Source organism: Citrobacter sp. Igbk 17, from assembly GCF_028069775.1.
Taxonomy (GTDB): Bacteria; Pseudomonadota; Gammaproteobacteria; order Enterobacterales; family Enterobacteriaceae; genus Citrobacter.
The window spans coordinates 1-57,671 of the sequence record NZ_JANEWI010000005.1 but is presented as its reverse complement, the minus strand read 5'-3'; the positions used below and the strand labels follow the sequence as shown (position 1 = coordinate 57,671).

General features: G+C 50.6%; 49 protein-coding genes and 1 other RNA gene (1 of these 50 running past the window's edge). 24 read left to right on the top strand and 26 right to left on the bottom strand.

What is annotated here, in order from left to right:
- The 6 genes from NNO08_RS04635 to garD form a co-directional block, all read right to left on the bottom strand.
- Window positions 1–1,045 carry the 5' portion of a PTS galactitol transporter subunit IIC gene (locus NNO08_RS04635; protein ID WP_271456274.1) on the bottom strand. Its footprint begins 329 nt before the window's first position, so 1,045 of the gene's 1,374 nt are visible here — the first part of the coding sequence; its start codon is at window positions 1,043–1,045; the stop codon falls past the left edge of the window.
- Between the two features lie 4 nt (window positions 1,046–1,049).
- Window positions 1,050–1,334, bottom strand: a complete 285-nt coding sequence (gene gatB / locus NNO08_RS04630; protein ID WP_003828616.1) for a PTS galactitol transporter subunit IIB — start codon at window positions 1,332–1,334, stop codon at window positions 1,050–1,052.
- Window positions 1,335–1,363: 29 nt separating this feature from the next.
- Entirely contained in the window at window positions 1,364–1,828 is a 465-nt protein-coding gene (gene gatA / locus NNO08_RS04625) for a PTS galactitol transporter subunit IIA (protein WP_271456273.1), read from the bottom strand.
- Between the two features lie 14 nt (window positions 1,829–1,842).
- Window positions 1,843–3,114 carry a tagatose-bisphosphate aldolase subunit GatZ gene (gatZ, locus tag NNO08_RS04620; protein WP_271440723.1) on the bottom strand — a complete coding sequence of 424 codons (1,272 nt, stop codon included), beginning with the start codon at window positions 3,112–3,114 and terminating at the stop codon, window positions 1,843–1,845.
- A gap of 133 nt (window positions 3,115–3,247) precedes the next feature.
- Complete coding sequence (locus NNO08_RS04615; protein ID WP_271456272.1) at window positions 3,248–4,102, bottom strand: tagatose bisphosphate family class II aldolase; 855 nt, start codon at window positions 4,100–4,102, stop codon at window positions 3,248–3,250.
- Between the two features lie 179 nt (window positions 4,103–4,281).
- The gene (gene garD / locus NNO08_RS04610; protein ID WP_271456271.1) at window positions 4,282–5,853 is read right to left on the bottom strand and encodes a galactarate dehydratase; all 1,572 of its coding nucleotides are present in this window, start codon (window positions 5,851–5,853) and stop codon (window positions 4,282–4,284) included.
- A 413-nt stretch (window positions 5,854–6,266) separates the two neighbouring features.
- Between garD and garP the strand changes: the two genes are divergently transcribed.
- The 19 genes from garP (at window position 6,267) to NNO08_RS04515 (ending at window position 31,837) form a co-directional block, all read left to right on the top strand.
- Window positions 6,267–7,601 carry a galactarate/glucarate/glycerate transporter GarP gene (gene garP, locus NNO08_RS04605; RefSeq protein ID WP_271449041.1) on the top strand — a complete coding sequence of 445 codons (1,335 nt, stop codon included), beginning with the start codon at window positions 6,267–6,269 and terminating at the stop codon, window positions 7,599–7,601.
- Window positions 7,602–7,616: 15 nt separating this feature from the next.
- On the top strand, window positions 7,617–8,387 hold the full coding sequence (garL, locus tag NNO08_RS04600; RefSeq protein ID WP_271454111.1) for a 2-dehydro-3-deoxyglucarate aldolase: 771 nt from the start codon (window positions 7,617–7,619) through the stop codon (window positions 8,385–8,387).
- Between the two features lie 30 nt (window positions 8,388–8,417).
- The gene (garR, locus tag NNO08_RS04595; protein WP_271456270.1) at window positions 8,418–9,308 is read left to right on the top strand and encodes a 2-hydroxy-3-oxopropionate reductase; all 891 of its coding nucleotides are present in this window, start codon (window positions 8,418–8,420) and stop codon (window positions 9,306–9,308) included.
- Between the two features lie 65 nt (window positions 9,309–9,373).
- Window positions 9,374–10,519 carry a glycerate 2-kinase gene (gene garK / locus NNO08_RS04590; RefSeq protein ID WP_271456269.1) on the top strand — a complete coding sequence of 382 codons (1,146 nt, stop codon included), beginning with the start codon at window positions 9,374–9,376 and terminating at the stop codon, window positions 10,517–10,519.
- A 32-nt stretch (window positions 10,520–10,551) separates the two neighbouring features.
- Window positions 10,552–10,928: RNase P RNA component class A (gene rnpB, locus NNO08_RS04585), an RNA gene on the top strand.
- Between the two features lie 479 nt (window positions 10,929–11,407).
- Window positions 11,408–12,760 carry a histidine-histamine antiporter gene (gene hdcC / locus NNO08_RS04580; RefSeq protein WP_005131726.1) on the top strand — a complete coding sequence of 451 codons (1,353 nt, stop codon included), beginning with the start codon at window positions 11,408–11,410 and terminating at the stop codon, window positions 12,758–12,760.
- Window positions 12,761–12,800: 40 nt separating this feature from the next.
- The gene (locus NNO08_RS04575) at window positions 12,801–13,937 is read left to right on the top strand and encodes a histidine decarboxylase (protein ID WP_005131724.1); all 1,137 of its coding nucleotides are present in this window, start codon (window positions 12,801–12,803) and stop codon (window positions 13,935–13,937) included.
- Window positions 13,938–14,148: 211 nt separating this feature from the next.
- The gene (locus tag NNO08_RS04570; RefSeq protein ID WP_271456268.1) at window positions 14,149–15,531 is read left to right on the top strand and encodes an amino acid permease; all 1,383 of its coding nucleotides are present in this window, start codon (window positions 14,149–14,151) and stop codon (window positions 15,529–15,531) included.
- Window positions 15,528–16,796 (top strand): histidine--tRNA ligase, encoded by a 1,269-nt coding sequence (hisS, locus tag NNO08_RS04565; protein WP_048213361.1) that lies wholly within the window; start codon window positions 15,528–15,530, stop codon window positions 16,794–16,796. The genes NNO08_RS04570 and hisS overlap by 4 nt, the downstream gene beginning before the upstream one ends.
- Window positions 16,797–18,782, top strand: coding sequence for an ATP phosphoribosyltransferase regulatory subunit (locus NNO08_RS04560; protein WP_271456267.1), 1,986 nt, complete (start codon window positions 16,797–16,799; stop codon window positions 18,780–18,782).
- Between the two features lie 674 nt (window positions 18,783–19,456).
- Entirely contained in the window at window positions 19,457–20,395 is a 939-nt protein-coding gene (gene tdcA / locus NNO08_RS04555; RefSeq protein WP_003828596.1) for a transcriptional regulator TdcA, read from the top strand.
- A 98-nt stretch (window positions 20,396–20,493) separates the two neighbouring features.
- Window positions 20,494–21,483 (top strand): bifunctional threonine ammonia-lyase/L-serine ammonia-lyase TdcB, encoded by a 990-nt coding sequence (tdcB, locus tag NNO08_RS04550; protein ID WP_137382486.1) that lies wholly within the window; start codon window positions 20,494–20,496, stop codon window positions 21,481–21,483.
- A 22-nt stretch (window positions 21,484–21,505) separates the two neighbouring features.
- A complete protein-coding gene (gene tdcC / locus NNO08_RS04545) occupies window positions 21,506–22,837 on the top strand; it encodes a threonine/serine transporter TdcC (RefSeq protein ID WP_271442072.1) in 1,332 nt (443 codons plus the stop codon).
- Between the two features lie 31 nt (window positions 22,838–22,868).
- The gene (gene tdcD / locus NNO08_RS04540; protein WP_271456266.1) at window positions 22,869–24,077 is read left to right on the top strand and encodes a propionate kinase; all 1,209 of its coding nucleotides are present in this window, start codon (window positions 22,869–22,871) and stop codon (window positions 24,075–24,077) included.
- A 28-nt stretch (window positions 24,078–24,105) separates the two neighbouring features.
- Window positions 24,106–26,400 (top strand): formate C-acetyltransferase, encoded by a 2,295-nt coding sequence (pflB, locus tag NNO08_RS04535; RefSeq protein ID WP_271449047.1) that lies wholly within the window; start codon window positions 24,106–24,108, stop codon window positions 26,398–26,400.
- A 13-nt stretch (window positions 26,401–26,413) separates the two neighbouring features.
- A complete protein-coding gene (locus tag NNO08_RS04530; protein WP_137382490.1) occupies window positions 26,414–26,809 on the top strand; it encodes an enamine/imine deaminase in 396 nt (131 codons plus the stop codon).
- Between the two features lie 89 nt (window positions 26,810–26,898).
- A complete protein-coding gene (gene tdcG, locus NNO08_RS04525) occupies window positions 26,899–28,263 on the top strand; it encodes an L-serine ammonia-lyase (RefSeq protein WP_271456265.1) in 1,365 nt (454 codons plus the stop codon).
- Window positions 28,264–29,170: 907 nt separating this feature from the next.
- Window positions 29,171–30,502 (top strand): amino acid permease, encoded by a 1,332-nt coding sequence (locus NNO08_RS04520; RefSeq protein WP_040230536.1) that lies wholly within the window; start codon window positions 29,171–29,173, stop codon window positions 30,500–30,502.
- Window positions 30,503–30,526: 24 nt separating this feature from the next.
- A complete protein-coding gene (locus NNO08_RS04515) occupies window positions 30,527–31,837 on the top strand; it encodes an L-cysteine desulfidase family protein (RefSeq protein ID WP_271456264.1) in 1,311 nt (436 codons plus the stop codon).
- Window positions 31,838–31,967: 130 nt separating this feature from the next.
- Here the strand turns inward: NNO08_RS04515 and NNO08_RS04510 are convergent, their stop codons facing one another.
- Together NNO08_RS04510 and NNO08_RS04505 are read right to left on the bottom strand one after the other, a co-directional pair.
- A complete protein-coding gene (locus NNO08_RS04510) occupies window positions 31,968–32,120 on the bottom strand; it encodes a hypothetical protein (RefSeq protein ID WP_271449050.1) in 153 nt (50 codons plus the stop codon).
- A 26-nt stretch (window positions 32,121–32,146) separates the two neighbouring features.
- Window positions 32,147–32,848, bottom strand: coding sequence for a pirin family protein (locus NNO08_RS04505; RefSeq protein WP_271456263.1), 702 nt, complete (start codon window positions 32,846–32,848; stop codon window positions 32,147–32,149).
- 104 nt (window positions 32,849–32,952) lie between these two features.
- Here NNO08_RS04505 and yhaJ point away from each other — a divergent pair, with 104 nt between their 5' ends.
- Complete coding sequence (gene yhaJ / locus NNO08_RS04500; RefSeq protein ID WP_271442079.1) at window positions 32,953–33,849, top strand: DNA-binding transcriptional regulator YhaJ; 897 nt, start codon at window positions 32,953–32,955, stop codon at window positions 33,847–33,849.
- A 64-nt stretch (window positions 33,850–33,913) separates the two neighbouring features.
- Here the strand turns inward: yhaJ and NNO08_RS04495 are convergent, their stop codons facing one another.
- The 11 genes from NNO08_RS04495 to exuT all read right to left on the bottom strand — a co-directional run bounded on the left by NNO08_RS04495 (window position 33,914) and on the right by exuT (window position 42,059).
- The gene (locus NNO08_RS04495) at window positions 33,914–34,279 is read right to left on the bottom strand and encodes a DUF805 domain-containing protein (protein ID WP_271442080.1); all 366 of its coding nucleotides are present in this window, start codon (window positions 34,277–34,279) and stop codon (window positions 33,914–33,916) included.
- Window positions 34,280–35,142: 863 nt separating this feature from the next.
- Window positions 35,143–36,129 (bottom strand): glutathionyl-hydroquinone reductase YqjG, encoded by a 987-nt coding sequence (gene yqjG / locus NNO08_RS04490; protein ID WP_271456262.1) that lies wholly within the window; start codon window positions 36,127–36,129, stop codon window positions 35,143–35,145.
- Window positions 36,130–36,319: 190 nt separating this feature from the next.
- Entirely contained in the window at window positions 36,320–36,712 is a 393-nt protein-coding gene (locus tag NNO08_RS04485; RefSeq protein ID WP_137382498.1) for a DoxX family protein, read from the bottom strand.
- 183 nt (window positions 36,713–36,895) lie between these two features.
- The gene (locus tag NNO08_RS04480; protein ID WP_271456261.1) at window positions 36,896–37,195 is read right to left on the bottom strand and encodes a YqjK-like family protein; all 300 of its coding nucleotides are present in this window, start codon (window positions 37,193–37,195) and stop codon (window positions 36,896–36,898) included.
- Window positions 37,195–37,590 (bottom strand): phage holin family protein, encoded by a 396-nt coding sequence (locus NNO08_RS04475; RefSeq protein ID WP_271442083.1) that lies wholly within the window; start codon window positions 37,588–37,590, stop codon window positions 37,195–37,197. The genes NNO08_RS04480 and NNO08_RS04475 overlap by 1 nt, the downstream gene beginning before the upstream one ends.
- A 2-nt stretch (window positions 37,591–37,592) precedes the next feature.
- Complete coding sequence (locus NNO08_RS04470; RefSeq protein ID WP_003024832.1) at window positions 37,593–37,898, bottom strand: DUF883 family protein; 306 nt, start codon at window positions 37,896–37,898, stop codon at window positions 37,593–37,595.
- A gap of 33 nt (window positions 37,899–37,931) precedes the next feature.
- The gene (locus tag NNO08_RS04465; protein WP_271442084.1) at window positions 37,932–38,300 is read right to left on the bottom strand and encodes a DUF1090 domain-containing protein; all 369 of its coding nucleotides are present in this window, start codon (window positions 38,298–38,300) and stop codon (window positions 37,932–37,934) included.
- 147 nt (window positions 38,301–38,447) lie between these two features.
- Window positions 38,448–38,831 carry an EnvZ/OmpR regulon moderator MzrA gene (mzrA, locus tag NNO08_RS04460; RefSeq protein WP_137382502.1) on the bottom strand — a complete coding sequence of 128 codons (384 nt, stop codon included), beginning with the start codon at window positions 38,829–38,831 and terminating at the stop codon, window positions 38,448–38,450.
- Window positions 38,832–38,834: 3 nt separating this feature from the next.
- A complete protein-coding gene (yqjA, locus tag NNO08_RS04455) occupies window positions 38,835–39,497 on the bottom strand; it encodes a DedA family general envelope maintenance protein YqjA (protein ID WP_005131462.1) in 663 nt (220 codons plus the stop codon).
- Between the two features lie 349 nt (window positions 39,498–39,846).
- A complete protein-coding gene (gene exuR / locus NNO08_RS04450) occupies window positions 39,847–40,623 on the bottom strand; it encodes a transcriptional regulator ExuR (protein WP_005131459.1) in 777 nt (258 codons plus the stop codon).
- Window positions 40,624–40,757: 134 nt separating this feature from the next.
- Window positions 40,758–42,059 (bottom strand): hexuronate transporter ExuT, encoded by a 1,302-nt coding sequence (gene exuT / locus NNO08_RS04445; RefSeq protein ID WP_048213342.1) that lies wholly within the window; start codon window positions 42,057–42,059, stop codon window positions 40,758–40,760.
- 474 nt (window positions 42,060–42,533) lie between these two features.
- Between exuT and uxaC the strand changes: the two genes are divergently transcribed.
- From uxaC to NNO08_RS04430, 3 genes are all read left to right on the top strand, one after another.
- Complete coding sequence (gene uxaC / locus NNO08_RS04440; RefSeq protein ID WP_271456260.1) at window positions 42,534–43,946, top strand: glucuronate isomerase; 1,413 nt, start codon at window positions 42,534–42,536, stop codon at window positions 43,944–43,946.
- Between the two features lie 14 nt (window positions 43,947–43,960).
- The gene (locus NNO08_RS04435; RefSeq protein ID WP_271456259.1) at window positions 43,961–45,448 is read left to right on the top strand and encodes a UxaA family hydrolase; all 1,488 of its coding nucleotides are present in this window, start codon (window positions 43,961–43,963) and stop codon (window positions 45,446–45,448) included.
- 121 nt (window positions 45,449–45,569) lie between these two features.
- Window positions 45,570–46,124 (top strand): YgjV family protein, encoded by a 555-nt coding sequence (locus NNO08_RS04430; RefSeq protein ID WP_271456258.1) that lies wholly within the window; start codon window positions 45,570–45,572, stop codon window positions 46,122–46,124.
- Window positions 46,125–46,138: 14 nt separating this feature from the next.
- Here NNO08_RS04430 and sstT read toward each other — a convergent pair whose 3' ends face one another.
- The 4 genes from sstT to NNO08_RS04410 form a co-directional block, all read right to left on the bottom strand.
- Entirely contained in the window at window positions 46,139–47,383 is a 1,245-nt protein-coding gene (sstT, locus tag NNO08_RS04425; RefSeq protein WP_271455136.1) for a serine/threonine transporter SstT, read from the bottom strand.
- A 245-nt stretch (window positions 47,384–47,628) separates the two neighbouring features.
- The gene (locus tag NNO08_RS04420) at window positions 47,629–48,597 is read right to left on the bottom strand and encodes a TerC family protein (protein WP_271442089.1); all 969 of its coding nucleotides are present in this window, start codon (window positions 48,595–48,597) and stop codon (window positions 47,629–47,631) included.
- Between the two features lie 271 nt (window positions 48,598–48,868).
- The gene (locus tag NNO08_RS04415) at window positions 48,869–49,867 is read right to left on the bottom strand and encodes a Gfo/Idh/MocA family protein (protein WP_271456257.1); all 999 of its coding nucleotides are present in this window, start codon (window positions 49,865–49,867) and stop codon (window positions 48,869–48,871) included.
- Between the two features lie 72 nt (window positions 49,868–49,939).
- Window positions 49,940–50,440: a M48 family metallopeptidase gene (locus NNO08_RS04410; protein WP_271456256.1), complete on the bottom strand. Its 501-nt coding sequence runs from the start codon at window positions 50,438–50,440 to the stop codon at window positions 49,940–49,942.
- Between the two features lie 202 nt (window positions 50,441–50,642).
- Between NNO08_RS04410 and rlmG the strand changes: the two genes are divergently transcribed.
- On the top strand, window positions 50,643–51,779 hold the full coding sequence (gene rlmG, locus NNO08_RS04405) for a 23S rRNA (guanine(1835)-N(2))-methyltransferase RlmG (RefSeq protein WP_271442092.1): 1,137 nt from the start codon (window positions 50,643–50,645) through the stop codon (window positions 51,777–51,779).
- 152 nt (window positions 51,780–51,931) lie between these two features.
- On the opposite strand, the gene NNO08_RS04400 is transcribed toward rlmG, so the two are convergent.
- From NNO08_RS04400 to ygjJ, 3 genes are all read right to left on the bottom strand, one after another.
- A complete protein-coding gene (locus NNO08_RS04400; RefSeq protein ID WP_271456255.1) occupies window positions 51,932–53,950 on the bottom strand; it encodes an NADPH-dependent 2,4-dienoyl-CoA reductase in 2,019 nt (672 codons plus the stop codon).
- Between the two features lie 229 nt (window positions 53,951–54,179).
- Window positions 54,180–56,531 (bottom strand): alpha-glucosidase, encoded by a 2,352-nt coding sequence (gene ygjK / locus NNO08_RS04395; RefSeq protein ID WP_271456254.1) that lies wholly within the window; start codon window positions 56,529–56,531, stop codon window positions 54,180–54,182.
- 44 nt (window positions 56,532–56,575) lie between these two features.
- Window positions 56,576–57,652, bottom strand: coding sequence for a protein YgjJ (gene ygjJ / locus NNO08_RS04390; RefSeq protein WP_271455132.1), 1,077 nt, complete (start codon window positions 57,650–57,652; stop codon window positions 56,576–56,578).
- Window positions 57,653–57,671: the final 19 nt, after the last annotated feature.

Genomic DNA, 57,671 nt, shown 5'->3' with positions numbered 1-57,671 from the left:
GAACGGCTACCGCCATTGCTACGAAGAACCCAATAGTAGCAAGATCACCGAAGGGCAGAACCTGATTACCTGGAACCAGGACGGCAATCAGAATGGTCAGCGGAATAAAGATCAGGCTGGCGGAAACCACCGATGTATGGCCGAGCAGCAATGCGGGATCAAGACCAATTAAGAACTCCTGACCGCCAAATTTCGCCTGCAGACGTTTGCGTGCATGTTTTGCAATAGGTGTTAAGCCATCCATAATCGGTTTAATGACGCGTGGCATGAGCAGCATAACGGCAGCCGTTTTTACCGCCAGTTGTAATACTGCTTTGATGTCATACCCGGCTAACAAGCCGATCACTAAGCCCATAACAAAACCGACGGTGACTGGCTCACCAAAAGGACCGAAGCGTTTCTGTACATCATCTGCACTGAAATGAATGCGATTCAGACCTGGGATTTTTTCAATGATCGTATCAACCAATACCGCTATTGGCCCCAGATAGGCTGATGAGCCGTGTGGGATGGCAATGCCTTCGAGACCGAAAAAGTCGCGCGTGTCTTTCGCAAACCAGTCGCCAAGTTTGTAGACAAAAGCGGCGTGAACGACAACGCCCAAGATGCCCAACCAGTATGAGCCCGTCGCCAGATGTAACATTGCGCCAGTGAACGTCATATGCCAGATGTTCCAGATATCGACATTGACGACCCGGGTCATTCGGGTGACCAGCATCAGGATATTGACCCCAATGGCGACAGGGATAGCAATCAAGGCGATCTGTGATGCCCATGTCATCGGTGATGAACCCGGCCAGCCAACATCAATGACATGCAGATTGATTTGAAACTGCTCCGCCATTGCTTTTGCGGCAGGCCCGATAGAATCCAGCATCAGGCCAATAACCAGGCCGATACCGACGAAGCCAATCCCAATATGCAGACCGGATTTAAAACAATCCCCGAGCTTCATCCCCAATAGTTTTGAGAAGATGATGATCACGAGCGGCAGCATGACAGTCGGACCTAAGTCGAGGATATAACGCATTATTTCGCTAAACATGGCGTCACCCCACGAGGATAGTCAGTATTTTTTGCTGCAATGCTTCGATACCCACGCCTGAAACAAAAGGCATGCCGTGGACCACAGGTATATCACCAAAAGTACGGTCAACACGGGCGGTAGTACAGATAAGATCTGCACCATCCATATAGGTTTCGATTTCCGTTACACGGCACTGAACCAGGTCGAGTTGGATATTGTTGGCTTCACACAGTTCTTTAATTTCTTCTGCTGCCATTGTTGAAGTTGCTACAGCACCGCCACACGCCACAATTACTTTACGTTTCATAGGGTATTCCTTTTATTATCAGTTTGTTATCAAGCCTGCGCGCAAGACTCAGGCTCAAGGATTTTTTCCCGAAAGATCATTGCCAGTTCAGCATCTGGCGCATTCAATAATGCTTCAATGGTGTTCGGGTTTTGCAGCTCACTGAACAGGCGACGTAACAGCTTTAGCTGAGCCGTCGGGTTCTCAACGATTAAGGTAATAATTAAAGAGACCGCTATCTCTTCATCATCATCTGCCTGCTGAAAGTTGACAGGCGTCTCTGGGCGAATCAGATAGATAGCTGGCGATTTTGCATGAATGGCTTCACAGTGCGGGATCGCAACGGCGTGACGTTCCAGCGCTATCCCGGTTGGGAATGTGGCTTCACGTTCAATTAAGGCCTGCGGGTAGCTTTCATGCACGACCCCTTTGGCCAGCATCTCCTCCCCAATGTGTACCAGCGCATGCTGACACGAGCTAAAGTTTATTCCGGTTCGGACAAAGAGTTGGCTCATATATTCTCCAGATTTCAGGCGATGACTGGTGCGCAGCCAAAGCGATAGGCACGCAGAACGTCCTGGATTTTGTCGATAATCAGATTATGGGGTGTAGCCGTGAGCGTACCTTCTGACAGGCGCTCAAACTGCACGGGCATAAACTGGCTAATTAGCCCCAGCGGTAATGCCACACCGTTCAGGTTGGCAATTAACTTTTCCACGCTTTGACGAATGCGCGGATGAGGCCAGTAGTAGCGAATACGGTCAGACAAGCTGAAGTGAATATCGACCATCGCCTGGCTCCAGGTTGGGCGATAGTATTTTTTCCAGTAATCCGGCTCATTCAGCATGACTTCATCAATCACCTCCAGCACCCGGCTACGTTGTTCCGGAGAGATCAGCTCATTTTCCATTTGCGCCAGCGCAAAAATAGCTTCGCGAAGGGCGAAAGTCAGTGCGGGACCTACTTTCAGAATCGCATAGTGGTCACGTACCAGGTCACGATAGGCTTGACGGGTTTGATAATCGGTGGAGTGCGCCTCGTAGACCATCGGCGTCTCTTTGATCCAGGCAGAAAGCGCTTCTGCGGCTTGTGGTTGATAGTGAATGATCTGTGTGTGATCAAACTCCACGCCTGGCTGGACGACAATGGCGATCACACGGGTTAATGCGTCTTCAAGCCCTAATGCGCGAAAAGCGACCTGGTGTGTTTCCAGGGTACGGGCAGCATCTTCTTCGCGGGTAACATGTACGGTACCAATAGTACTGGCTTCTCCGCCAGGTACAGGAACTTCTGTCCCTATAACGTAAGTTAGTTGGCGTTTCTGTTCTTCAGTGGCTGTTGCTTCTGCGGCCTGGCACAGTACAGCGGCGCGCTCGGCGACAATCATCGGATCCAACGGTGTGGGATCGTCAGCACAGGACATAGAGGCATCAAGATGGATTTTACTGAATCCAGCGGCGACATAAGCTTTAATTAAATCTACGGATTTCGCCATCGCCTCTGCTGCCGGTTCATTTTGCCAGCAGTTAGGACCGAGGTGATCGCCCCCGAGAATCAGTCTTTCACGAGGGAAACCGACTTGTTCTGCAATGTTATACACAAAGTCACGGAAATCGGCAGGCTTCATCCCGGTATAGCCGCCAAACTGATTGACCTGATTTGATGTCGCTTCGATCAGCACTTTACTGTCTGTATTGAGATCAAAACGTAATGCGGATTCAATCACCAGCGGATGGGCTGAACAAACAGAACAAATTCCCAAATGTTCACCCGCTTTATGACGAGAGATTATTTCTTTCACTTCTATCTCCGATATCTTTTGTTTATCTTCATAATATTTTTGGATTGAAGGCAAAGGGTAAAAGCATCTTTCGTGATCCAGCTTTAAAAACAAACCTTTGTCAGCACCCGTGCAATTCAAATTAATGAAGGACTTACAGCTTTCCTTCGCAGCCGCAGTCGGCAATGACTTTACGTACCACCTCTTTCATCGCCGCTTTTGCTGGCACCATGTAGTGCCGTGGATCGTTCGCATCGGTGTGGGCGCTCAAGTAGTTTTTGAGTGCGTCAGCAAAGGCGATTTTGAGTTCGGTAGCGACGTTGACTTTGCAGATCCCGAGGGCGATTGCGCGTTTAATATCCTGAGGGGGCAGGCCGGAAGCGCCATGTAAAACCAAAGGAATATCAACGCATTGACGAATCTCTTCTAACCGTTCAAAGTCCAGTTTTGGCTCTGCGGTGTACAAGCCGTGGGCAGTGCCAATGGCGACTGCCAGTGAGTCGATACCTGTTTTTTCTACGAACTCTCGAGCCTGCTCAGGGTGGGTATAAAGTGCATCCTTGCCATCAACGATCAGGTCATCTTCTTGCCCACCCAGGCGTCCCAGTTCTGCTTCAACGCTGGCGTCATAGCGGTGGCAGTAATCCGTCACGCGTTTGACTAACGCGATGTTATCGGCAAACGGTAAATGGGAGCCGTCGATCATGACAGAGCGAATCCCTGAGGAGACTTTTGCTTCAATATCGCTGACGCTTTCATGGTGATCGAGATGAATTGCCAGGGGGAGGTTCCAGCTTCTGGCCAGCTCGCTGGCGATAGCGACTATATTACCGACACCAGCGTAGTTAAAAGTACCTGGCGTTCCGGCGACGATCAACGGAGAACGTAGCTCGGCAGCCGTTTCTACGACAACCTGTAAGGTCTCGAGATTGTGGATGTTAAACGCGGGGACGGCGTAACCTTCTTGTTGAGCCTTCTTCAGCATTGTTTTGCTTGAAATGATAAACATACTTCCTCCGAAGTCTTTCGATTTCTTTCTTCGAAATAAAGTATAGGGTTTCGTAATGTTTTTTTGTGATTTTGATCTGAAAAATGAAAGTTTCGAAAGTAATGGGAGGGTTGCGAAAGTTTATGACAAAAAAAAGAGCATGCCCGTAGACATGCTCCTGAAGAAAAAACAGTGAAAAATCAGGTTACCGGTGCCGGGTTAAATACCGCCAGCTGGTTATGTAATCCCCACTGATCCGAGAAGGTTTTCTTACGCCCGCTGGCCACGTCGAGAATGAACTCGAATAGCTTCAAACCTACCTCTTCGATGGTTTCTTCTCCGGTCGCGATGGTACCTGCGTTGATGTCCATCAGATCAAACCAACGATTAGCCAGTTCAGTGCGTGTCGCCATTTTTATCACCGGAACGGCCATCAGACCGTACGGCGTACCGCGACCGGTGGTGAATACCTGTACGGTGATGCCGGAAGCAACCTGCTGCGTACCGCAAACAAAATCACTGGCGGGAGTTGCGGCGTAAATCAGGCCACGCCTGGTTGGACGCTGACCCGGCGACAACACTTCGACAATCGCGCTCTTGCCAGACTTGGCAATGGAGCCCAGCGCTTTTTCCACCACGTTTGCCAGACCGCCTTTCTTGTTGCCCGGAGAGGGGTTAGCGCTGCGGTCCGTTTTCCCCATATCGAGATAGTTGTCGTACCAGGCCATTTCTTCGAGCAGGCGTTTGCCCACCTCTTCGTTAATTGCCCGCGGGGTCAGAAGGTGGATGGCATCTCGCACTTCGGTCACTTCCGAGAACATCACGGTCGCACCGCAGCGAACTAACAGGTCGGAGGCATAACCGACTGCCGGGTTGGCCGTTACGCCAGAAAACGCATCGCTTCCGCCGCATTGCATGCCGACTACCAGCTCAGAAGCCGGACAGGTTTCGCGCTGGCGCTGATTGAGCTTTGCCAGATGGCGCTCGGCTACCTGCAAAATATCTTCTACCATGGATTTAAAACCAACGTGTTTTTCATCCTGCAGACTGACGATACTGGCGCTGTCTACCGGAATACTATTCACATCGTGCGTCCCTTCCAGCAGGCGCTCGGGCTGGAGTTTTTCGCAGCCAAGGCCGATGACCATTACTTCACCGCCGAAGTTTGGGTTCAGCGCAATATTGTGGATTGTACGAATCGGCACGATGGCGGCTGGGGCATTGATAGCCACGCCGCAGCCGTACAAGTGATTGAGCCCCACCACGCCGTCGACGTTCGGATAGTTGGGCAGCAGATCGCGCTCAATGATTTTCACGACATAATCCACCACGCCCGCCACGCAGTGCACGCTGGTGGAGATGCCGAGCAGATTCTTGGTGCCGACGCTGCCGTCAGCATTGCGGTATCCTTCGAAGGTATACCCCTCCAGCGGCGGCAGCGGTTGCGGAACTTTGGTTGCCAGCGGCAATGTTTCCAGTGGCGGCGCTTTTGGCAGTTCAACCATAGATTCATCGATCCAGCTGCCGCGTGGGATATCGCGAACGGCGAAACCTATTACTTCACCATAGCGGACAATTTCGCCGTGAGCAGGAATATCTGTTAGTGCCACTTTATGGCCCTGGGGGATATGCTCTATCAGCGTCAGTCCATCCGGAAAACGTGTCCCGGCTTTCAGACCATTGTCATTGACAATAATCGCCACATTATCTGTGTCGTGTACTTTAATATAAAACGCCGTTGGCGATTCTTGTCTAATTTCGATGTCGGCCATTGTCCAGTATTCTCCAGCCAGGTGGTGATAATAATTGTATGGGTGTTGATATGTTTAATCTAATTAAAAGCAATAAAGACTTGGTATTGTGAAATAAGAATGTCAGGAGATTAAACCTGAGAATGTGACCATGATCACTTAAACTCAGGTACACCACGCCGCCAGAGGTGGCAATACGTAAATGTGTGCATTAGCGCCCATGCTTATGTGCATCCGCCCAAGAGAATATTCTAATGACTTTTCTTTAGTGAGCATTTGCACAATGATTAACCTTGTCACGCTGATTATACTAAATCACGGTTTCATAGCACCTGATAAATTATTGCGTATTTTTATTGGCGGTAATTAATTATTAAAATGCCTGCCAAATAATAATAAAAGACATGTGCCTGAGGTAACCCGAGGTAAATAGTATGATACTGGATACGGTTGTAGAGAAAAAGAAAGGCACGCACACTCGTTATTTAATATTGCTGATAATCTTTATTGTTACGGCCGTTAACTATGCGGACCGTGCGACGTTGTCTATTGCCGGTACGGAAGTGGCGAAAGAGCTACAGCTTAGCGCCATATCAATGGGTTACATTTTTTCGGCTTTTGGCTGGGCTTATTTGCTGATGCAAATCCCCGGCGGATGGCTGCTCGACAAGTTCGGCTCGAAGAAAGTCTACACTTACAGCCTGTTTTTCTGGTCGCTGTTTACCTTCCTGCAGGGATTCGTGGATATGTTTCCGCTGGCCTGGGCGGGTATTTCAATGTTCATCATGCGTTTCATGCTGGGCTTCTCTGAAGCGCCGTCTTTCCCGGCTAACGCACGTATTGTGGCCGCCTGGTTCCCCACGAAAGAGCGCGGCACGGCATCGGCAATTTTTAACTCCGCGCAGTACTTCTCCCTGGCGTTATTTTCCCCGCTGTTGGGGTGGTTAACTTTTGCCTGGGGCTGGGAACATGTCTTTACCGTGATGGGGGCGATCGGCTTTGTGCTGACCGGGCTGTGGGTGAAATTGATCCATAACCCGACCGAGCATCCGCGTATGTCGCAAGAAGAACTGAAGTTTATCTCTGACAACGGCGCGGTGGTCGATATGGATCACAAGAAGCCGGGCGATGCGGCATCTGGTGGTCCTAAGCTGCATTATATCAAGCAGTTGCTGACTAATCGCATGATGTTGGGTGTGTTCTTCGGACAGTATTTTATCAATACCATCACCTGGTTCTTTCTGACCTGGTTCCCGATCTATCTGGTGCAAGAAAAAGGCATGTCGATCCTCAAGGTTGGTCTGGTGGCTTCTATTCCTGCGCTGTGCGGATTTGCCGGTGGCGTGTTGGGTGGGGTGTTCTCCGATTATCTGATTAAACGCGGCTCCAGTATTACTCTGGCGCGTAAGCTGCCAATTGTGCTCGGGATGCTGCTCGCGTCGACCATCATTCTGTGTAACTACACCGATAATACCACTCTGGTGGTGGCGTTGATGGCGCTGGCGTTTTTCGGAAAAGGCTTCGGCGCGCTGGGCTGGCCGGTGATTTCCGATACTGCACCGAAAGAAATAGTCGGTCTGTGTGGTGGTGTATTTAACGTATTTGGCAACGTCGCGTCCATCGTAACCCCGCTGGTGATTGGTTACCTGGTGAGCGAGCTGCACTCATTTAATGCTGCGCTGATGTTTGTAGGATGCTCGGCGCTGATGGCGATGGTTTGCTACCTGTTTATTGTCGGTGACATTAAACGTATGGAATTGCAGAAATAAACAAAGGTATAGGCGATGAATAACACGATATTCCCGAACAAATTTAAAGCGGCCCTCGCGGCGCATCAGGTGCAGATTGGCTGCTGGTCCGCGCTGGCCAATCCAATCAGTACCGAGGTATTAGGCCTGGCAGGCTTTGACTGGCTGGTGCTGGATGGTGAGCATGCACCGAACGATATCTCGACGTTTATCCCGCAACTGATGGCACTGAAAGGTAGCATCAGCGCACCGGTTGTGCGTGTTCCGACTAATGAGCCGGTCATTATCAAGCGTCTGTTGGATATTGGGTTTTATAACTTCCTGATCCCGTTTGTTGAGACCGAAGAAGAGGCGGTAAACGCCGTAGCATCTACCCGTTATCCGCCGGAGGGGATTCGTGGTGTATCCGTTTCCCACCGCGCCAATATGTTCGGCACCGTGCCGGACTACTTTGCTCAGTCGAATAAGAACATCACCATTATCGTGCAGATCGAAAGCCAGCAGGGTGTTGATAACGTTGATGCCATCGCGGCGACCGACGGCGTAGACGGTATTTTTGTTGGCCCGAGCGATCTGGCTGCAGCATTAGGTCATCTTGGGAATGCTTCCCACCCTGACGTACAGAAAGCAATCCAGCACATCTTTGCCCGCGCAAAGGCACACGGTAAACCAAGCGGCATTCTGGCCCCGGTAGAGGCGGATGCCCGTCGTTATCTGGAATGGGGGGCAACGTTTGTTGCCGTTGGCAGCGATCTTGGCGTATTCCGCTCGGCCACACAGAAGCTGGCTGACTCCTTTAAGAAATAACCACCATCGACAGTAGAGAGAGATAGAGATATGACAATGAAAGTTGGTTTTATTGGCCTCGGTATTATGGGTAAACCAATGAGTAAAAACCTCCTCAAGGCAGGTTACTCGCTGGTGGTTGCTGACCGTAACCCACAAGCGATTGCGGAAGTCATCGCCGCAGGCGCAGAAACCGCCGCCACGGCGAAAGATATTGCCGAGCAGTGCGACGTGATTATTACCATGCTGCCGAACTCCCCGCATGTGAAAGAGGTCGCGCTGGGTGAAGGTGGCATCATTGAAGGGGCGAAACCGGGCACCGTACTGATCGATATGAGTTCCATCGCACCATTAGCCAGCCGCGAAATCAGCGACGCGCTGAAAGCGAAAGGCGTGGATATGCTGGATGCACCGGTGAGTGGCGGTGAACCGAAAGCCATTGATGGCACATTGTCGGTGATGGTTGGCGGCGATAAAGCGATTTTCGACAAGTACTACGATCTGCTGAAAGCGATGGCGGGCTCTGTGGTGCATACCGGCGAAATTGGTGCAGGTAACGTCACCAAGCTGGCGAACCAGGTTATTGTGGCGCTGAATATTGCGGCAATGTCTGAAGCGCTGACCCTGGCGACCAAAGCGGGCGTGAACCCGGATCTGGTATATCAGGCGATCCGGGGTGGTCTGGCAGGAAGTACCGTACTGGACGCGAAAGCGCCGATGGTTATGGACCGCAACTTCAAGCCAGGCTTCCGTATTGATCTGCATATTAAGGATCTGGCGAACGCACTGGACACTTCTCATGGCGTAGGCGCACAGCTACCGCTGACTGCTGCGGTCATGGAAATGATGCAAGCGCTGCGCGCTGACGGGCTGGGAACGGCTGACCACAGTGCGTTGGCATGTTACTACGAAAAACTGGCGAAAGTGGAAGTCACTCGCTAACAAGAAGGGCGCGGATGCGCGCCCTGTATTTCTTGCCTTGCGCGGCACAGTCAGGCTACATAACTATGAAAATCGTAATTGCCCCAGACTCTTATAAAGAAAGCCTGTCTGCCTCCGAGGTAGCTCAGGCAATAGAAAAAGGATTTCGGGAAGTTTTTCCTGATGCGCAATATGTTTCTGTTCCGGTTGCTGATGGCGGTGAAGGGACAGTGAAAGCGATGATAGCCGCGACGCAGGGGACTGAACGTTCAGCCCTGGTGACGGGGCCTCTGGGCGAAAAAGTGAATGCCTGCTGGGGCATGTCCGGTGACGGTAAAACCGCGTTTATTGAAATGGCGGCAGCCAGCGGCCTGGCGTTGGTTCCTCCTGAGAAACGCAATCCATTAGTGACAACATCTTGTGGTACCGGAGAGTTAATTTTGCAGGCGCTGGAAAGCGGCGCGAAAAGTATCATTATCGGCATTGGCGGCAGCGCGACCAATGACGGCGGTGCGGGTATGGTGCAGGCGCTGGGGGCAAAACTCTGTGATGCCAACGGTACTGAAATCGGTTACGGCGGCGGCAGCCTGAATTGTCTCAGTGCCATCGATGTTTCAGGGCTGGATCCGCGCTTAAAAACCTGTTCAATCCGTGTCGCCTGTGATGTGACGAATCCTCTGACGGGCGATACTGGCGCATCCCGCATCTTTGGGCCGCAGAAAGGGGCGACAGCGGAACACATTGTTGAGCTGGACCGTAATCTCTCCCACTATGCCGATATCATTAAAAAATCGCTCAGGGTGGATGTGAAAGACGTGCCTGGCGCAGGAGCTGCTGGTGGTATGGGGGCCGCGTTAATGGCTTTTTTAGGCGCGGAGCTGCGCAGTGGTATCGAGATTGTGACTCAGGCGCTCAATCTGGAAGAACATATTCACGATTGTACGCTGGTGGTCACCGGTGAGGGACGCATCGACAGCCAGAGTGTGCATGGCAAAGTGCCGATTGGTGTGGCAAATGTGGCGAAGAAGTACCACAAACCCGTAATTGGTATTGCCGGTAGCCTGACACGCGATGTGGACGTGGTACATCAATATGGCATTGATGCGGTGTTTAGCGTATTAACCCGGATTGGCACGCTGGAGGACGCTTTCCGCGGGGCATCGGATAATATTTACCGCGCTTCAAGGAATATCGCTGCCACGCTGGCAATCGGAATGCGTAGTGCAGGGTGACAAAGGCGCACGAACCCTCTATACTGCGCGCCGAAGCTGACCAGACAGTCGCCGCTTCGTCGTCGTCCTCTTCGGGGGAGACGGGCGGAGGGGAGGAAAGTCCGGGCTCCATAGGGCAGGGTGCCAGGTAACGCCTGGGGGGGAAACCCACGACCAGTGCAACAGAGAGCAAACCGCCGATGGCCCACGTAAGTGGGATCAGGTAAGGGTGAAAGGGTGCGGTAAGAGCGCACCGCGCGGCTGGTAACAGTCCGTGGCACGGTAAACTCCACCCGGAGCAAGGCCAAATAGGGGTTCACAAGGTACGGCCCGTACTGAACCCGGGTAGGCTGCTTGAGCCAGTGAGCGATTGCTGGCCTAGATGAATGACTGTCCACGACAGAACCCGGCTTATCGGTCAGCTTCACTCTTTATAAAACCCCGCTTCGGCGGGGTTTTTGCTTTGTGAGGCGTAGCCCACAGGAAGTCATCGTTCTATCCGTTGTAACATAAATTATGTTCCCTCTTTTGAATCACACCCTTCTACTTTATCCATATCAGAAATGCCCGTTTTTGGCGTGATAAATAGGTGTCTTTAAATTACTCATAATTGTTAACATTGAAACAACACCATCAACAAAAAAGTACATTATTAATAAACGATCGTCGTGATTTTTTTCCTGATTATTTTAGTGTCGCCTTTGCTTTATTCAGGTCGAATAAAAGGGGACAGAGTCAATTACTAATAAAATGGTTAAAAAATGAGCAGAAGTACCTCTCAAAAAAAATTGATTCATTATTATTTTTGATTGTTGTCACAATAATGGACATTTCTATTCATAACAATGGCCCACGAATTCAGTACGAATTTCCACTTATTGCAAAATTTTAAATTAATAGGAAACCATTATGGGAACAGTAAGCTCAGGCTCTGCTCATAAAATGGGAGTCATTGCCCTAACGTTAGTGACCGCATCAAATATGATGGGGTCTGGCGTATTTATGTTGCCAACTAATCTCGCAGGAATAGGCTCCATCTCAATATGGGGATGGGTATTTACCATCATCGGCGTTATTGCACTTGCATTAGTTTTTGCTAAAACCAGTCTAATTACACCTCGTACCGGCGGTATCGTTGCTTATGCCAGTGATGCCTTTGGCCCATTCATTGGGTTTCAGACAACAATGTGCTATTGGATCAGCGCATGGGTAGGTAACGTTGCATTATTGGTCGCAGGTGTCGGCTATCTCAGTTTCTTTTTCCCAGAGCTTAAAAATCCAACTTACGGTTGTATTGCCGCAATTATTATTCTGTGGGCATTTGTTTTCCTTGCTAGTTTTGGTGCCAAAGTTGCAGGGCGGGCACAATCGTTTACCGCAACCTGCGGGTTAATTGTAATTTTAGGCGTAGGATTTATTGGGTGGTTCTGGTTTAACCCGTCGCTCTATACTGAAGTTTATAATGGAACGGGTCATAGTGATTCCTCAGCAATAATTTCTGCTGCGTCGATTGCGCTATGGGGCTTCCTTGGTATTGAATCTGCAGTCGTTTCTACCGGCCAGGTCGAAGATCCTGAACGTACGGTTCCTCGGGCTACCGTTATGGGATTATTAATCGCTTCCGTATGTTATGTCGGTAGCTGCACCGTTATTATGGGGTTAGTACCACATAACGTTCTGGTAGATTCAGCCGCACCTTTTGCTGACGCCGCACGCTATATGTTCGGTAATACGGCAGGGAACATTGCTTCCGCACTGAGCATCATTGCCTGCTTTGGTTCCATTTCAGGTTGGCTGATACTTCAGTCAGAAGGCCCACGCGCAGGTGCTCAACAAGGACTTTTCCCGAAATTCTTTGAAGAAACCAACAAGCAAGATGTCCCGATGAAAAGCCTCATTTTTACCGGTGTATTAATGAGTATTGTCTTGCTTTTGACGGCATCTCCGAATTTGGCGAAGCAATTCCAGGCCGTAATCCTAATGTCGGTGTTTGCTTCACTTCTGCCATATATGTATGCCCTGATTTCGCTTCCAATTATCCTTGTCTCAAAGAAAGCCAATCGTGGAAGATCGTTTATGTTCTACTGCACGTTGGTTGTTATTGGCATGATTTACTGCATTTTTGCTTTGCTTGGTTCTGGCAGCGATTCCATATTCTGGGGCATCTTGATGATGATGGTAACCATTCCATTATTCTCTTTTGTTGCCGCCGGACGTAGTAAGAAAGGTCAGGATATTCTTTATTTAGATAAACGTATCTAAACGTATCCAACTGTATTGGTTTTATCCACGGGAGTTTAAAATGACATTATCTATTGTCGATCAGAATAAGCTCGATGCTTTTTGGTCATATTGCGTAAAAAATCAGTATTTTAATATAGGTTATCCAGAGTCAGCCGACTTCGATTACACGATACTGGAACGGTTTATGCGTTTCTCCATAAATAACTGTGGTGACTGGGGGGAGTATTGTAATTATTTACTGAACTCGTTTGATTTTGAAAAAGAAGTAATGGAGTATTTCGCCAGGATTTTCAAAATCCCATTTGAAGAAAGCTGGGGGTATGTTACCAATGGGGGGACTGAAGGTAATATGTTTGGCTGCTATCTGGGGCGTGAACTGTTTCCAGAAGGTACGCTTTATTACTCGAAAGATACTCATTATTCCGTTGCGAAAATTGTTAAGTTGTTGCGCATTAAATCAAGTCTGGTGGAATCACAACCGAATGGCGAGATGGACTATGATGACTTGATTCGTAAAATTCAACGCGACAACGAAGAACATCCGATTATTTTTGCAAATATCGGCACAACCGTTCGTGGCGCTATTGATAATATTGCTGAGATCCAACAACGGATTGGTCAATTGGGTATCAAACGTGACGATTATTATCTACACGCTGATGCTGCGCTGAGCGGTATGATTTTGCCGTTTGTGAACGATCCCCAACCTTTTAACTTCGCTGATGGTATTGATTCTATCGGTGTTTCCGGCCACAAAATGATTGGTTCGCCTATTCCCTGCGGCATTGTGGTAGCGAAAAGGAAAAACGTTGATCGGATTTCTGTCGAAATTGATTACATCTCAGCACACGATAAAACCATTTCTGGTTCTCGTAACGGCCATACACCGCTAATGATGTGGGAAGCTATTCGCAGCCATTCCTGGAGCGACTGGCAACGCCGCATTGAACATAGCCTGAATATGGCGCAGTACGCAGTCGATCGCTTACAGGCTGCGGGTATTGATGCCTGGCGCAATAAAAACTCTATTACCGTGGTTTTCCCTTGCCCGTCAGAAGCCGTCTGGAAGAAGCACTGTCTGGCCACCTCCGGTGACATCGCTCACCTGATTACCACTGCACACCACCTTGACTCCAGCAAGATTGATGAGCTGATTGACGATGTGATCGCCGACCTGAACCAGCAGGCCGCATAAAGAAAGGGCAGTGATAATCATCACTGCCCTCAGGGGGGCGCAACCGATGCCGAGACCAATCATTATCGGTTGCGTCTATCAGGCTCTGTTCTTACAGAGCCTGCAACGAGATTACCGCTTTACCGATGGGTTGTAACGACAAACTTTGGCCCATGACATGCGCGGGGGAAGTCCCGTTCATCTCACTATGATCTATTAAATGAGGACTGGCATGGATAAATGTTGCGCGAAGACAAACCAAATGGGCCTGCTTGCGCTGACCATGATGACAGCATCAAATATGATGGGTAGCGGTGTGTTTATGCTGCCTGCCACGCTCGCGAGAATAGGTTCAATCTCTGTCTGGGGGTGGGGGCTCGCGTTTTTAGCGATTGCTGCCCTGGCGCTCATTTTTTGCAAAATGAGTGAGTTATTTCCGCGCAATGGCGGCATCATAGCCAGTATTACTGCCAGCTTTGGCCCCTTTATCGGCCTACAAATGACATTGTTCTATTGGTTGTCAACGTGGATTGGCAACTGCGCGCTGCTGTTAGCCGGCGTGGGATATCTCTCTTTCTTCTTCCCGGTATTACACAACCCATTTTATGGCACGACGGCATGCATTGTGCTGCTTTGGTGCTCTGTTCTTTGGGGATTACGTGGCGCGAAGCGGGTTGGTTATATGCAATTGTTTACGGGCAGTTGCATGGTGCTGGTGATCCTCAGCATCGGCGTCATGGGCTGGGGGCATTTTGACGTTGCTCGTTATCAGGCAGCCTGGAATCTTAGTGGCGTCAGTGATCATCAGGCAATCATTAACGCGGCAACCATCTCATTATGGGGTTTTCTGGGGATTGAGTCTGCATCTGTCTCGTTTAGCCAAGTGAAAAACCCTCGCCGCACTATACCGCTGGCCACCTTGTTAGGGTTGGGGCTTGCTGGGTTATGTTATGCCAGTTCAACCAATGTCATGATGGGGCTGCTCCCCCATGATGTGCTGATGAACTCCTCCTCTCCTTTTGCCGATAGCGCGAAAGCCATGTGGGGCAGTACGGCTGGGGCGATTATTTCAGCCATGGTTGTTATCGCTTGCCTCGGTGCGATGCCAGGTTGGCAAATCCTGCAAACGGAAGTGCCCAGGGCTGCGGCGGAAGATAATTTGCTCCCTGCTTTTTTTGCCCGTACTAACCGCCATGGTGTTCCCTGGTGTGGGTTGGTTTTTACTGCAGCGCTGATGACTGCACTCCTGCTATTCACATTGTCGCCAAATCTGCAGAACCAGTTCCAGAGCGTGATTACCCTGGCCATCTCTGCCAGCTTACTCCCCTATGCATTTGCTGCAGTATCACTGCCGGTCATGATGGTTGTTCATCGCCGGGGAGGAGATGCCAGTTTCTGGACTTATTGCTGCCTTAGTCTGGTTGCGTTGAGCTTTATTGCGCTGGCGTTAATGACAGAGAGTGCCTCTACCGTGGTATGGGGAATTATTTTACAGATGATTACCATCCCTCTTTACCTTCTTTATGTTGCCCGGCGCCATCGCCTGAACAAGGGTGTCCCGCAGCACAATTTGACTGAACAATCTTTTTCTTTATTAAGCAAGGAGTTGTCATGAGCAAAATTCAGGCCATACGAGGTATGCGCGATGTGCTGCCTGACGAAACACCGATGTGGCAGTGGCTGGAGCGTAAATTTCATCAAATGGCGTTTCGTTATGGATACCAGGAAATGCGTCTGCCGCTCCTGGAGCCCGTTGCGCTCTTTGAACGTGCGGTGGGTGAAGCGACTGATATCGTCTCAAAAGAAATGTACGACTTTACCGATAAAAGCGGCGAGCATATTACCTTGCGTCCGGAAGGAACCAGCGGATGTATGCGGGCGGTCCTGGAAAATAACATGTGTTACAACAAATCACAGCGTTTGTGGTATCAGGGACCGATGTTTCGTTACGAGCGTCCGCAAAAAGGGCGGTTACGCCAGTTCACGCAGTTTGGCGTCGAAGCCTTCGGAATGTCCGGTGCCGATGTTGATGCTGAACTGATCTTTATGGTGCGCGATCTATTTGAAGATTTAGGCATATCACAGAACGTCCGGCTGGAAATTAACTCATTAGGGACGCCGGAAGAACGCCAGGCACATCGCAGGGAACTGGTGAGTTGGTTTACTCAACATAGAGACTTGTTGGACGAAGACAGCATCAAGCGCCTGGACGTAAACCCTCTGCGTATCCTTGATAGCAAAAACCCTGAAATGCAAGAAATGATAGAGAACGCACCTCGCCTACTGGATTTTTTGGAGGATGATTCACAGCGGCATTTCAATACGTTGCGGACTCTGCTCGACAATGCCGATATAACCTATCACATTAACCCACGACTGGTGCGCGGGTTGGATTATTATTCACGCACTGTTTTTGAATGGATTACCGATGACTTAGGTTCTCAGGGGACAGTCTGCGGTGGTGGTCGTTATGATGGTCTGGCTGAGTTATTTAATGGTAAGAAATTGCCCGCCTGTGGGTTTGCCATAGGTATCGAACGATTGTTGCTTCTGCTGCAGACTGTTTATGACGGCCTGAATCCTCAGTGGCAATTCCATCCTGATGTTGTGATTACCAGTGAGCTGGAGGATGGAGGCATACAGGTGCAAGTGCTGGCTTGCGCGCTTCGTCGAGACTTGCCTGGTTTACGTGTCCTCACTGATTGTAGCGGTACCAAACTTAAACGACAGCATCAAAATGCCCTTAAGAGTGGTTGTCGTTTTATTCTGACCATTAATGCTGATCAACAAATTCGTCTTTGGGATTTACAAAATAACCAGCAAAATTTACTAGCGATTCAAGATATTGCATTACGACTTGATGAGCTTAACCAGAAATAAATGAACTGGGCTATCAAAAGGGTATCTTGTTGTCTTTTGGTAGCTCCTGTAAGATTCTTTAGAAATCGTAATATATTAACAGACGTGGCTTATGCACTAATAAAAACACTATTTAGCCCACTTAAAGATTATTTACACATTATTCCTATGCCACGAAAAAACCGATTATTTATCGATGGAATTCCTCACCTCGTGCAATTGTGCGGGCATAATGATGAAACTATTTTTAAAGGTGAAGAAGATTACCAGTATTTTTATCAATGCGTCGATACCGCAATGAGTATCTATGCAATAAAATTACATGCGTATTCACTTTCATCAAAGAAAATATTTTTATTTCTGTCCGCCCCTGATAAAGAATGCCTCGGGCGTTTTATGCAATATATTGCCAAAGGTTACACCCACTACTTCAACCACCGTCACCAGCGTCATGGTACGCTATGGGATAGTCGATACAATTGCTGCCCCGTCGAACCCAATGCCTATTTCTTGCTGACAAAAAAATACGTTGAATGCCATTGTGTAGATGAAACTCCTCATCATAGTTTTGCTGATTCCCCCGAAGTGCGGATCACTCCCCATGAGGAGTACCTGCGCCTCGGAGAAAATGCAGCGCAGCGTTCAGGTGCCTATCAGCGCTTTTGCCTGGGGATGATTGTTCCAGCAGTCATTACGCGTATTGAGTCATCTCTGGTGCAAAACTGCCTACTGGCAACGACGCCTTACTCTCAGTCACTGGAAGAAAAATATCAGCGAAATCTGCGGCCACGGAAAAGTGGGCGCCCACGTAAGCATTACCAGAACCCCGCCGCGGACTGGGAGTGGCTGGAAAAAAAAGCAGAGTATTTATTGCAGCAGTATTGCTACAAGGAGATCCGTATGCCGCTTCTTGAAAGGTTGGAAGAAAACGCTACGAGGTCTTTTTCCGGTGAAAGTGATGAGCTAATGCTTAATCATCAGGCGTTATTTCGTGGCGATGGAACGATGGGATGTCTACGGCTTTTATCGCAATATCAGAATTTACAAATTGGCACACGATTATGGTATCTGGGGGCAATGTTCCGTCGTCAGAACCAGCAGAACATCAGCCAATTTCATCAATTGGGTGTGGAAGCGTTTGGCTATCCAGATATCGGCATTGAGATTGAACTTATTTCCTTACAATATGATTTTTTCAAATCGCTACAACTGTTGCCGTTTGTCGAACTCAAAATTAATTCATTAGGCAATGTAGAGGAATTCACTCAATTTCGCCGTCACTTGCAGCAATACTATCAGCCGCTGGCATCACTGCTGAATGCCAGGCAACTAGCTTGCCTGGAGCAACATCCTGAGCGTTTACTGAGTGATAAAGATAATTTGATGCTGCGGCTGGCAGAAAAAGCGCCGCAACTTGAAGCATGCCTGTCATTACAATCCCGCCAGCGTTTTACGCATCTTTGCGACTCACTGACTGCACTGAATATCCCTTTTACCCACGATAAAAATCTCTTCCCCGTAAATGACTATAACGACCAGCTTTTCGAATGGTATGCGGATTCATTGCATCATAATAAATTGCTGTGTCGGGGCGGGCGTTACGACAATAGCGCCAGTCGGTTAATTGGGCATCCTGTCTCTGCATGCGGTTTCGCTTTCATGCTGGAACCGATTATGCAGTTGCTCACCGCTACGAAAAAAGGCAGCGATTACGCTAAGCATGTCGATGTTGTCATCATACCCAGCCAGGAACGGGCACGGGATCAGGCAATACTGCTTGGTCGCCGACTCAGGCGAAATTTCCCGCATTTGAGCATTGTCAATGATTGCTCCATGCTACGCTTATCAACCCGGCAGAAGAATGCGCAACGCCAGGGGGCACGTTTTATTTTGCTTATCGACGGTAGCGACAATGAGGTCACTTTTTGTGATGAAGAAAACCATTGCTGGGTGCAAATCCCCCTTCATGAAGTGACAGCGCATTTAAGTATGGCGTTAATGATGTAACCCGATAGGGCGCAATGAGCAATGACCTTCCTTTTATTGACGGGGATAACGTTCTTTATCTGGCAAAAGGCACTGGTGGATATTTCCCGTTTTGTGACAAGCAACACAAAACGCTGTGCGATACGTTTTTCTCGAGAATAAATGAACGCAATCGATCGCCATCACAAAATTACTCGCTGATAAATCGTACAAAATCAGTGTTAATGTAATGTTGCATATGATAATTTTATGTATTGTTTAATTTAAATATTAATAAATGCAATGTTTCTTTACAAACAAATAAGGCGAATAAATGTGATGCATGGCGTTATTTATTCATGGTTACAATTAAAATATAATTAAATTTGATAAGTTGCTTATTAAATTTAAGCAGCATTTTGCCGGATAATTGCTCTGTAATTGATTGAAATATAGCCTTTCACGATTTTTGGAAATAGCGAAAAAAACAGGTGTGTTATTGCCATAAAATTCCGTTATCCCCCCATCTTTTTTTGATTAAAGTCAGGTTAAAGTGAGATTGTGTTTTCATAATTCATTGATTACAAAGTATTTTATTGTTTCATAATAATCTTACAAAATGTAAGTGAAGGGGATTTGTGAGTGGTCGCACATATCCTCGATTGCTTAATTTGGTACACTTCCTGCCGTCAACAAAGTAATTAACGCAGGTCGATATGAATACTATTACTCTCCCTAAAACACAGCATTTAGTGGTCTTTCAGGAAGTCATTAGAAGTGGTTCTATCGGCTCGGCTGCAAAAGAATTAGGTTTAACTCAACCCGCTGTCAGCAAAATCATTAACGATGTTGAGGCTTATTTTGGCATTGAGTTAGTCGTACGTAAAAATACCGGTGTGACGCTGACCCAAGCAGGTCAGGTGATGCTTTCATGGTCTGAATCCATTACCCGCGAAATGAAAAATATGGTTGATGAGATGAACAGCATGACCAGCAACGCGGTCGTTGATGTGTCGTTTGGCTTTCCTTCACTGATTGCCTTTACCATCATGTCCGGCATGATTAAAAAATTCAAAGAAGTGTTCCCGAAAGCGCAGGTTTCTATGTATGAAGCTCAGCTCTCCTCCTTCTTACCGGCGATTCGTGACGGGCGTCTGGACTTCGCCATCGGTACGCTAAGTGATGAGATGAAACTGCACGATCTGCACGTCGAGCCGCTCTTTGAGTCAGACTTCATCCTGGTTGCCAGCAAGTCCCGAACATGCACCGGCATCACCTCGCTGAGCGCGTTGAAAAACGAACAGTGGGTGTTGCCACAAACGAATATGGGGTACTACAGCGAACTTCTTACCACGTTACAAAATAATGGCATCAGCAGTGAAAACATCGTTAAAACAGACTCTGTCGTTACGATTTATAATCTTGTTCTCAATGCTGATTTCTTAACAGTAATTCCCTGCGATATGACCACACCGTTTGGCTCAAACCAGTTTATTACTATCCCGGTAGAAGAAACCTTACCTGTCGCGCGTTATGCCGCCGTATGGTCGAAAAATTATCGAATTAAAAAAGCAGCATCTATTTTGGTGGAATTAGCCAAAGAATATTCATCATATAATTGTCGGAGACGAAGGCAATTAATTGAAATTGATTAAAGATTGAATTTGTTTTAACACAAAATAAACGCCATCTGTCTATATCTGACAATGGTCACGGCTATCTATTTACTTTAATACCCTAGTAAGAGGTTCTAATGCACATTACATACGATCTCCCAGTTGCAATTGAAGATATCCTCGAAGCGAAAAAAAGACTGGCGGGGAAAATTTATAAAACGGGAATGCCTCGCTCTAACTATTTTAGTGAACGTTGCAAAGGGGAAATTTTCCTCAAATTCGAAAACATGCAGCGTACCGGCTCATTTAAAATCCGTGGTGCTTTTAATAAGCTCAGTTCATTAACTGAAGCTGAAAGACGTAAAGGTGTGGTGGCGTGTTCTGCGGGTAACCATGCGCAGGGCGTTTCTCTCTCCTGCGCTATGCTCGGTATCGACGGCAAAGTGGTGATGCCAAAAGGCGCGCCGAAATCTAAAGTAGCGGCAACCTGCGATTACTCCGCAGAAGTTGTGCTGCACGGCGATAACTTCAACGACACTATCGCGAAGGTCAGCGAGATTGTAGAAACTGAAGGCCGTATCTTTATTCCGCCATATGATGACCCGAAAGTTATTGCTGGTCAGGGCACTATTGGTCTGGAAATTCTGGAAGATTTATACGATGTCGATAACGTGATTGTGCCAATTGGCGGTGGCGGACTGATTGCGGGTATTGCCGTAGCAATTAAATCTATCAACCCAACAATTAGAATTATTGGTGTGCAGTCTGAAAACGTTCACGGCATGGCGGCATCTTTCCACGCTGGAGAAATAACCACGCACCGAACGACCGGCACCCTGGCGGATGGTTGTGACGTCTCTCGCCCGGGTACTTTAACGTATGAAATCGTTCGTGAGTTGGTAGATGACATTGTCCTGGTCAGCGAAGATGAAATTCGCAACAGCATGGTGGCATTAATTCAGCGAAATAAAGTTGTGACTGAAGGTGCCGGCGCGCTGGCATGCGCAGCATTATTAAGCGGGAAATTAGATAGCTATATCCAGAACAGAAAAACAGTCAGCATTATTTCTGGCGGTAATATCGATCTTTCTCGTGTATCCCAAATTACTGGTTTAGTTGACGCTTAATATACTTCGTTGAGGATAGGATATGAGTACTACTGATAGCATTGTATCCAGCCAGACAAAACAATCGTCCTGGCGCAAATCGGACACCACCTGGACACTGGGTTTATTTGGTACAGCCATCGGCGCCGGGGTGTTGTTCTTCCCTATCCGCGCAGGTTTTGGCGGCTTGATCCCCATTCTGTTGATGCTGGTGTTAGCATACCCCATCGCTTTCTATTGCCACCGTGCCCTGGCACGCCTGTGTCTTTCCGGTTCTAATCCTTCCGGCAACATCACAGAAACGGTTGAAGAGCACTTTGGTAAAACGGGCGGTGTGGTTATCACGTTCCTCTACTTCTTTGCGATTTGTCCGCTGCTGTGGATTTACGGCGTCACCATTACCAACACCTTTATGACCTTCTGGGAAAACCAGTTGCAGATGCCTGCGCTGAACCGTGGCTTTGTCGCCCTGTTCCTGCTGCTGCTGATGGCATTCGTCATCTGGTTTGGTAAGGACCTGATGGTTAAAGTCATGAGCTACCTGGTGTGGCCGTTTATTGCCAGCCTGGTGCTTATCTCTCTGTCCCTGATTCCTTACTGGAACTCTGCGGTTATCCAGCAGGTTGATCTCAGCAATATCGCGCTGACAGGTCATGACGGTATTCTGGTCACTGTGTGGCTGGGTATTTCCATCATGGTGTTCTCTTTCAACTTCTCGCCGATTGTTTCTTCCTTCGTCGTCTCTAAACGTGAAGAGTATGAGAAAGATTTTGGCCGCGAATTTACCGAGCAGAAGTGTTCTAAAATCATCTCCCGCGCCAGTATGCTGATGGTTGCGGTGGTAATGTTCTTCGCCTTTAGCTGCCTGTTCACACTCTCTCCGGCAAACATGGCGGATGCGAAAGCGCAGAACATTCCAGTACTGTCTTATCTGGCGAACCACTTCGCTTCACTGTCCGGGACGAAGTCCACCTTCGCGACCGTTCTGGAATACGGTGCTTCAATCATCGCACTGGTTGCTATCTTCAAATCTTTCTTCGGCCACTATCTGGGCACGCTGGAAGGTCTGAACGGTCTGGTGCTGAAGTTTGGTTACAAAGGCGATAAAACGAAAGTTTCCGCCGGTAAACTCAACACTATCAGCATGATCTTCATCATGGGGTCCACCTGGGTTGTGGCTTACGCCAACCCGAACATTCTGGACCTGATTGAAGCGATGGGTGCGCCAATTATCGCCTCACTGCTCTGCCTGCTGCCGATGTATGCCATCCGTAAAGCGCCGTCACTGGCGAAATACCGTGGCCGTCTGGATAACGTGTTTGTTACCGTGATTGGTTTGCTGACCATCCTGAACATCGTTTACAAACTGTTTTAATCCATAAGCTCAGGATGAGCGGAGTAGTGAAATGAATGAGTTTCCGGTAGTACTGGTTATTAACTGCGGTTCATCTTCCATTAAATTCTCAGTGCTGGATGCAGCAAACTGTGACGTTTTAATGGCGGGAATTGCAGACGGTATTAACTCAGAAAATGCGTTCATAGCAATTAATGGAGGTGAGCCAGCTAAGCTGGCTCACCACAGCTACGAAGATGCATTAAAAGCTATTGCCGTTGAACTGGAGAACCGTAATTTAATGGACAGCGTGGCCTTAATTGGCCACCGTATTGCCCACGGCGGAAGTATTTTTACTGAATCAGCAATTATTACTGATGAAGTTATTGAGAATATTCGCCAGGTCTCTCCTTTAGCACCGTTACATAATTATGCGAACCTGAGTGGGATTGAATCTGCACAGCATCTTTTCCCAGGTCGGCAGCAGGTTGCGGTATTTGATACCAGCTTCCACCAGACAATGGCGCCTGAAGCATATATGTACGGTTTACCGTGGAAATATTTTGAGGAGCTGGGTGTTCGTCGTTATGGCTTCCATGGCACGTCGCACCGCTATGTTTCTCAACGAGCGCATGAGCTGCTTGAGCTACCGCATGATGATTCTGGGCTGGTTGTGGCTCACCTCGGGAACGGGGCGTCAATCTGTGCGGTTCGTAATGGGCAGAGCGTGGATACCTCGATGGGGATGACACCGCTGGAAGGCCTGATGATGGGGACTCGCAGTGGTGATGTGGACTTCGGTGCGATGGCGTGGATCGCCAGTGAAACCAACCAGACGCTGAGCGACCTTGAGCGCGTAGTGAATAAGGAATCTGGCCTGTTGGGTATTTCCGGTTTATCGTCCGACTTACGTACACTGGAAAAAGCCTGGCACGAAGGACACGAACGCGCACAACTGGCGATTAAAACGTTTGTGCATCGTATTGCGCGTCATATCGCCGGACATGCTGCATCGTTGCATCGTCTTGATGGGATTATTTTCACCGGTGGAATAGGTGAGAATTCAGTATTAATTCGCCGCCTGGTGATTGAACACCTCGCCGTTTTAGGGGTGAATATCGACAGCGAGATGAATAGCCTGCCAAATTCCCATGGCGAAAGAATTATCTCTAATAAAGATGCTCGTGTTATTTGTGCGGTAATTCCCACAAATGAAGAGAAAATGATTGCACGTGATGCCATTGCGTTAGGCAAAATTAATACACCAGTAGAATTTGCATAATTAATTTTCAGCAGAGAGATTATTTTTCATGAAGGTAAATATCGATACCAGCGATATGCTGTATGCCGAAGCCTGGAACGGCTTTAAAGGTACGGACTGGAAAGAAGAAATTAATGTCCGTGATTTTATTCAGCACAACTATACGCCTTATGAAGGGGATGAATCTTTCCTCGCCGAAGCTACGCCTGCGACCACTGCGCTGTGGGAAAAAGTCATGGCGGGCATCCGTATTGAAAACTCAACGCACGCGCCGGTTGATTTCGATACCAATATTGCAACGACAATTACCGCACACGATGCGGGGTATATTGAACAAGAACTGGAAAAGATTGTCGGTCTGCAAACGGATAAGCCGCTCAAGCGCGCTCTGCATCCGTTTGGCGGCATCAACATGATCAAAAGCTCTTTTGATGCTTATGGTCGTGAGATGGACGCTGATTTTGAATATCAGTTTACAGAACTGCGTAAAACCCATAATCAGGGTGTGTTCGATGCCTACTCTCCGGATATGTTGCGCTGCCGTAAATCCGGTGTACTGACTGGTCTGCCGGATGGCTATGGCCGTGGCCGCATTATCGGTGACTACCGCCGCGTGGCGCTGTACGGTATTCGCTACCTGGTGCGTGAACGTGAACTGCAATTTGCCGATCTTCAGTCGAACCTGGAGTGGGGGCAGAATCTTGAAGCCACGATTCGCCTGCGTGAAGAGTTGTCTGAGCACCGTCGTGCCCTGCTGCAAATGCAGGAAATGGCGGCGAAATACGGCTGCGATATCTCCCGTCCGGCGCGTAATGCGCAGGAAGCGGTACAGTGGGTGTACTTTGCTTACCTGGCTGCGGTGAAATCTCAGAATGGCGGCGCTATGTCGCTGGGCCGTACCGCATCGTTCCTCGATATCTACATTGAGCGTGACTTTAAAGCAGGTACCTTAACCGAGCAGCAGGCGCAGGAACTGATCGACCACTTCATCATGAAGATCCGTATGGTGCGCTTCCTGCGTACGCCGGAATTCGACACCCTGTTCTCTGGTGACCCTATTTGGGCGACCGAAGTTATCGGTGGGATGGGGCTGGATGGCCGCACGCTGGTGACGAAAAACTCGTTCCGCTACCTGCATACGCTGCACACCATGGGACCGGCACCTGAGCCGAACCTGACGGTGCTGTGGTCTGAGCAGCTACCGATTGCTTTCAAAAAATATGCCGCCCAGGTGTCTATCATCACCTCGTCTTTACAGTATGAAAACGACGACCTGATGCGTGCAGACTTTGACAGCGATGACTATGCCATTGCCTGTTGCGTCAGCCCGATGGTTATCGGCAAACAAATGCAGTTCTTCGGCGCACGTGCCAACCTCGCCAAAACGTTGCTGTACGCAATCAACGGCGGTGTGGATGAGAAACTGAAAATCCAGGTCGGACCGAAAACCGCGCCACTGATGGATGATGTGCTGGATTACGACACGGTGATGGAGAGCCTGGACCACTTTATGGACTGGCTGGCCGTGCAGTACATCAGTGCACTGAACATCATCCACTACATGCACGACAAGTACAGCTACGAAGCGTCGCTGATGGCGCTGCACGATCGTGACGTGTATCGCACGATGGCGTGTGGTATGGCGGGCCTCTCCGTAGCGGCGGATTCTCTGTCAGCGATTAAGTACGCACGAGTGAAACCAATTCGTGATGAAAATGGTCTGGCTGTCGATTTCGAAATTGAAGGCGACTATCCGCAATACGGTAACAACGATGAGCGCGTAGACAGCATTGCCTGTGACCTGGTCGAACGCTTTATGAAGAAAATTAAAGTGTTGCCTACCTATCGTAACGCGGTGCCGACACAGTCCATTCTGACCATCACCTCCAACGTGGTGTATGGACAGAAAACCGGTAACACGCCGGATGGACGTCGCGCGGGCACGCCGTTTGCACCAGGGGCGAACCCGATGCACGGCCGCGATCGCAAAGGTGCGGTAGCGTCGTTAACCTCGGTCGCCAAACTGCCGTTCACCTATGCCAAAGACGGTATCTCGTACACCTTCTCCATTGTGCCGGCTGCGCTGGGCAAAGAGGATAGCGTACGTAAAACCAACCTGGTTGGTCTGCTGGACGGATACTTCCATCATGAAGCGCATGTGGAAGGTGGGCAGCATCTGAACGTTAACGTCATGAATCGTGAAATGTTGATGGATGCGATTGAGCACCCGGAAAACTATCCGAACCTGACGATCCGTGTGTCTGGTTATGCGGTGCGCTTCAATGCGTTGACCCGTGAACAGCAGCAGGATGTCATTTCCCGTACTTTCACCCAGGCGCTTTAACGCCGGAGGGGCTATGAGAAAAGTTATTGCAACTGAATGTGCGCCAGGAGCCATTGGTCCTTACGTACAGGGTGTGGATCTGGGCAGCATGGTGTTCACGTCGGGTCAAATCCCGGTATGCCCACAGACCGGTGATGTGGCTGACAACGTGGTCGATCAGGCGCGTCAGAGTCTGGAAAACGTGAAAGCGATTGTCGAGTCCGCCGGTTTGAAAGTGAGCGACATCGTGAAAACCACCGTTTTCGTTGCTGACCTGAATGACTTCGCCACCATTAACCAGGTGTACCAGCAGTTCTTTGATGAGCACAAGGCTATCTACCCCACGCGCAGTTGCGTGCAGGTCGCCCGCTTACCGAAGGATGTGAAGCTGGAGATCGAAGCCATCGCCGTACGTGGCGACACGGTGTAATCCCCTGCGGGGCGGTCGTGCGGATCGCCCCGATCCTTTAATGAGTGTGAAACCTGGTCTTCACTGAACGGCAATCCGAGGGTGTGGATATGATTAGCGCATTCGATATTTTTAAGATTGGCATTGGACCTTCCAGCTCCCATACCGTGGGACCCATGAACGCAGGCAAAAGCTTTATCGATCTGTTGGCCAGCAGCGGAGAACTCCCCAGTGCCACGCATATTGTGGTCGATCTTTATGGATCACTTTCCCTAACCGGGAAAGGTCATGCGACAGATGTCGCCATCATGATGGGGCTGGCCGGTAACAGTCCGCAAAACGTCAATATTGATTCAATCGCTGGTTTTACTCAGGAAGTGGCCCGTACCGGACGTTTACCGGTTGCCGAGGGCACACATGTTGTCGATTTCTCCCCAGACGAAAATATTCTCTTTCATACCGAAACACTGCCGCGCCATGAAAATGGTATGCGTATCACCGCGTGGAACGGCACCGAAACGCTATTAAGCAAAACTTATTACTCTGTCGGTGGTGGTTTTATCGTTGAAGAGGCGCAATTTGGCCAGGCACATGACGTTGAAGCACACGTGCCCTACAACTTTCATTCCGCCGGCGAACTGCTGAAACTGTGCGAGCGAAATGGACTTTCCGTTTCCGGTCTGATGATGCAAAACGAACTGGCGATGCGCAGCAAAGAAGAGATTGATGCTGGCTTTGCCGCGATCTGGGATGTCATGCACGCCGGTATTGAACGCGGCATGAACACCGAAGGCGTTCTGCCTGGTCCACTCAATGTTCCGCGTCGCGCCGTGGCACTGCGCCGGTTACTGGTCTCCAGCGATAACTTGTCCAGCGATCCGATGAACGTCATTGACTGGATCAACATGTTCGCGCTGGCCGTGAGCGAAGAAAACGCCGCCGGGTGTCGGGTTGTGACCGCACCGACCAATGGCGCATGCGGGATTATCCCTGCCGTGCTGGCTTATTACGACAAATTCCGCCGTCCGGTGAATGCCAATTCCATCGCCCGCTATTTACTGGCTGCCGGGGCGATAGGCGCGCTGTATAAGATGAACGCCTCGATTTCTGGTGCCGAAGTCGGCTGTCAGGGCGAAATTGGTGTGGCCTGCTCAATGGCGGCGGCCGGGCTGACGGAATTGCTTGGTGGTAGCCCTGCGCAGGTCTGCATTGCGGCTGAGATCGCGATGGAGCATAACCTTGGCCTTACCTGTGACCCGGTGGCCGGACAAGTGCAGATACCGTGCATTGAGCGTAATGCGATCAACGCAGTGAAAGCCGTCAACGCCGCGCGCATGGCGTTACGCCGGACGTCCGAGCCACGCGTGTCACTCGATAAAGTGATCGAGACCATGTACGAGACGGGCAAAGACATGAACGACAAATACCGTGAAACCTCACGTGGAGGCCTGGCAATTAAAGTGGTTTGTACCTGAGGTTAATGGCCGTGATTACGGTTTGCATGCTTTTGTAGGCCGGATAAGGCGCAAGCGCCGCCATCCGGCAGTGAATCAATCAACATGGCGTGATAAAAAGGTGCACTTTGGTGTAATACCGCTCAGTTAAGTATGTATGGTGAGTATGTGATTCTTGCTTAGGGTTCCGTTCACCTCAGCGGTGTCATTTCTCTGAAACGCCGTTACCCGTGAACGTGCAAGGGAGGCTCACCGCCGCCTCCCTTGCATCCCAGGCTCCCGGCGGAAAATCGTCGCTACGCGATTCATTCGTCTTATGCCGTCTGCCTGTCGGGTCGGGGTCGAGCCTGCGTCCATGCAGGCCGTCCCCTCTGCCCGCATCCCTGCGGGCAGCCCCGGTCAGCCGTCAACACCTCATCGATTTTCAGCCGGATATGGGTCATCGCTTCAACTCTCTGACTTTCAGTTAAATCGCTTTTGCTGTTCAGACATATTCAAATAAAAATACAGGTGGTCAGGCGTGGCGGAGAACGCCCTTTACACGTTCACAGGAATCGATGTTTCAGAGAAAGGATGAACATGAGGTGAACGGAACCCTTTCTCTGAGAGCGCATATTCATAATTTCTACCCGCACAGGTGATACTTTCTGAAACTGAGGCGTTCACTGATCAGTCATTACGCTTTAGTGCGACTTTTTTGTTGTGATCTGCTTCAAAAATAGAAATTAATAACACCTTAAATAAATTAAAGAGAAAATATTTCTTAACTATCAGCAATTACAGGGGCTTGTTTGTGAAGTTTTTCTCTAACCCTGCGCGTATGATTTCTTCATTCTAATAGCTTGCCTGCATCTCATGTACTGCGTATCGCCTTGAAGCAGTGCGATAAAATAAAAAAAACCTCTACCTACACATTAAGCGGGAAATTATGGAAACGGCAACGAATAGTAGCGTAATACTCGACGCATCAGCGCCTGCGCGTCGGGCGGGAATGACCGAAAGTGAATGGCGGGAAGCCATTAAGTTCGACAGCACGGACACGGGCTGGGTCATTATGAGTATTGGTATGGCAATTGGTGCGGGGATTGTTTTCCTTCCCGTCCAGGTAGGGCTGATGGGGCTGTGGGTTTTCTTGCTCTCCTCTATTATCGGCTATCCTGCGATGTATTTATTCCAGCGCCTGTTTATCAACACGCTGGCGGAATCCCCGGAATGCAAAGACTACCCGAGCGTAATCAGCGGTTATTTGGGTAAAAACTGGGGCATCCTGTTAGGTGCATTATATTTTGTGATGCTGGTTATCTGGATGTTCGTTTACTCCACGGCTATCACTAACGATAGCGCCTCTTATCTGCACACGTTTGGCGTCACTGAAGGGTTGCTGTCTGACAGCCCGTTCTATGGACTGGTGCTGATTTGCATCCTCGTTGCCATCTCGTCACGCGGAGAAAAACTGCTGTTTAAGATCTCCACGGGCATGGTGTTGACCAAGCTGTTGGTGGTTGCTGCACTTGGTGTTTCGATGGTGGGGATGTGGCATTTGTATAACGCGGGCTCACTGCCGCCGATGGCGCTGCTGATCAAAAACGCAATTATCACGCTGCCGTTTACCCTGACTTCTATTCTGTTTATTCAGACGCTAAGCCCGATGGTTATTTCGTACCGCTCTCGTGAGAAATCGATTGAGGTGGCACGCCATAAAGCTCTGCGTGCTATGAACATCGCGTTCGGTATTCTGTTTGTCACCGTCTTTTTCTACGCCGTTTCCTTCACGCTGGCGATGGGCCACGACGAAGCGGTTAAAGCCTATGAGCAGAATATTTCCGCTCTGGCGATTGCCGCGCAGTTTATCAGTGGTGATGGTGCAGGTTGGGTAAAAATCGTCAGCGTTATCCTGAACATTTTCGCCGTGATGACCGCCTTCTTCGGTGTTTACCTGGGCTTTCGTGAAGCAACTCAGGGGATCGTGATGAATGTGCTGCGCCGCAAAATGCCAGCCGAGAAGATCAACGAAACTCTGGTTCAACGCGGCATTATGGTCTTCGCTATCTTACTGGCCTGGAGTGCGATTGTGCTCAATGCGCCAGTACTGAGCTTCACCTCTATTTGTAGCCCAATTTTCGGCATGGTGGGTTGCTTGATCCCGGCCTGGCTGGTCTACAAAGTTCCTGCATTGCACAAATACAAAGGCGCCTCTCTGTACCTGATTATCGTCACTGGCCTGTTGTTGTGCGTTTCTCCGTTCCTGGCATTTTCCTGAGTTATCTGAGCAAGGGTTGTTGTTATGTTTGAGACTACATTGAATCCATTATGGGATAGTTTTATTCGCGCGGTGCAGGAAGAAGTGAAACCTGCGCTGGGTTGTACTGAACCTATCTCTCTGGCTCTGGCGGCAGCCGTCGCTTCTGCTGAGCTGGACGGCGCGGTGGAACGCATTGATGCGTGGGTCTCACCAAACCTGATGAAGAACGGCATGGGCGTTACCGTGCCGGGTACCGGGATGGTTGGTCTTCCCGTTGCGGCTGCGCTGGGCGCTTTGGGGGGAAATGCCGGGGCTGGGTTAGAAGTATTGAAAGACGCATCGCCACAAGCGATTGCCGATGCGAAAGCGATGCTGACCGCCGGGAAGGTGGCGGTGATGCTGCAGGAGCCTTGCGAGGATATCCTCTTTTCCCGCGCTAAGGTATACAGCTCGGAAGGTTGGGCGTGCGTGACGATTGTCGGCGGCCATACCAACATTGTGCATATCGAGACCAACAAAGGCGTGGTGTTTACTCAGCCTGAGCAGGTTCAGGCTGATGAGCAGGAATCCCCACTGGCAGCGTTATCCCACACGTCGCTGGAAGAGATTGTGTCATTTGTGAATGCTGTGCCGTTTGACGCTATTCGCTTTATTCTTGATGCGGCAAAACTGAACGGTGCGTTGTCTCAGGAAGGACTAAGCGGTAGCTGGGGCTTGCATATCGGCACCACGCTAGAGAAACAGTGCGCACGTGGTCTGCTGGCTAACGATCTCTCAACCGCCATTCTTATTCGTACCAGCGCGGCATCGGATGCGCGAATGGGCGGGGCGACGTTGCCCGCAATGAGCAATTCCGGTTCCGGCAATCAGGGTATTACTGCCACCATTCCGGTGATGGTGGTGGCTGAGCACTTTGGGGCCGATGAAGAGAAACTGGCACGTGCGCTGATGTTATCTCACCTGAGTGCTATCTACATCCATCATCAGCTTCCGCGTTTGTCTGCGCTGTGTGCGGCAACGACCGCAGCAATGGGCGCCGCGGCAGGTATGGCATGGGTGGTGGATGGTCGTTACGACACTATCGCTATGGCTATTAGCAGCATGATTGGCGATGTGAGTGGGATGATTTGTGATGGCGCCTCGAACAGCTGCGCAATGAAAGTCTCTACCAGTGCGTCAGCAGCCTGGAAAGCGGTACTCATGGCGCTGGACGATACCGCAGTGACGGGGAATGAAGGTATTGTGGCGCATAACGTAGAGCAATCTATCTCTAACTTGTGTGCGCTGGCGTGTCGTTCAATGCAGGAGACCGACAAGCAGATCATTGAGATTATGGCCAGCAAAGCACATTAATCTGGCGACTGACTGCCTGATGGCGCGCAGCTTTCTGGCCTACGGGTGTGCATCGTTACAAAACCGTAGGCCGGATAAGACGTATTAGCGTCGCCATCCGGCAGGCCGCTGTCTGACCTACGATTACCTGTCAGAGAGCGGCTTCTTCTTCTTCCAGCCGTAGCTCGGCATCAGCAACGATTGCTTCCAGTTCCGTTAGCAGGTCCTCGTAGCCAAAGACGACGGTTTCCTGTTTTTTGGCCTCAACCCGCGGCTGGCGTTTTTTTGATGACTTCTTGCTCAATAGTCGTACTCCCTTGATTCTAATGACTATACGGGCAAATCTATCAGCAAAGCGCGCAATGGGGTATCGGCAACTAACGTTATGTTAGTTTCATCACGAATAAATGCGCCATCACCGCAGGTAAGCGCCTCTTTTTCAGCACCTGAAGTGACCGCGTGGAATGTGCCATGGATCGACTGCAAATACGCGCGATGCCCATGCAATTGAAAACTCAGTGATTCACCTTTTTGCAGCTCAACATGATGTACCCAGACCTGCTGGCGAAGATGCAGGCTGCCCTGCTCACCGTCAGGTGAAGCAAGCAGTTGATGCTTGCCGGCATTCAGTATCGCTTTTTGCACGCAGGAATTTTCTCGCTGCGGGCAGGCGTCCAGCCATAGCTGCATTCTGGTCAGGGGTTTATCTTTGCTGATATTGTGTTCGCTGTAGCTGATCCCAGGTTGCGTAGCGAGCAGTAACACCTCTCCGGCTTTGGCCTGAATATGGTTACCTTCGCTGTCGCGATACTCTGCTTCCCCTTCGAGGATCAGATTGACGATATCAACCTTTGGATAGGTACGTGGCTGGAAAGAGGCCCCCGGTGCCAGAACTTCCTGGTTCAGAACACGCAGCGAGGCATAACCCAGCAATTTAGGATCAAAATAGTGTCCAAAGGAGAAGGTATAACGGGCCTGCAGCCAGCCGTAGTCTGCTTGCCCGCATTGTTTGGCTGTACGGGTAGTAATCATAGTTCTTGACCTCTCTTTACTTCCTTTTATGTTAAATGGCTAGACGCTGCATTGTTAGCCAGATATTCTGCCCGGTATGTTCAAATTTCCTGAATGAGAACGAGATGGCCAAAGAACGGGCTTTAACGCTTGAAGCGTTACGCGTCATGGACGCAATAGACAGGCGCGGCAGCTTTGCCGCCGCGGCAGATGAACTGGGACGCGTACCTTCCGCCCTCAGCTACACCATGCAGAAACTGGAAGAAGAGCTGGATGTTGTGCTGTTTGACCGCTCTGGTCACCGCACAAAATTTACCAACGTCGGGCGTATGCTGCTTGAACGTGGCCGCGTGTTGCTGGAGGCTGCGGATAAGCTGACGACCGATGCTGAAGCGCTGGCCCGTGGTTGGGAAACGCATCTGACGATTGTCACCGAAGCGTTGGTGCCAACGGCGGCATTCTTCCCGCTTATCGACCGCCTTGCCGGAAAGGCAAACACGCAGCTTTCCGTTATCACTGAAGTGCTGGCCGGGGCGTGGGAGCGTCTGGAGCAGGGCAGAGCGGATATCGTGATCGCGCCGGATATGCATTTCCGCTCATCATCAGAAATTAACTCGCGCAAACTGTACTCGCTGATGAACGTCTATGTGGCGGCACCGGATCACCCGATCCACCAGGAGCCGGAACCGTTGTCTGAAGTCACCCGTGTGAAATACCGGGGCATAGCGGTGGCGGATACGGCCCGTGAACGCCCGGTGCTGACCGTTCAGCTTCTCGATAAACAACCGCGTCTGACGGTCAGTACTATTGAAGATAAGCGTCAGGCGCTGTTAGCCGGGCTGGGTGTAGCGACCATGCCGTATCCGTTGGTCGAAGAGGATATTGCCGCAGGCCGGCTGCGTGTGGTTAGCCCGGAATCGACAAATGAAATAGATATCATCATGGCCTGGCGTCGGGACAGTATGGGCGAAGCGAAGTCCTGGTGTTTGCGGGAAATCCCGAAACTGTTTGCGGGTAAATAGCCTGACTGTTACGCCGGATGCGGTGCAATTGCACCTTATCCGGCCTACAAAAGGATGTATGACGTCAGGACAGCTGTTTAGGGTCAGTGCCGAAGCGGTTGCTACCTGGCGTGCCGTTTTGGCAGTTGAAAAGGATGATGACCAACCAGCCAATGATGGGGATCAGTAATACTAACAGCCACCATGCCGAACGGTCGGTGTCATGCAAACGCCGAAACTGAACAGCCCACCACGGTATAAAAACCAGAATTGCATAAATCGTTGTTAATACGCCTTCTCCCCCGGCACGTTGCCAGCCAAACATCCTGTCTAACACGCTCAGCACGAACGTAAAGATGATGTTGACCAAAATAAACATCCAGTACTCTTTGCGCCGTGCACGACCACCAAAACCAAAGTAGTTCTTTAATACGTTTAAATACCAATCCATTTTCGCCTCGTTTTGCGTTCAATTACTTGTTTTTAAAGCAATCAAAATAAGAATAGCTGCGAATGAAATGATGGTAAATATTTACGGTATTAATTATTTGGCCCGCTGATGGGTAATACTTATCTGTGAACGCCTTAGTTTCAGAAACTATCGCCTGTGTGGTAGAAGTTATGAATATGCGCTCTCAGAGAAAGGGTTCCGTTCACCTTATGTTCATCGTTTCTCTGAGACATCGATTCCTGTGAACGTGTAAAGGGCGTTCTCCGCCACGCCCTTTACAATCCCGGCTCCCGGCACGGAAAATTGCCACTTCGTGGTTCCCTCCGCTTATTCCTTCAGGCTTTCGGGCCGGGCGCGATGAAGCGTCCTTGCAAAGCGCGCCCTGAACCCGCATCCCTGCGGGTTCTCCCGGCCTTACGGAAACACGTCGGCAATTTTCAGCCGGACCAGCCACACCTGACCATCTGTATTTTTATTTGAATATATCTGAACAGCAAAACAGATTTTACTGGAAGTCAGAGCGTTGAAGCGATGACCCATGTCCGGCTGAAAATCGATGAGGCGTTGACGGCTGACCGGGTCTGTCCGCAGGGATGCGGGCAGAGGGGACGGCCTGCAGGGATGCAGGCTCGGCCCCGACCCGACAGGCAGACGGCATAAGACGAATGAATCGCGCAGCGACGATTTTCCCGCCGGGAGCCTGGGTTGCAAGGGAGGCGGCGGTGAGCCTCCCTTGCACGTTCACGGGTAACGGCGTTTCAGAGATATGACACCGCTGAGGTGAACGGAACCCTGAGCAAGAATCACATGTTCACCATAAATGCTTAGCTGAACGGCATTGCCCAAAAGGGGACCAGTGTAAATCACGCGAAACGCTCGTCACGCCCGTGAGGTTCGTTGAGATCCTGCCACGGGCCGACAGAAATAATACCGGTCGGGTTAATGGTCTTGTGACTGCGGAAATAGTGATTGCGGATGTGATCGAAATTGACGGTGTCCGCAATGCCTGGTATCTGGTAGATATCACGCAGAAAACCGTACAGATTCAGATAGTCACTGATCCGATGCTTGTCGCATTTGAAGTGGGTGACATACACCGGATCAAAACGTACCAGCGTAGTCCATAGGCGAATGTCAGCCTCTGTTAACTGGTCGCCAGTCAGGTAGCGATGCTGACCGAGAATCTGTTCCAGCCGCGCCAGTGATTCAAAGACTTTTTCGACTGCGCTGTCATACGCTTCCTGGCTGGTAGCAAAACCAGCTTTATAAACGCCATTATTGACGTTGTCATAAATCCAACTGTTCAGATCGTCAATTTTGCTTTGCAGGGCTGGTGGATAGTAATCCCCGGCTTTTGCGCCCAGCGCATCAAACGCGGTGTTAAACATGCGGATAATTTCTGCCGATTCGTTGCTGACGATGGTGTGATTTTTTTTATCCCACAGCACCGGAACCGTTACCCGGCCGCTGTAGTGCGGATCGGCGTGTAAATACAGTTGATAGAGAAACTCGTGCTGATAAAGCGTATCACCTGTTGCTGCCGGAAAGTTGTTATCAAACGTCCAGCCGTTTTCCAGCATCAGCGGATTCACTACGGAAACGGAAATGAAGGGTTCCAGACCTTTGAGTTTACGCATAATCAGCGTGCGATGCGCCCACGGGCAGGCCAGAGAAACATACAGATGATAGCGGTCTTTTTCGGCGGCAAAACCACCTTCGCCAGTTGGGCCTGGCGCGCCATCAGCGGTAAGCCAGTTACGGAAAGCCGATGCGGAGCGTTGGAATTTTCCGCCGGTTGATTTGGTATCATACCAGGTGTCATGCCAGACGCCGTCAATCAGTTGTCCCATTATCTCTCTCCCGAATAGCAAAACGAGGAGTTAATCCCCTCGTCTTTTAATAAGTATATACCCTACATAATTCGAGTTGCAGGAAGTCGGCAAGGGAAGACATTCCCCAGGAGCATAGATAACTATGTGACTGGGGTTTCTGAGTGTAGCCAACACACCTGCAACTTGAAGAATGACGGGTATAGTTTGATTACCACTTTTTATTCAGTACGCGGTCGATACTGAATGCGCCTGGACCCGTGATGGCCAGCAGCAGGAAACCGCCTGCGATGGTCAGGTTTTTCATGAACATCAGAGAGTTCATCCCTTCCGCAAAGTTGCTGTGGAAGATGAACGCGGTCAGCAGGGTGAAGCCTGCGGTGAACAGCGCGGTAGTACGGGTCAGGAAACCAAACAGGATTGCCAGGCCGCCGCCGAACTCAAGCAGAATAACCAGCGGCAACATAAAACCAGGGACGCCCATGGCTTCCATATACTGTTGGGTACCCGCATATCCGGTGATCTTTCCCCAACCTGCAGTAATAAACAGGATTGGCATCAGAATGCGCGCTACCAGTACACCAACATCTTCTAATTTTTTCATCGTACTCTCCAGGAAACCACTCAGGCGGATTGTTTTGTCTTTTGTGCATCAACGCTGCAGAGCGCGTCGTTGCTGTCGATGGAGAGAATCATAGACGTGCTGAATGACAATTGTTAGCAAGGAAAACTGTCAGTAATTTTCAAAAAATTTGAGGAACCCGCAAAATAGGGGATACGGCAGGGGTTAACCGCGCAATTGTTGCTGTCTGATTGTCGATTTAATCAGACGCCATGCGCTCCAGACACTAAAGCCGCGTTTAGCCCAGCGAACCAGCAGATTAGGATTACGAATGGTCCGTACAGCCATAATACTGCTGCCGACCAGCACCCAGGCGCGCAGGTTCAGCAGCGTTTTCCAGCCACGATCGTATACGTCTGTAACCTCCAGCCAGTCGCGGCGGGCGGCAGACAGATCCAGCCGTTGCTGCTGGATCTGACCAAGCAGTTGTGCCTTACGTTTTTGGCGCTCGACTTTACTGCTCATTAGACATCATCCTCCAGGGCCTGCCTGTCATTAGCAAGTTCGTGGCGTGTATGGCGTAAGAGTGTTGATTTACGGGCTTTACGTAATGTCCATATCCCGCCAACGAGCGCCAAAAGCAACAGCACAACGGTGGTGGCAATCATCGCGTTCAGGCGGTACTGAGGGTCAATGGCCCAGATGATAAGCACCATCAGGCTCATCAGCCCAAATGCCGCAAAGAGCATAGTCAGTCCCAGCATCAGCACGATCTGGACAAGGTTAGCTTTTTCCTCTTCCAGCTCAACGACGGCCAGCCGTAATCGGGTCTCTACGATCTCAACGAGAATCGTGAGGATCCGTTGTCCAATCCCCAGGACGCTTTTGCCCGGACCTTGCGCGTGTTGAGAGTCAGCCATTGTTAGCGGCGCGACAGCAGTACACCAAGCACCACACCGACCGCAGCGCCAATACCAACGCCTGTCCATGGGTTTTCGCGCACATAGTTATCGGCTTTGGCGGCAGCTTCACGGGTTTGCTTAGCAATCACATCGCTGGTCTCGCTCAGGCGATGGCGGCTCTCGCGCAGCGCATGTTCAGCTTTGCTGCGAATTTTACTCATCTCTTCCTTCGACTTATCGCCAGAGGAGCTCAGTACTTCTTCGAGCGTATCCGCAAGGGATTTCAGCTCAGCGCGCAGATTTTCCGTAGCGTTATCTTTCGACATAGTTTTCTCCAGGTGAGTGGGTAGTTACCGTACTTAGTAATCGCGGGTCTCAAGTTCCTTCAGCTCTTTTTGAGCCTCTGCAAGCTTACGTTCGCGTTTTGCGATTTTATCCGCATCGCCTTTTTGCTTCGCTTCGGCTAAATCACGCTGACGTTCGGCTATCTCATTTTTCTGCTCTGCGATTTTTTTCTGGTGATTCGCGCGCAGTTTGCTGTCAGTACAGTTTGCCCGAACTTCACTAAGCGCTTTGTTCAACCCATTGATGCGGCTCTGATTGTTGTGCTTTTCGGCATAACTAATTTCCCGCTGAATATCTTGTTCTTTTTCCTGACAGAGGGAGTTAGCGTAGCTGCCGGCACTGAGAGCGAAAAGACTAATTGCCAAAGCGATGCGGTATTTCATTCTTGAACCTTCCATTGTGATTCGACCCGGTGCTTTGGGTCGATGCTCCAGAATAATAAAGCTGTAGGTCATAACTTCAGTTTATTAATCATAGGCACTAAACGGTGAAATCACCAAAGTGAGTGATCTAATTCAGATTCCTGGAGATTAACCAAAGCGGTGCGGTGTATCCCGTAAACGAGATAACCACTGCACTGCCTGATTGTCATCATCCTGTTGAGCAATAACGAAGCCGTGTGGCAACGTTCTGTCCAGTACAGCTTTTGCGGCTGCGCTCTGCGCGCTGGAATCAAAGGTGATCAGCAGCGCGTCATTTTGCGGAGTAATACTTTTAAAACGAATGCCGTTGGCATCCAGATGATGCCAGATAGAGAAGCCGTCTGGCATGCTGGCACCCTGGTTTATGGCGCGAATGGCAAGCGTCGATTCCTGCTGGCGAATGACCGACCAGGTCAGGATTAACGCGCCCAAAAACAGCATAAAGGAGGTGGTCCAGGCCAGTCGTCGGAGCGTTATGCGTGATTTCAGCATAATTTACCCTCGGTTCCCGTATTTCTTTTTCCAGAGTACAACCAGTGAACCGGCAAGGCCAACCACCAGTAATACGACAGGAAGCAGCATCAGGCAGGACATGAGCTGATCTTCATACTTAAGAAAAACAGGTGTTTTGCCCAGTAGATAGCCCAGCGTTGTCAAAATCAGTACCCACAATAGACCGCTCATCCAATTGAAGAACTGAAAACGCGCATTATTCAGGCCTGACAGCCCGGCAATGGTCGGCAGTAATGTTCTGACAAACGCAATGAAGCGACCGACCAACAGCGCGGATAAGCCATGTTTGTGGAAAAGATGATGCGCGCGTTGGTGATAATGAGCCGGAAGATGAGAAAGCCAGTTCTGCACGGTGCGGGTATTACCTAGCCATCGGCCCTGAATATAGCTGAGCCAACAACCGAGGCTGGCTGCGGTGGTGAGTAGCAGTACCGTTTGCGGAAAACCCATTGCGCCTTTGGCAATAAGTACGCCGACCAGTACCAGCAAACTGTCGCCAGGTAAAAAGGCCGCTGGTAGCAACCCATTTTCCAGAAACAAAATTGTAAACAGTACAAAATACAGCATACCAATCATGGAAGGATTGGCCAGAGTTTCAAAATCCTGAGCCCATAAAGCATTCAGTAATTGAGTCAGTAGTTCCATTCAGTATTCCTGGAGAATCGGTTATGGTCACGCCGTTGTTCTTGAGTTTGTAATGCCGCGATTTTATTGGTGTTTTTTGCATGGATCGCGGTCTGCACAAATTCACGGCCTGAACTGTTCCCTGTTAAGTTGTGAAGTAAGCAAGCACTAACACATAAAAAATTCAAAACGCTTTTAATTGTAACAAAGGTCAACGTAGTCCGTTATATAAATTACGGTGGTTGAACTCTGATTTTGCTTATCGCAATGGAGTGAGGCGAGAGGATTTACACAGGCTGACACTTTATACCTAATGCTTACCGAGTGTCAGAAACAGGCGCTATTACCGCGCCTGTGAAAGTCAGAACGTTTATTTTGTGCTGTTTGCAGCTGTATCCAGATGAACGACCGGATTTTCTGTGAAAAGGTAACGATCCGCGTTGAACTCGAAATCATCGCTGGTTTCGTTAAACAGCATCTGTTTCGTGTTCTCAAGGTGCTGCCACATCGCCAGTTTGGCTGCATGCGGATCTTTGCGAATTAATGCCCGCAGGATCTGGTCATGGTCATCACACCAGTTGTCTACCGTGCGCAGATCAATGTGATCGTGCAATTTCTTCCAGTAGGGGTTATGAACGCGCTGAGTCCACATTTTTTCAACAATGGCGGCCAGAGCTGAGTTTTGCGTCGCGAGCGCGACCTGAACATGAAACTGCAGGTCCCATTCGGAGTCACGAAAGCTTTTTTCGTTGCGCGACTTCTCCTGGATTTCCATCAGTTTCATGATGTCCTGCTTGGTCACCTGAGTGGCGGCAAACTCGGCGATGTTGCTCTCAATAAGTTGACGCGCTTGCAGCAATTCAAAAGGACCATAGCTGGCGAATTCCAGACCTTCGTCGGGAGCAACATAATGTTTGGGTTGGTTAGAGATGACGTGGATACCCGATCCTTTACGCACCTCAACATAGCCTTCAACCTCGAGCATGATAATCGCTTCACGAACCACGGTACGGCTGACATTCTTTTCATCGGCAATAAAGCGCTCGGCGGGAAGTTTATCGCCCACCAGATAGACGCCTTGCTCGATGCGTTCTTTTAGATCGGCAGCAAGTTGTTGGTACAAACGTCGTGGTTCAGTGATTTCCATATGCACTCCAGGCATGATACGGCAGACTATATTTGTTATACCACTTTTGCGATGGCGGCTCTACTCGCACCGACAAAAAAGCCGCCAGTCAACTGGCGGCTCTGCATTATATACCTATGACGACTCGCGTCAGGTTAATTTTGCGTAGCGGGAGAGCCGGTTTGCGGGCCCGAATCAATCTCGCTTGCCGACTTGTTCTGCAGTACCGTCCAGATGACTAACGCACCAAGCAGGTCGAATACTGCCAGTACGGCGAACAGTGGGCTAAAGCCGATGGTGTCAGCCAGGGCACCAACGACCAGGGCAAACAGAGTACTCGCCAGCCAGGCAGACATCCCCGTCAGGCCGTTAGCGGTCGCGACTTCATTGCGGCCAAATACGTCAGAAGAGAGCGTAATCAGCGCGCCAGACAGTGCCTGGTGAGCAAAACCACCGACGCACAGCAGGGCGATAGCAATATACGGGCTGGTGAACAGACCAATCATCCCTGGGCCAATCATCAGCAGTGCGCCCATGGTGACGACCATTTTACGGGACACGATCAGGTTTACGCCGAACCAACGCTGGAACAGTGGCGGTAAGTAACCCCCGATGATACAGCCGAGGTCAGCGAACAGCATTGGCATCCACGCGAACATCGCAATCTCTTTCAGGTTAAAGCCGTAGACTTTAAACATGAACAGCGGGATCCAGGCGTTGAATGTACCCCAGGCCGGCTCTGCCAGGAAACGCGGCAGCGCGATGCCCCAGAACTGGCGGTTACGCAGGATCTGGCCAAGCGACATTTTCTTCGCGGTACTGTTTTTATGCTGTGATTCCTGACCGTTAAGGATGTAATCACGCTCTTCGTCAGACAGTTTTTTCTGGTCGCGTGGGTGTTTATAGAAAACAAGCCAGGACATCGCCCAGATGAAGCTCAGGGCACCAGAAATAATGAACGCCATCTGCCAGCTGTGCATGACGATAGCCCACACGACCAGCGGCGGAGCGATCATCGCGCCGATAGAAGAACCAACGTTAAAGTAACCGACAGCAATAGAACGCTCTTTTGCCGGGAACCATTCAGAACTGGCTTTCAGACCCGCTGGGATCATCGCGGCTTCTGCGGCACCGACTGCACCTCGTGCCAGTGCCAGTCCACCCCAGCTACCAGCCAGCGCCGTGGCACCACAGAAGACGGCCCACAGAACGGCGAACATCGCGTAACCTACTTTGGTGCCGAGCACATCCAGCACGTAGCCAGCAACGGGTTGCATTACGGTGTAAGCAGCAGAATACGCTGCGATGATATAGGAGTACTGTTGAGTGGAGATGTGTAACTCTTCCATCAGCGTTGGCGCAGCTGCCGCCACAGTGTTACGTGTCAGGTAACCCAGCACGGTGCCAAGCGTCACCAGTGCGATCATGTACCAACGTAACCCTTTAATTTTACGCATGTAAAACCTCATCGTTTTGTTATGTCCGCTAACGAGCGGTCATCTTCCAGTCCAGGGCGGAGGATGTTCTTTTACGAAGGGCGTGACCGAAAAAAAACCGGCACTGCCCCGAACTTTGCCATGTCAATGATTGTGCTAATTCGGTTTCCGTACCGGTCAATCCGATGGTGGACCATCGGTAATTTGCATTCCGTCGGCTTATGTATCGCGACGGCAAAAAGATAACTTGTCATACAGCTTTAAAAGGTGAGTGCCATCACAAAAGTGTGAATCTTCGTGTGGTCATTAATTCGATTCAGCAAAGCCAGTACTGGCGCGGCTTGCCGTGAGTTTTACCTCTTTGAGAGTAATTTTTTTGTCATCATTTGTTGATCTAACTCACGAAAATATCTTCAGTGTATGGAAATTGGTGTGATAACTTTGACAACATCAAAACATAAGCAATCTGACGCACTCGCTGAGAGGAAGACGATAATGACCCCGTTTATGACTGAAGATTTTCTGCTGGATACCGAATTTGCCCGCCGTCTGTATCATGATTACGCCAAAGACCAGCCTATCTTCGATTACCACTGCCATTTGCCGCCGCAACAAATCGCTGATAACTACCGTTTTAATAACCTGTATGACATCTGGCTGAAGGGTGATCACTACAAGTGGCGCGCCATGCGCACTAACGGTGTCGCTGAACGCCTGTGTACCGGTGATGCGTCCGATCGCGAGAAGTTTGACGCCTGGGCTGCGACGGTCCCGCACACCATCGGTAACCCGCTCTACCACTGGACGCATCTTGAACTGCGTCGCCCATTTGGTATTACAGGTAAGCTGTTGTCTCCTGCGACTGCCGATGGAATCTGGAATCAGTGCAACGAATTGCTGGCGCAGGATCAGTTTTCCGCGCGTGGAATCATGCAGCAGATGAATGTAAAAATGGTCGGCACCACTGATGATCCGATCGATTCTCTGGAGCATCACGCTGCGGTCGCGAAAGACAGCACCTTTGCTATCAAAGTGCTGCCAAGCTGGCGTCCGGATAAAGCCTTTAACATTGAACTGGCGACCTTTACCGATTACATGGCGAAACTGGGTGAAGTTTCTGACACCGAGATCCGCCGCTTTACCGACCTGCAAACCGCGCTAACTAAACGTCTTGATCACTTTGCGGCTCACGGCTGTAAAGTCTCTGACCACGCGCTGGACGTGGTGCTGTTTGCTGAATCTAACGAAGCTGAACTGGATAGCATCCTGGCGCGTCGTCTGGCGGGTGAAACCCTGAGCGAGCATGAAGTTGCCCAGTTCAAAACTGCCGTACTGGTGTTCCTTGGCGCTGAATACGCACGTCGCGAATGGGTGCAGCAGTACCACATTGGCGCATTGCGTAATAACAACCTGCGTCAGTTCAAACTGCTGGGCGCGGATGTCGGTTTCGACTCCATTAACGACCGTCCGATGGCTGAAGAACTGTCCAAACTGCTAAGCAAGCAGAATGAACAGAACCTGCTGCCGAAAACCATCCTGTACTGCCTGAACCCGCGTGATAACGAAGTGCTGGGCACCATGATCGGTAACTTCCAGGGTGAAGGCATGCCGGGCAAAATGCAGTTCGGTTCCGGCTGGTGGTTTAACGACCAGAAAGATGGGATGGAACGTCAGATGACACAACTGGCACAGCTCGGTCTGCTGAGCCGTTTTGTGGGTATGCTGACTGACAGCCGCAGCTTCCTGTCATACACGCGCCATGAATATTTCCGTCGCATCCTGTGCCAGATGATTGGCCGTTGGGTTGCCGCGGGTGAAGCACCTGCAGATATTCAACTGCTGGGTGAAATGGTCAGAAATATTTGCTTCAACAATGCGCGTGATTACTTCGCCATTGAACTGAACTAAGGCCCGGGGTTGGTATGCAATACATCAAGATCCACACGCTGGATAACGTCGCGGTTGCGCTTGCTGATTTGGCTGAAGGAACCGAAGTCACCGTTGATGGACAGGCGATTACCCTGCGCCAGGCGGTAACACGTGGCCATAAATTTGCTTTACGCGATATTGCGCAAGGCGAAAACGTCGTTAAATATGGTTTGCCAATTGGCCATACGCTGGTTGATGTCGCTGCGGGTGAGCACATTCATGCTCACAACACGCGCACGAATCTGAGCGATCTGGACGCGTATAGCTACCAACCGGATTTTCAGGCGGAAGTTGCTCAGGCAGCCGATCGCGACGTGCAGATTTATCGCCGCGCGAACGGTGATGTTGGGGTGCGCAACGAGCTGTGGATCCTGCCGACCGTCGGCTGCGTCAATGCGATGGCACGTCAGATGCAAACCCGTTTCCTGAAAGAGACCCACGACGCCGAAGGTATCGATGGTGTTCATCTCTTCAGCCACACCTACGGCTGTTCGCAACTGGGTGACGACCACATCAACACCCGCACCATGCTGCAAAATATGGTGCGCCACCCGAATGCGGGGGCGGTGCTGGTGGTTGGCCTCGGTTGTGAAAACAACCAGGTTGATGCTTTTCGCGAAACGTTAGGTGAGTATGATCCAGAACGCGTTCACTTTATGGTCTGCCAGCACCAGGAAGATGAAGTGGAAGCGGGGATCGAGCATCTCCACCAGCTGTACAGCGTGATGCGTAACGATAAGCGTGAGCCGGGTAAACTCGGCGAGCTGAAGTTTGGTCTGGAATGTGGCGGATCTGACGGCTTGTCTGGGATCACCGCTAACCCGATGCTGGGGCGTTTCTCTGACTACGTGATCGCGAACGGCGGGACTACCGTACTGACTGAAGTCCCGGAGATGTTCGGTGCCGAACAGCTATTAATGGACCACTGCCGCGATGAAGAAACCTTCGGTAAGCTGGTGACCATGGTCAATGACTTCAAGCAATACTTCATTGCTCACGACCAGCCGATCTACGAGAATCCATCGCCGGGGAACAAAGCGGGTGGCATCACCACGCTGGAAGATAAATCGCTGGGATGCACACAGAAAGCGGGTTCCAGCAAAGTTGTCGATGTACTGCGCTACGGCGAACGTCTGAAAACGCCAGGTTTGAATCTGTTAAGTGCTCCGGGCAATGACGCCGTTGCGACCAGTGCGCTGGCGGGGGCAGGCTGTCATATGGTGTTGTTCAGTACCGGGCGTGGTACGCCGTACGGCGGTTTCGTACCGACGGTGAAAATTGCCACCAACAGCGAGCTGGCCGCGAAGAAAAAGCATTGGATCGATTTTGATGCCGGGCAGCTAATCCACGGTAAAGCGATGCCGCAACTGCTGAACGAATTTGTCGATACCATCGTTGAGTTTGCCAACGGTAAACAGACCTGCAACGAACGCAATGATTTCCGTGAACTGGCTATTTTTAAAAGTGGTGTAACGTTGTAGTCATTGTACAGGCCTACGGATCGCGTAGGCCTGATAAGCGTAGCGCCATCAGGCATAAACCGTTGCCGGATGGTGGCGTAAACGCCTTATCCGGCCTACGAAATGGAGTTGGAGTTGCTGCATGACCGCGTATTGGCTGGCCCAGGGCGTTGGTGTCATCGCCTTTCTGATCGGGATTACCACTTTTTTTAATCGTGACGAGCGCCGGTTCCGGCTACAGCTCGCCGTCTATAGCGCCACCATTGGCGTACACTTCTTTCTGATGGGGGCCTGGCCCGCGGGAATGAGCGCTGAGCTTAATACCGTACGTACCCTGGTCTCAATGCATACCCGCAAGCTGTGGGTCATGACGGTTTTTATTGTCCTCACGCTGGTTCTTGGCTTGGCAAAATTACAGCATGCGATGGAACTGTTGCCGATAATCGGTACGCTGGCCAGCACCTGGGCGCTGTTTCGTTGCAAAGGGTTAACCGTGCGCTGCGTAATGTGGTGTGCTACGGGCTGCTGGGTCATTCACAATTTCTGGCTGGGATCGATTGGCGGGACGATGATCGAAGGGAGTTTTCTGGTGATGAACGGCCTGAACATTATTCGCTTCCGGCGCATGCAAAAACGCGGAATTGATCCGTTCAAAATTGAAAAAAGCGTTCAAGAAGAGAACCCCTCCGCCCGATGACGGAGGGGTTGTGATTAGCCGCGCAGGGCGTTATTTGCCAGACGTTCGTCTTCAGCCTGGCAGGCTGCGGCGGTAAACAGGACGTCTGTCGAAGAGTTCAGCGCCGTTTCACAGGAATCCTGCAATACGCCGATGATAAAGCCAACGGCAACAACCTGCATGGCGATGTCATTCGGGATACCGAACATATTGCACGCTAGTGGAATCAGCAGCAGAGAGCCCCCCGCGACGCCTGACGCACCGCAAGCACACAGTGATGCCACCACGCTCAGCAACAGCGCCGTCGGTAAATCGACTGGAATACCCAGCGTATTCACCGCCGCCAGCGTCAGAACCGTGATGGTAATCGCCGCGCCTGCCATATTGATGGTGGCGCCCAGCGGGATAGATACCGAATAGGTATCACGATCCAGGTTCAGCTTCTCACACAGCGCCATATTCACCGGAATATTGGCTGCAGAGCTGCGGGTAAAGAAGGCGTACACGCCGCTTTCACGCAGGCATGCCAATACCAGTGGGTACGGGTTACGGCGAATTTTCCAGAACACCAGCAGCGGGTTGACCACCAGCGCAACCAGCAGCATACAGCCAACCAGTACGGCAAGCAGCTGCGCGTAGCCCCAGAGGGTGGCAAAACCCGTCGTCGCCAGTGTGGAAGAGACCAGACCGAAGATACCTATCGGTGCAAAGCGGATAACCAGTCTCACCATAAACGTGACGGCATCGGACATATCATTGACCAGATTCTTGGTCGTCTCATTACCATGGCGTAGCGCAAAGCCAAGGCCGACTGCCCATACCAGAATACCGATATAGTTAGCATTCAGCAGCGCATCAATGGGGTTAGAAACCATGCTCATCAGCAGGCTGCGCATCACCTCAATAATGCCGGATGGCGGCACGATATCGCTGGCGCTGCTGGAAAGATGCAGCGTCGAAGGGAAGGCAAAGCTGAACACCACGGCGGCTAATGCCGCTGAAAATGTTCCCAGCAGGTAAAGGAACAGAATAGGGCGGATATTGGTTTTTTGCCCGTGCTGGTGGTTGGCGATAGAGGCCATTACCAGCATCAGCACGAGGATTGGGGCGACGGCTTTTAATGCGCCGACGAACAGTGTCCCCAGCAGGCCGACGGCTTCTGCCGCAGGTTTTGAAACCAGTGCCAGCAGAATCCCCAGTACCAAACCGACCAAAATTTGTTTAACCAGGCTCCCTTGCGCCAAACGCGAGATCAGCCCCGATGAACGTAGCGTAGTCATGTAGTCATCCTTTGATTGTGTTGTTGTTCACCCGTTGTGCGTTCTCATGACGCATCTTTCTGGATGTAACAAAGTGTTTGCATGGCTGAGTATAAGGAAAGATGCCGGTTCGGGAAGATAAATCTCCTGGTTTCCGCGCTCAGATCATGTTTTATAACTTTAAATTAACATTGTTTTGACATGTCCAGCAAAAAGCCCGACGCACGCAATGTGCGGTCGGGCTTTATCAACTAGCTAAGTAAAAGTTACTGTATTTGCTGCTTTTTATCGTGTTGGTGGTTGACCCACGCATTCACAACCAGCGTCACAAACAGAATACCGAAGACCACACCTAACGAGATAGCGATCGGGATATGGTAGAAATCGACGATCAGCATCTTGATACCGATAAACACCAGGATAATCGACAAACCATATTTCAGCATCGAGAAACGCTCCGCCACACCTGCCAACAGGAAGTACATCGCACGCAGACCCAGGATAGCGAACAGGTTAGAGGTCAGTACGATGAACGGATCGGTGGTGACGGCAAAAATTGCCGGAATACTGTCGACGGCAAAAATCACATCGCTCAGTTCAACCAGGATCAATACCAGCATCAGCGGCGTTGCAAACAGCAGACCGTTTTTACGCACGAAGAATTTTTCGTCTTCAATGGTATCGGTCATACGTAAATGGCCGCGCAGCCAACGCACTAAGGGTTTGTCGCCAATACCGGAAGCGTCTTCTTTCGCCAGCGCCATCTTCACGCCAGTAAACAGCAGGAATGCGCCGAACACGTACAGCAGCCATTCGAACTGGGCGATAAGCCAACTGCCCGTGAAGATCATGATCGTACGTAATACAATCGCGCCCAGTACGCCATACACCAGTACCCGACGTTGCAGTGCCGCAGGTACGGAGAAGTAACTAAATAGCATCAACCAGACAAAGACGTTATCTACCGCCAGCGACTTCTCGATCAGATAGCCGGTCAGGAACGCCAGCGCCTGTGGGTCGGCAACGGCACGGCCCTGAGTCTCAGCCAGGTACCACCAAAATGCCGCGTTAAACACCAACGACAACGTTACCCAGACGATTGACCAGGCCGCGGCCTGCTTCATCGACATCGTATGTGCGCCACGACGACCCTGTAGCAGCAGATCGATGGCCAGCATAATGACCACCACGACAGCGAAGCCACCCCATAACAACGGTGTGCCAACAGTATTCATTTTATTTCCCCATGCATAAAAAAAACGGCCAACGCCGAATGACGTTAGCCGCTGCTTTTTATGCATAGACCTTGCCATTCGGCAAGGTCTCACTTACAACAACAAGGGAATACGACAGCGTATTCCTTTGTTATCGCCCGGTGACCGGATGTGGTTTTTCACACATCGTAATGACGATCAACCGACAACGAAGTTACTCCCCTTTGCGGGTTACAAAATATTACAGGCCATGCCTTCAGTCAATGGCCTGCAACATTCGTTTTACACACTTTTACGCAGTCAGCGGTATCTGAGCATCATCTGCGGGGAAAATAACACCGGTCTGGCGGCGAATCTCCGTTTGCAGTTTGGCGGTAATACGACTGACGTTCAGTGCTGGATGATCCACTTCGCCGGAGTCAACCAGATGAGCAAAAGCCTCTGCCTCATAAAGCATAGTATTGATGTGCTGAGGCACCGTAAGATCCTGTGTTTTGCCACCGCGCGGAATAAAGCACACTTTCTGACACTCGGAAATTTTCTCGACAACCAGCGATCCTGATTCGCCCTGAATTTCGCTGGCCAGTACGGAATCACTGACTTTCGAGTGCTGCAACGTGACGCTAAAATCACCGTAATTGAGTACGACTACGCCGTGGGCATCGACGCCGCTTTCCAGCAGGCTGGCACTTGCCTGAACGCTCAGTGGTTCACCCCAGAGCGCAACCGCAGCGGCCAGACAGTAAAAGCCGATATCCATAATCGAACCGTTAGAAAACGCCGGATTAAACGTATTGGGATTTTCACCGTCCAGATAACGCTGATAACGTGAAGAATACTGGCAGTAATTGATCAGCGCTTTCCTGACTCGCCCAATTTTAGGTAGTGATTGCTGTAATAGCAGGAAATTAGGCAGGCTGGCGGTCTTAAACGCTTCAAACAGCACGACCTGATTTTCACGCGCGCAGGCGATAGCAGCTTCGGCTTGTGCCAGATTTGAGGCCAGCGGTTTCTCGCAAATGACATGCTTTTTGTGCTGTAGAAACAGCGTTGTCTGCGGGAAGTGCAGAGAGTTCGGGCTGGCAATGTAAACGGCATCAATTGCGTCGCTTTGCGCCATTGCCTCCAGCGAGGTAAACAGATGCTCGACGGGATAATCATTGGCGAAGGTCTGTGCCTGTTCAAGGCTACGGGAATACACTGCGGTTAACTTATATTTGCCGGTTTCATGGGCGGCATCCACAAACTGGCGGGTGATCCAGTTTGTGCCAATTACTGCGAAACGTATCATAAAGGCCTTCAGGCTGCGAAAAGGGATTCTTTCGTCAATTTAGCATGCCCTGAAGACAAAGCCAGTGCGCGACTACGCAGTTTGCTTCAGCGATTGTTGCGTGAGCCACAGGCGGGTATCAAACTCCAACTGGTGGTACTGCGGCTCCATATGGCAGCACAACTGATAAAACGCTTTGTCGTGCTCTTTTTCTTTCAGATGTGCCAGTTCATGCACGACGATCATGCGTAAAAAAGGTTCAGGCGCAGAACGGAACACGGTAGCGACGCGGATCTCCGCTTTGGCCTTGAGCTTGCCACCCCGAACGCGGGAGACGGCAGTATGCAGCCCCAGCGCATTTTTCAGCACGTGTATCTTACTGTCATACATGACTTTATTCAGCGGCGGGGCGTTTCTCAGGAACTGATTTTTCAGATCTTGCGTATATTGCCAGAGCGCTTTGTCGGTCGCGAAGTCATGCGTACCCGGATAGCGCTTCTCCAGCACTGCGCCCAGACGCTGTTCAGCAATCAGCGTACGAACCTGGGAAAGTAAATTCTCCGGGTAGCCCTGGAGGTAAGTTAGTTGGTTCATTCATGTCCCATCCACTTCATCCTTCAAGCTGCCTCTGTGTTGGCTGTGTTCGCGCACCCCAGTCACGTACTAAATGTACGCTCCCGGGGATTCACTCACTTGCCGCCTTGATGCAACTTGAATGATTTTGTGTATTCAAAATGTTGTATACTCACGCACCCTTTTCAGGGATACGCCGAAATTTTACCATTCAGGAGGGCCGATGAGCCACATAGACAACGGTTTCCGTTCGCTGTCACTTAAACGTTTCCCGGAAACGGACGACGTTAACCCGCTGCTGGCGTGGGAAGCTGCAGATGAATATCTGCTGCAACAGCTGGACGATACCGAGATTAGCGGCCCGGTGCTTCTCCTGAATGATACTTTCGGCGCGCTGGGCTGTGCACTGGCGGAACATACACCATACAGCATTGGCGACTCTTATTTAAGCGAGCTGGGGACGCGTGAAAACCTGCGCCATAACGATATCGCGGAATCCAGCGTCAAGTTTCTCGACAGCACCGCTGAATACCCGCAGGCACCAGGCATTGTGCTGATTAAAATTCCCAAAACGATGGCGCTGCTGGAACAACAGCTCCGTGCGTTGCGTCAGGTTGTCACACCGCAAACGCGCATCATTGCGGGGGCGAAGGCGCGTGATATTCATACCTCAACGCTTGAGTTGTTTGAAAAGGTGCTAGGCCCAACCACTACCACGCTGGCGTGGAAAAAAGCCCGTCTGATTAACTGCACCTTCAGTAATCCAGAACTGGCTGATGCCTCGCAGACGCTGAGCTGGAAACTTGAAGGCACCGACTGGACTATCCATAACCATGCCAACGTTTTCTCCCGTACCGGGCTGGATATTGGCGCACGTTTCTTTATTGAGCACCTGCCGGAAAATCTGGAAGGGGAGATTGTCGATCTCGGTTGTGGCAACGGTGTGATTGGCCTGACTTTGCTGGAGAAGAACCCACAAGCGAGCGTGGTGTTTGTGGATGAATCACCGATGGCGGTGGCATCAAGCCGCCTGAACGTCGAAAGCAACATGCCTGAAGCGTTGGATCGCTGTGAATTTATGATCAACAACGCGCTGTCTGGCGTGGAGCCTTTCCGCTTTAATGCTGTGCTGTGTAACCCGCCGTTCCATCAGAAACATGCGCTGACCGATAACATCGCCTGGGAGATGTTCCACCACGCGCGTCGCTGCCTGAAAATCAACGGTGAACTGTACATCGTGGCCAACCGCCACCTCGACTACTTCCACAAGCTGAAGAAGATTTTCGGCAACTGCGAGACCATTGCCACCAACAATAAGTTTGTGGTGTTGAAAGCGGTGAAGTTGGGTCGTCGTCGTTAATCGCGTGTGCCGGATGCGGCTAACGCCTTATCCGGCCTACAATGAGCTACCCCGTAGGCCTGATAAGCGCAGCGCCATCAGGCAAATCAGCACATGCACATATTGCCGGATGGCGGCGTGACCGCCTTATCCGGCCTACGAAAGACGTGACGTTAAATTTCCAATGCCAGCCTTGTCCCTTGTGCAATAGCACGTCGGGCATCCAGCTCCATCGCCACATCACACCCCCCGATCAGATGTACTGTTTTACCCGCAGCATGCAGTGGATCAAGCAGCTCCCGACGTGGCTCCTGGCCGGCGCAAATCACCACGTGATCCACATTCAGGATCTGTAGCTCGCCGTTGATCATCACGTGTAACCCGTCATCATCGATCTTCTGATAGCTCACCGCCGGGATCATTTTTACGCCGCGTGAAAGCAGGGTAGCGCGGTGGATCCATCCCGTTGTTTTACCTAAACCTTGCCCAGGTTTACTGGCTTTACGCTGCAACATTACTATCTGGCGTGGGCTGCGGGGTAGATGTGGCCCTTCCGGACGTAAACCGCCGGGCTGTTGCAGGCTGGTGTCGATTCCCCATTCCACGCAGAACTCGGCAATATTCTGGCTGGTGGGATCGCCGGGCTGGCTCAGATACATGGCGGTATCAAAACCGATCCCTCCGCAACCAATGATCGCCACGCGCTTTCCTACCGGCGTTTTATCACGCAGGACATCGAGATAGCTCAGTACTTTAGGGTGTTCAATACCGTCGATCGGCGGCATGCGCGGTTCGATCCCGCAGGCGAGGATCACTTCATCAAAGGCTTGCAGTTCGTGGGCGCTAACAAACTGATTGAGTTTCAGTGTGACACCCGTTACGTCGATCATCCGGCGGTAGTAGCGCAGTGTTTCATAGAATTCTTCTTTGCCGGGGATCTGCTTGGCGATATTAAACTGCCCGCCAATCTCACCATGCGCGTCAAACAGCGTCACGTGGTGACCACGTGCGGCGGCGTTAATGGCAAAAGCGAGACCCGCAGGACCCGCACCCACAACGGCCAGATTCTTCTGGTGAGTAGCTGCAACAATGGGCATTTTGGTTTCATGACAGGCGCGTGGATTCACCAGGCAGGAAGTAACTTTTCCCACGAAAATCTGATCCAGGCAAGCCTGGTTGCAGCCGATACAGGTGTTGATCTCATCGGATCGTCCTGTTTGCGCTTTTGACAGCAGCTCAGCGTCGGCCAGGAACGGCCGGGCCATCGATACCATATCGGCATCGCCGCGTGCCAGAATGTCATCCGCAACGGTCGGATCGTTAATACGGTTAGTGGTGACCAGTGGGATCGTCACATGACCTTTCAGCTTGCGCGTTACCCAGCTAAACGCACCCCGGGGTACCGGTGTGGCGATGGTGGGGATACGCGCTTCATGCCAGCCGATGCCGGTGTTAATAATTGTGGCACCTGCGGCTTCGATAGCCTGTGCTAACTGGACGGTTTCGTCAAAGGTTCCGCCTTGCTCCACCAGGTCGAGCATCGACAGGCGGAAGATAATAATAAAGTCACTGCCGGCACGCTGGCGCACCGCCCGTACGACTTCCACGGCAAAACGCATGCGGTTGGCATAGTCACCGCCCCATTCATCATTACGCTGGTTGGTGCGCAGAGTCAGGAATTCGTTGATCAGATAGCCTTCCGAACCCATCACTTCCACGCCATCGTAACCTGCCTCCCGCGCCAGCTGTGCACAATGGGCGAAATCGTCAATCAGTTGCAGCACTTCATCGTGCGTCAATTCATGCGGCGTAAAACGGTTAATAGGTGCCTGAATGGCTGAAGGCGCAACCAGATGTGGTTGATAGCTGTAGCGGCCGGTGTGCAGGATTTGCAGGGCGATTTTCCCGCCTTCATCGTGAACTGCATCGGTAATGATACGGTGGTGCGCCAACTGGCTGGTGTCGTTCAGCATCGCGCCGCCTTCCATACCCACGCCCGATAGCGCGGGTGCAATTCCTCCGGTCACAATCAGGGCTACGCCGTGACGAGCGCGTTCAGCATAGAACGCAGCCAGCCGTTCTGCACCATCGGGATACTCTTCCAGCCCGGTATGCATTGAACCCATCAACACGCGGTTTTTAAGCCGGGTGAAGCCTAAATCGAGCGAGGCGAACAGCGACGGATAGCTCATAAAGGTGTCCAGTATGTAAAATTATTGTTATGTGGTCGGATGAGTTACTAATTTAGCCGTCGCCGCGCAAAAGGGAAAAGGGGAATGTCGTGATTGTGATGGGATTCAAAAAAGGCGCGGGGCCAGAGAACGAATTTGCCGGATGTCGGTGCCAGCACCTTATCCGGCCTGTGAAAATGTGGTTTTGTCGGCCGGATAAGCGAAGCGTCATCCGGCAAAATACCACTGATTACTGTTTTTTAAGAAAATCGTTATACAGCATATAGAGATGCGCCGCGCTCCAGGAGAAGTTCGGCGCGCCCTGCTGTGCGCCGGTCAACGGGTTGTAGTTTTCCTGAATTGGACCTTCTGCCGTCAGCCCTTTGGCATGCTGGAAGAAAGTATCGGCGAGTTTTAGCGCTTCATCGCGATAGCCATAACGCTCCATCCCTTTTAGCCCGAACCAGAACTGATCCACCCAGACGCGCCCGCGCCAGTATATGTCCGCGCCGAAGGCCGGATTGGTCAGTGCAGCGGTGCCAAGTGGGACATATGTGTTGAACTCTTTCGGATCGAGCATCACGCTAACTACCGCATCCGCGTGGGATTGTGTGGCCGCACCGTTAAACAGCGGCGACCAGCCTTCCGGTCCTTTACCACGCTCGACGATCGGTTTACCCGCGCAGCCGTTCGCCAGCGGTTGGTCCTCAATACGAACGTCATAATAGAATTTTGTTGCCGGGTCGAACATACAGGTATTGATGTAATCGGCCAGCTTCTTCGCTAACGCCTGATAGTGCTTCGCGTCTTCTGGTTTACCGAGGATCGTTGCCATCTCTGCCAGATAATGGTTATCACTGTACATGTAGCTGGTCTGATCGACAGACTCCTGAAGCAATGAGTAACCGACCAGATTGCCATTTTTATCCCGGTTTTCAGCAAAATTGACCGTCCAGTCACTGCGTTTACCCCCGTTGGCAATGTACTTATCCAGCTGATCTTTATCGATAAAACCAAATACGGCGGCATCATCACGTCCAGATTCCCAGCCAGCGGCTTCCTGTGCTGGGATCGTCAGGCTGTCATACTGGCCCTTACTGATGACAGTTGCGTAGTGACTCAACCCGGAGAGAGTTTCTTCCTTGTCGCCCTGTTTCACCGTGAAGAGCATTTCGCCGCTATCGGTGTTGTGAGCCTTATCCCGCGTGGCGCCGTACTCAGGGACACCGTTTCCATTGTGATCGCGGTTACGTAACCACCAGTCGTGGTACGCGACCAGTTTCGGGTACATCTCTTCGAGCCAGGCCTTATCTTTGGTGACGTTGTAAACTTCCATCACCGACCATGCTGCCAGGCTGGGCTTGGTGTTGCGCTCATTCCAGTTACCGCCGTCGCCGCCGCGTTCCGGGATCTTATTCCAGGTCACCAGGTCGAGGATCATACCGGCATCCTGCGGCCGTATGGGATCGTTGGGCTGTATTTGCCAGTCAAACAGGGCGCGAATGCTGTCTTTCGCAATTTCCGGATTGAAATGCACCATGGCATAGGCGATTTTCCAGCTGTCCCAGGCATAGGTCTGGTTGCCTGAGAACCAACGAGCCGTGACGGAAGGTGTAACGGTGTTGTGTTTTACTGCCCCTTCCGGGACGCGCCAGTTGCCGGTTAAGGTTTCAATCGCTTTTACTGCGACGCGAGTTTGCTCGGCTGTCGCATCCGGATTGTTCAACCCTTTTTTGAGGTACTCTTCCCAGCGCTGCTGTGAGGCGAGCATGTAGGAAGTCGGGCGCGCCAGAATATCGCGGATTTGCGCCTGTTCTTTACTGACTTCCAGTGAAGTCAGCAGATGTGAATAGGTGGTATAGAACGTGGTTGAACCTTTGATATGCGCCTTGCTGGTGAAGCGATGACCGCTGATCTTCGTCTTCATCGGCAGCGATTTATGCACCTGATATTCTGACTCGCCGGAGGTAAGCAGATCCCAGGTCGAACGCACTTTGCCGAAGGTGACTTTCAGGCCATCGCGGGTGGCGACGATTTTGCGTTGATAATCCGGATACTCTTCATCGACGGTGTTGGTCGATGTCGGCTTCCCGTCTTTTGCCTCCACTTTTTCCAGCAGCTCGCCATCCCACACCAGATCCAGTGGAGTATCACTCGTTATCCTGGTTTCAAGCAGCGAGGTGTGTGAATCCGCAAAACGCAGGGTCATGTTAACTTCGATGCCGGGGGCCGTCAGTTTTTGTATCAGTGCGCCCGGAATGCTGTAAGCCTGCATCGCGAAGGCCACTTTTTTACCGCTCTGGTACACCGTCAGGCGATCAAAGTTTGTCGCCATAAAATTAATGTACTCTTCGGTTAGCAGAGCGACGCCGGGGAAGCCCCCCATGGTATTTGGGCCGTCTGGCAGCAAGTGCCCATGCCATGAACCCAGATCGAAGAAAGGATTAAAGCGCTGATGGCTGTCGTTATTGGTATCACGCATATATTCAGGTGCGCCGTGGCGATCGATAACGTCTTTAAAATCGGTGGCGGTTGCTGCATGCGCTGACATGCTAAATAGTAACGCGCAGGCTAGCGGGGTTAACGAATATATTTTTTTCATAATGACGAAGCTCCTTTTCACATTTAGCAAAATAAACAGAGAAATTAATGACCCCAGTAGTAATACTGCATCAGGAATATTTTGTTATCTGAATCGTCAGTACTGTTACCCAGGTTGAATCGGCTATCAAAAGCCGTGGCGAATTTACCGCCGCCATATTCGTACCAGATGCCGAATTGCGCATAGGATGTGGTTGTGTCGGGATCGTTATCCAGGTTGTGTTGCGCGTAGCTGTAGGCTGTAGAAAGATAAAAGCCTTTAAACGCCTCATACATGGCGCTGACCATTGTGCCGGTTTCCGTTCCCGGATTACCCAGCCCTTCACCACGTCCGGTATGGTGCCAGACACGTGCGCCGAAGTTCGGCGTAAGAATACCGGTGACAAAAAGCTGGCCGGTGCCATCGGTAATTTCTGTGCCGCCCATCCAGGTGACATCTTTCATAAAGTCATACTGGATATAGCCGTTTGCCATTGCAGGGTAGATATATTTATCGGAGTAGCGATCATATTTACCAAAATGCAGCCACGCTTTATCTTCATCGGTATGACCAGCCGGTGTCGCGATGATGCTATAACGGAAATCACCGCTAAGGTTTTGTACTTTGACAGCTGTGGCAATATCGCGGGTATTGGGAAGTTCATAACCAAACTCTGGTGTGAAATCTGCCCAATATTGCAGGTCGTCCAGAGAAGAGTCGTTATGCAGGCTCAGGATAATTTCGGTTTTATCATCGGTACGATAACCACCCCAAAAGCGGTTTATCCCTCCTTCAAAACCACCCCAGCCATGATCGGGCACCCAGGCATTACCATCGTGGTCTGCCTGTACTGTCCACCCCTCACCGTATATAAGCCCGAACCAGTGGCCATATTGACCTTCCACGCCACCTTCAATATAAGTGCCGTCTTCGTATTTTCCTTTATAATCCCCCTCCAGCGCCGTATAACCTCCCACCCCCATCTCGCCATAAAAACGATATGAAGGCTCGGTATTCGTGATTTCTGGCGTTTTGGTGTCGTCATGTTCGGCTGGAATGCTTTCTGATGCGACAACCAGAGGTAAGTAACAACAAAAGGAAAGGGCGATCAGTGCCCTGGTAGTATTAATATTAAATGTCATTTTTCTATTCCATCAGAAT

Coding starts and splice junctions, on each gene's coding strand:
- gatB (WP_003828616.1), bottom strand. CDS start 1,334: ATGAAACGTAAAGTAATTGTGGCGTGTGGCGGTGCTGTAGCAACTTCA.
- gatA (WP_271456273.1), bottom strand. CDS start 1,828: ATGAGCCAACTCTTTGTCCGAACCGGAATAAACTTTAGCTCGTGTCAG.
- NNO08_RS04615 (WP_271456272.1), bottom strand. CDS start 4,102: ATGTTTATCATTTCAAGCAAAACAATGCTGAAGAAGGCTCAACAAGAA.
- garD (WP_271456271.1), bottom strand. CDS start 5,853: ATGGCCGACATCGAAATTAGACAAGAATCGCCAACGGCGTTTTATATT.
- garP (WP_271449041.1), top strand. CDS start 6,267: ATGATACTGGATACGGTTGTAGAGAAAAAGAAAGGCACGCACACTCGT.
- garL (WP_271454111.1), top strand. CDS start 7,617: ATGAATAACACGATATTCCCGAACAAATTTAAAGCGGCCCTCGCGGCG.
- garR (WP_271456270.1), top strand. CDS start 8,418: ATGACAATGAAAGTTGGTTTTATTGGCCTCGGTATTATGGGTAAACCA.
- garK (WP_271456269.1), top strand. CDS start 9,374: ATGAAAATCGTAATTGCCCCAGACTCTTATAAAGAAAGCCTGTCTGCC.
- hdcC (WP_005131726.1), top strand. CDS start 11,408: ATGGGAACAGTAAGCTCAGGCTCTGCTCATAAAATGGGAGTCATTGCC.
- NNO08_RS04575 (WP_005131724.1), top strand. CDS start 12,801: ATGACATTATCTATTGTCGATCAGAATAAGCTCGATGCTTTTTGGTCA.
- NNO08_RS04570 (WP_271456268.1), top strand. CDS start 14,149: ATGGATAAATGTTGCGCGAAGACAAACCAAATGGGCCTGCTTGCGCTG.
- hisS (WP_048213361.1), top strand. CDS start 15,528: ATGAGCAAAATTCAGGCCATACGAGGTATGCGCGATGTGCTGCCTGAC.
- NNO08_RS04560 (WP_271456267.1), top strand. CDS start 16,797: ATGAACTGGGCTATCAAAAGGGTATCTTGTTGTCTTTTGGTAGCTCCT.
- tdcA (WP_003828596.1), top strand. CDS start 19,457: ATGAATACTATTACTCTCCCTAAAACACAGCATTTAGTGGTCTTTCAG.
- tdcB (WP_137382486.1), top strand. CDS start 20,494: ATGCACATTACATACGATCTCCCAGTTGCAATTGAAGATATCCTCGAA.
- tdcC (WP_271442072.1), top strand. CDS start 21,506: ATGAGTACTACTGATAGCATTGTATCCAGCCAGACAAAACAATCGTCC.
- tdcD (WP_271456266.1), top strand. CDS start 22,869: ATGAATGAGTTTCCGGTAGTACTGGTTATTAACTGCGGTTCATCTTCC.
- pflB (WP_271449047.1), top strand. CDS start 24,106: ATGAAGGTAAATATCGATACCAGCGATATGCTGTATGCCGAAGCCTGG.
- NNO08_RS04530 (WP_137382490.1), top strand. CDS start 26,414: ATGAGAAAAGTTATTGCAACTGAATGTGCGCCAGGAGCCATTGGTCCT.
- tdcG (WP_271456265.1), top strand. CDS start 26,899: ATGATTAGCGCATTCGATATTTTTAAGATTGGCATTGGACCTTCCAGC.
- NNO08_RS04520 (WP_040230536.1), top strand. CDS start 29,171: ATGGAAACGGCAACGAATAGTAGCGTAATACTCGACGCATCAGCGCCT.
- NNO08_RS04515 (WP_271456264.1), top strand. CDS start 30,527: ATGTTTGAGACTACATTGAATCCATTATGGGATAGTTTTATTCGCGCG.
- NNO08_RS04505 (WP_271456263.1), bottom strand. CDS start 32,848: ATGATTACTACCCGTACAGCCAAACAATGCGGGCAAGCAGACTACGGC.
- yhaJ (WP_271442079.1), top strand. CDS start 32,953: ATGGCCAAAGAACGGGCTTTAACGCTTGAAGCGTTACGCGTCATGGAC.
- NNO08_RS04495 (WP_271442080.1), bottom strand. CDS start 34,279: ATGGATTGGTATTTAAACGTATTAAAGAACTACTTTGGTTTTGGTGGT.
- yqjG (WP_271456262.1), bottom strand. CDS start 36,129: ATGGGACAACTGATTGACGGCGTCTGGCATGACACCTGGTATGATACC.
- NNO08_RS04485 (WP_137382498.1), bottom strand. CDS start 36,712: ATGAAAAAATTAGAAGATGTTGGTGTACTGGTAGCGCGCATTCTGATG.
- NNO08_RS04480 (WP_271456261.1), bottom strand. CDS start 37,195: ATGAGCAGTAAAGTCGAGCGCCAAAAACGTAAGGCACAACTGCTTGGT.
- NNO08_RS04475 (WP_271442083.1), bottom strand. CDS start 37,590: ATGGCTGACTCTCAACACGCGCAAGGTCCGGGCAAAAGCGTCCTGGGG.
- NNO08_RS04470 (WP_003024832.1), bottom strand. CDS start 37,898: ATGTCGAAAGATAACGCTACGGAAAATCTGCGCGCTGAGCTGAAATCC.
- NNO08_RS04465 (WP_271442084.1), bottom strand. CDS start 38,300: ATGAAATACCGCATCGCTTTGGCAATTAGTCTTTTCGCTCTCAGTGCC.
- mzrA (WP_137382502.1), bottom strand. CDS start 38,831: ATGCTGAAATCACGCATAACGCTCCGACGACTGGCCTGGACCACCTCC.
- yqjA (WP_005131462.1), bottom strand. CDS start 39,497: ATGGAACTACTGACTCAATTACTGAATGCTTTATGGGCTCAGGATTTT.
- exuR (WP_005131459.1), bottom strand. CDS start 40,623: ATGGAAATCACTGAACCACGACGTTTGTACCAACAACTTGCTGCCGAT.
- exuT (WP_048213342.1), bottom strand. CDS start 42,059: ATGCGTAAAATTAAAGGGTTACGTTGGTACATGATCGCACTGGTGACG.
- uxaC (WP_271456260.1), top strand. CDS start 42,534: ATGACCCCGTTTATGACTGAAGATTTTCTGCTGGATACCGAATTTGCC.
- NNO08_RS04435 (WP_271456259.1), top strand. CDS start 43,961: ATGCAATACATCAAGATCCACACGCTGGATAACGTCGCGGTTGCGCTT.
- NNO08_RS04430 (WP_271456258.1), top strand. CDS start 45,570: ATGACCGCGTATTGGCTGGCCCAGGGCGTTGGTGTCATCGCCTTTCTG.
- sstT (WP_271455136.1), bottom strand. CDS start 47,383: ATGACTACGCTACGTTCATCGGGGCTGATCTCGCGTTTGGCGCAAGGG.
- NNO08_RS04420 (WP_271442089.1), bottom strand. CDS start 48,597: ATGAATACTGTTGGCACACCGTTGTTATGGGGTGGCTTCGCTGTCGTG.
- NNO08_RS04415 (WP_271456257.1), bottom strand. CDS start 49,867: ATGATACGTTTCGCAGTAATTGGCACAAACTGGATCACCCGCCAGTTT.
- NNO08_RS04410 (WP_271456256.1), bottom strand. CDS start 50,440: ATGAACCAACTAACTTACCTCCAGGGCTACCCGGAGAATTTACTTTCC.
- rlmG (WP_271442092.1), top strand. CDS start 50,643: ATGAGCCACATAGACAACGGTTTCCGTTCGCTGTCACTTAAACGTTTC.
- NNO08_RS04400 (WP_271456255.1), bottom strand. CDS start 53,950: ATGAGCTATCCGTCGCTGTTCGCCTCGCTCGATTTAGGCTTCACCCGG.
- ygjK (WP_271456254.1), bottom strand. CDS start 56,531: ATGAAAAAAATATATTCGTTAACCCCGCTAGCCTGCGCGTTACTATTT.
- ygjJ (WP_271455132.1), bottom strand. CDS start 57,652: ATGACATTTAATATTAATACTACCAGGGCACTGATCGCCCTTTCCTTT.